The following is a 55,582-nucleotide window of genomic DNA, read 5'->3' as shown; positions in this document are numbered from 1 at the left end:
CGCCGCGAGGTGCTCGGGAACCTCGTCCGCGAGGATCTCCAGGGCCCGCTGCACCCGCGCGCCGGCCGCCACGGCGGCCCGGGCGGAGCGGCGCAGATTGGCGTCGTCGAAGTTGGCGAGGCGGTTCGCGGTGGCCCGGACCTCGCGCCGCATCCGGCGCTCCTCCCAGGCCAGCACCGACTCGTGCGCGCCGAGCCGGGTCAGCAGGGCGCCGATCGCGTCACCGTCACGGACGACCACCCGGTCCACGCCGCGCACCTCACGGGCCTTCGCGGCGATGGACAGCCGACGGGCCGCGCCGACCAGGGCGAGGGCGGCCTCGGGGCCCGGGCAGGTCACCTCCAGGGAGGACGAACGGCCGGGCTCGGTCAGCGAGCCGTGCGCCAGGAACGCGCCGCGCCAGGCCGCCTCCGCGTCACAGGTGGCCCCGGAGACCACCTGCGGAGGCAGACCGCGGATCGGGCGGCCCCGGCCGTCCACGAGCCCGGTCTGGCGGGCCAGCTGGTCACCGCCCGCGACCACCCGCACCACATAGCGGGAGCCGCGGCGCAGCCCGCCGGGCGCCATCACGATCAGCTCGGAGCTGTGGCCGAAGATCTCCAGGATGTCCCGCTTGAGGCGCCGGGCCGCCATCGCGGTGTCCAGCTCCGCCTCGATCACGATGCGCCCGCTCACCAGGTGGAGGCCGCCCGCGAACCGCAGGATGGCGGAGACCTCCGCCTTCCGGCAGCAGGTCCGGGTGACGGGTAGCCGGGAGATCTCGTCCTTCACCGCTGCCGTCATCGCCATGGGCCGATCCTTCCATGCATCCGAAAAATACGGTCGTACGCGGCGGCCAACAGCTCCGGATCATGCCGGGGTGAACCGTCGGTCCGGGCCACGGGGGCCAGCTCGACCGCGGCTCCGAGCCGCTTGGCGGCTTCGGTGAGCGAGTCGCGGTCGGGCACGGCGGCCTCGTCGGCCAGCACCACGTCCAGGGCGAGTTTAGGGGCGTGTCGCCCCAAAACCTCCAAATGACGCTGCGGGGAGAAGCCTTCGGTTTCTCCGGGCTGCGGTTCCAGGTTCAAGGAGAGAACCTTACGGGCCTTCGTCTCGGTGAGCGCGTCGATCAGATCGGGGACCAGCAGATGCGGGATCACCGAGGAGAACCACGACCCGGGGCCGAGTACCACCCAGTCCGCGTCCAGCACCGCCGCGACGGCCTCCGGCACGGCCGGCGGGTCGTGCGGCACCAGGTGCACCGACTGCACCTCGCCCGGGGTGAGCGCCACCGTGGCCTGCCCCCGGACGATGTCCACCTCGTCCGGACGCTCCGGGTCGTGCCCCTTGACCAGGGCCTGAAGCTCCAGCGGCACGGCGGACATGGGCAGCACCCGCCCGTGCGCGCCGAGCAGCTTGCCGACCAGGTCCAGGGCCTGGACATGGTCACCGAGCTGTTCCCACAGGGCGACGATCAGCAGATTGCCGACCGCGTGCTCGTGCAGGTCGCCCTTGGACTGGAAGCGGTGCTGGATGACCCGGGCCCAGGTCTGGCCCCAGTCGTCGTCCCCGCACAGCGCGGCCAGGGCCTTGCGCAGGTCGCCGGGCGGCAGCACACCCAGCTCGTCGCGCAGGCGCCCGCTGGAGCCGCCGTCGTCGGCCACGGTGACGACGGCGGTGAGGTCGCCGGTGATCCGGCGCAGCGCGGCGAGCGAGGCGGACAGGCCCATGCCGCCGCCGAGGGCGACCACCTTGGGCTGGGCACCACGACGGCGCGGCCGGGCACCGCGGGGCTCGACGGGGCGGCCCGCGCGGCTCTCGGGCGCCATCCGGCGCAGCCTGCTCAGCCGGGGAGTGCGGTCGGTCACTCGCGCCCCATGTCCCGGTGCACGACTACGGTCTCCACTCCCTCGGCGGCCAGGCGGGCGGCGAGCTTCTCGGACACGGCGACCGAGCGGTGCTTGCCGCCCGTGCAGCCGATGGCGATCGTCACATACCGCTTGCCCTCACGCCGGTACCCGGTCGCGATCAGCCGCAGCAGTTCGGCGTACCGGTCGAGGAACTCCTTGGCGCCCGGCTGGTTGAAGACGTACGCCGACACCTCCTCGTTCAGGCCGGTGTACGGACGCAGCTCCGGCACCCAGTGCGGGTTGGGCAGGAACCGCATGTCGGCGACCAGGTCGGCGTCGACCGGCAGGCCGTACTTGAACCCGAACGACATCACGGTCGCCCGCAGCTCGGGCTCCTCCTCGCCGGCGAACTGGGCGTCCATCTTCGCGCGCAGCTCGTGCACGTTCAGGCTGGAGGTGTCGATCACCAGGTCGGCGTCGCCGCGGAGCTCGCGCAGCAGCTCGCGCTCGGCGGCGATGCCGTCGACGATCCGGCCGTCGCCCTGCAGCGGGTGCGGGCGGCGCACCGACTCGAAGCGGCGGACCAGGGCGTCGTCGGACGACTCCAGGAAGACGATCCGGCGGGTGACACCCCGGCTGTCCAGGTCGGCCAGGGACTCGCGCAGGTTGTCGAAGAAGCGCCGGCCGCGCACGTCGACGACGACCGCGATCCGCGCCACGTTGCCCTGGGAGCGGGCGCCCAGCTCGACCATGGTGGGGATGAGGGCCGGCGGGAGGTTGTCCACGACGAACCAGCCGAGGTCCTCCAGACACTTGGCCGCCGTCGAACGGCCGGCCCCCGACATGCCGGAGATGATCACCAGCTCGGGGATGGCCGCCTCGGGGACCCCGGCCCCAGTGGCATCCGTACTCACTTCTTCTGCTCCGTTTTCCTGGACCGCTACCGCTTCCTGCGGCTGATCCTGGCGCGCCTCGTCGTGCGTTTCCTGGGGCTCGCCCCGCGTTTCGCTGAACGCCGGATCTCGCTGTGCTGTGGGTTGTGCCTCGTGCTCGGTCATCTCTCCTGCCCCCGTCGATCGTCCGGGGCGCCCGCGGCTACGGGCTCCCCCGAGGCGTCCGCCGTCGTCTCGGGCGCCTCGTCTTCCCTGTCATCCATGATCTCTCCAGTGGCCGTGTTCACGGCGGGAGCGGCCGGGGCCGCCTGGGCGAGGGCCACGGCGATGGTCTCGGCCGTCTTGCGGCCTATCCCGGGCACTTCCTGGATCTGCTCGATTGTGGCGGACCGCAGCTTCTTCACCGAGCCGAAATGCTTGATCAGCGCCTGTTTGCGGGTCTCGCCGAGGCCCGGCACGTCGTCCAGGGGGCTGGAACGGAAGCGCTTGGCCCGCTTGGTGCGCTGGTAGGTGATGGCGAAGCGGTGTGCCTCGTCACGGACCCGCTGGAGCAGGTACAGCCCCTCGCTACTGCGGGGCAGCACCACCGGGTCGTCGTCCTCAGGCAGCCAGACCTCCTCCAGGCGCTTGGCGAGACCGCAGACGGCGATGTCGTCGATACCGAGCTCGTCGAGCGCCCGTTTGGCGGCGGCGACCTGGGGCTGGCCACCGTCGACCACCACGAGCTGGGGCGGATAGGCGAACTTCTTGGGACGGCCGTCGTCGTCCTTGAAGCCGTCGACCGTACCGCCGTCGGTGTCGGTCCCGGTGTCCGTGAGGCCGGCGGTGTCCGAGAGGGCGCCTTCGGTGCCGTCCTCCACCCACTCGCCGGTCTTCTCCTTCTCGGCGAGGTAGCGGCGGAAGCGGCGGGTGATCACCTCGTGCATGGAGCGCACGTCGTCCTGGCCGGCGAAGCCCTTGATCTGGAAGCGGCGGTACTCGCTCTTGCGCTGCAACCCGTCCTCGAAGACGACCATGGAGGCCACCACGTCGTCGCCCTGGAGGTGCGAGATGTCGTAGCACTCGATGCGCAGCGGGGCGCTGTCCAGGTCCAGGGCGTCGGCGATCTCCTCCAGGGCCCGCGAGCGGGTGGTGAGGTCGGAGGCGCGCTTGGTCTTGTGCAGGGCGAGCGCCTGCTGGGCGTTGCGCTGCACGGTCTCCATCAGGGCCTTCTTGTCGCCGCGCTGCGGGATGCGCAGCGAGACGTTCGACCCGCGGCGGCCGGTGAGCCACTCCTGGACCGGCTCGACCGGGTCGGGCAGGGCCGGGACCAGCACCTCCTTGGGGACCGCGTCGCCGGTCTCCTCGCCGTAGAGCTGCTGAAGAGCGTGCTCGACCAGCGCCGCGGTGGTGACGTCCTCCACCTTGTCCGTGACCCAGCCGCGCTGGCCGCGCACCCGTCCGCCGCGCACGTGGAAGATCTGGACCGCCGCCTCCAGCTCGTCCTCCGCGACGGCGATGAGGTCGGCGTCGGTCGCGTCGGCGAGCACGACCGCGTTCTTCTCCATGGCCTTCTTCAGGGCCTCGATGTCGTCGCGCAGCCGGGCGGCCCGCTCGTACTCCATCTCCTCGGCTGCGTCCCTCATCCGCTGTTCCAGGCGGCGGAGGTAGGTGCCGGTGCGGCCGGCCATGAAGTCGCAGAACTCCTCGGCCAGTTCGCGATGCTCCTCCGGCTCGATCCGGCCGACGCAGGGGGCCGAGCACTTGCCGATGTAGCCGAGCAGACAGGGGCGGCCGGTGCGGGTGGCGTTCTTGAACACCCCGGCGGAGCAGGTGCGCACCGGGAACACGCGCAACAGCAGGTCAACGGTGTCCCGGATGGCCCACGCGTGGCCGTACGGGCCGAAGTAACGGACGCCCTTCTTCTTGTGACCGCGCATCACCTGGACCCGCGGGAACTCCTCGTTCATCGTCACCGCGAGGTAGGGGTAGCTCTTGTCGTCGCGGTACTTGACGTTGAACCGGGGGTCGTACTCCTTGATCCAGGAGTACTCCAGCTGGAGGGCCTCGACCTCGGTGGAGACCACCGTCCACTCCACGGACGCCGCGGTGGTGACCATCGTCCGGGTGCGCGGGTGCAGGCTCGCCAGGTCCTGGAAGTAGTTCGCCAGGCGCTGGCGCAGGCTCTTCGCCTTTCCGACGTAGATCACCCGGCGGTGCTCGTCGCGGAACCTGTACACCCCGGGAGAGTCCGGGATCTGTCCCGGCTTGGGGCGGTAGCTGGAGGGGTCGGCCATGTCTCACACCCTACTGGCGAGCACCGACACCGCGACGAGCCTGTGGACAACCCTCGGCGGGACGGGCAGGCCGGACAGGACCGGCGGGGGGAGAGGGGATTCCCCCGGCATCCGGGGAGGTCGGCGGCCGGGACTGGGGCGGGGCCGGTGACACCCGGCGCGCCGAGCGAGGCGGCCGGGCCCACGGGCCGCCTGGACGGCGGATCCGGAAATCGGCCACCTCGGTGACGATCCGGACCGGTGCGGCACGCCGCCCCCGCAGGTCGGCTCCACGACCGCGGCGGAGCCGTCGGCCCGATCCCGAGGGGTCCTGCGCGGCTTCCTCCCCGAATCGGCACACTTCGCACGACCGATCCCGGGCATCCGGGGCAATCACGCCCCTGCCGGACCCGCCCGATCCCGCCGGTGACGGGGTCACGCCTCGGCCAGGTGGGCGCCCTCGGCCGGACGAAGGTGTTGTCGGGGATTGGTCAACACGCTTCAATGCGGGGGAACTCGGGGCCGTGAGCCACGGCCTGCGGACGCGGCGTACCCAGGTGCGGCCGCCCCGGCGCCGACGGGGTGGCCCCGAGCCCGCGCCAACGGCCTGACCAGCCGTTGCACCCCCCAAGAGAAAGGCCCCTGCATGCGGCACGGCATACAGCACGCGGACGTCGCCACCGCGGAACTGGACTCGGCCCTGCGCGGCGGCCCCTTCCATGTGGCCCTGCGCGCCGCGATCGCCGCCCGCGGGCTGCCGCTCCAGCGTGTGCAGCACCACCTGTCGCGCTACGGGGTCAAAGTGGGCGTCACCAGCCTGAGTTACTGGCAGCAGGGCGCCCGCCGCCCGCAGCGCCCGGAGTCGCTGCGGGCCGTCCGCGCGCTGGAGGAGATCCTCCAGCTCCCGGACGAGTCCCTGATCCGGCTGCTCGCCGAGGCCGACCAGGGTCCTGCCGTGCGCCGCCCCGCGAGCCGCTCCTACCGCTCGCTGGTCGAGGCCTCCGACGTGCTGGAACAGCTGCAGGCCGAGCTCGGCTGGTCCCTGGACGGCGGCCTGCACACCCTGGGGCACCACGAGCGGGTGCGGATCGGTGCCCACCGCGAGCTGGCCATCCGCGAGTCGCAGTACATCGTGCGCGCCCACCGCGACGGCGTCGACCGCTTCGTGGCCGTGCATCACGGCGACCCCGGCTGCGCCCCGCAGCACATGGCCGTGCACGCCCTGGAGAACTGCCGCACGGGGCGCGTCCGCGCAGACCACGAGACCGGCCTGCTCGTCGCCGAGATCCTCTTCGGCACCCGTCTGCGCTCCGGCGACACCTTCCTCTTCCGCTACGCCGTCGAGGACGGCACGGCCGGTGCATCACGCGAGTACGTCCGCGGTTTCGGCTTCCCCGGAGGCCAGTACACCCTCCAGGTGCGCTTCGCCGCCGACGCCCTGCCGACCCGCTGCCACCGCTTCGCCCAGCACTCGGCGGCGGCCCCACGCAGCGGCCGCCAGTCCCTGCCGCTCAGCGGGCTGCACCGCTCCGTCCACCTGGTCGAGCCCCGGGTACGGCCGGGCCTCCTCGGGATCGGCTGGGACTGGGAGTAGCCGGGGCTGAATCCGGTCTTCGGATCAGGCGCCGGGCCCCGCCACGATCCGGCCCTTCACCGCCTTGACCGGGAGTTCGTTCAACGGCTCGGTGGCCGGTGACCGCACCACCTTCCCGCTCACGGCGTCGAACTCACTGCCGTGGCAGGGGCAGACCAGCGTCGTGCCCTGGAGCTTGTTGATCGGACACCCCGCGTGCGTGCAGATCGTGCTGTACGCCCGCAGAGCGCCGTCGGCGGTCCGGCTGACCACCACGTTGTGCTCCCGGTAGAGCTTCGCGCCGCCCTTGGCCACCTCGCTCTCGGCCCCGAGATCGGCGGGCGCGGTCGGCGTCGCGTCCGCCGAGGCGCCGCCGGCGGGAGCCTTGCAGGCGGCCAGCCCCAGCCCGGCGACCGGTGTCACCGCCGCCCCGCGCAGTACGGTACGGCGGCTCGCGGAGGGGTGGGCGGGCATGAGGACTCCAGGTGGGTCGGGTGGTGCGGGGTGTTCGTCGCGGGGGCGGGGGCGGGCGAGAAGGAGCAGACGAGAACGGGGCGGGGGCGGGGCGGGGCGGCCAAGAGGCGCGGAACAACCGTCCGGGATGCGCGCAGGGCGACGATACCTGGACAGATCGTCCCGCTTCGGGGTGGGTCGGGTACGGCAGGAGCAACATGCGGGGCGATGGGCCACTCAAGACGGCGACGTAAACGCTTACGCAAGCGTTTACGCGGCGGTGTCGGATGAGGTAGCTTCCCGGCCGAGCCCTGCCGTAGAGCGGGAGACGAGGACGGGAGCCCCATGCCCACCATGGCCGACGTGGCCCGCAGTGCCGGTGTCTCCGTGGCGACCGTCTCCCATGTGCTGAACGAGACGCGTCCGGTGCTGCCCCACACCCGCCAGGCCGTGCTCGACGCCATCGAGGAGCTGGGCTACACGCCCAACACCCTGGCCCGCTCCCTGGTGACCTCCCGCACCCGCTCCATCGGGCTCGCGGTGTCGGCGATCAGCAACCCCTACTTCACGGAGATCCTCCAAGGCGTCGAGGCCGCCGCTCTGGAGAAGGGCTACAGCCTCCTGATCGCCGACCCGCACGACGACCCCGGGCACGAACGGAAGGTCGTCCAGCTCCTCCACGAGCGCCGTGTCGACGGCATGATCGTCGCCCCCTCCGCCGATCCGCGCGAACTCCTCGCCTACCTCGGCCGCCATGCCGTACCGGCCGTCCTGCTCGACCGGGTGATCGACGGGCGTGCGGACACCGCCCCGCGCTTCGACCAGGTGTGCGCCGAGAACACCGAGCCGACGGCCCGGCTCGTCACCCACCTCGCCGGTCTCGGGCACCGCCGGATCGGCCTGGTCGCGGGGCTGCCCGGGCTGAGCACCACCAGCGAGCGCGTCGCCGGCTACCGGCAGGGGCTGGCGGCCGCAGGACTGCCCCTGGACGAACGGCTGGTCGTCCCCGGTAACTCCGAGTCCGACGGCGCCGGGGAGGCCACCGCCGCCCTGCTGTCGCTGCCCGTCCCGCCCACGGCACTGGTCACCGCCAACAACGCGATGACCATCGGCGCCCTGCGCGCCCTGCACGCGCACGGCCTCTCCGTACCGGACGACATCGCCCTGTGCTGTTTCGACGACTTCGCCTGGGCCGAACTGTTCTCGCCCCGGCTCACCGCCATCGCCCAGCCCAGCCGGGAGATCGGCGCCGAGGCGGTCCGGGTGCTGCTCGAACGGCTCGCCTCGCCGGACCGGCCCGCCCGGACCGTACGACTCCCGTGCGCCTTCGTGCACCGGACGTCGTGCGGATGCCGGGAGGAGAGCGGCGGCAGGGCGCATGGTCCGAGCACCATGAGCTCCCCGAGTGCTCCGAACACTCCGAGCCCCCCGGGCACCTCGAGAAAGGAACCCTCTCGTGATCGTCGTCGCCGGTGAGGCACTGATCGACCTGGTACCGCAGGGCACGGGCGCCCTCGCGGCCCTGCAGCCGGCGCTAGGCGGCGGCCCGTACAACACGGCCGTGGCCCTCGGCCGCCTCGGCTCCCCCACCACGTTCTGCTCCCGCACCTCGTACGACGCCTTCGGGGAGACCCTGCTGGACGGGCTACGGCGGGCGGGGGTGGACCTCTCCCTGGTGGAACGTGGCACGGAGCCGACCACGCTCGCGGTCGCCACGGTCGACGCGCGGGGCTCCGCCTCGTACTCCTTCCACGTCGACGGCACCGCCGACCGTCTGTTCGCCGCCCCCGCCGACCTCCCCGCCACGACCCGTGCCGTGTCCTTCGGCACGCTGTCGCTCGTCCTGGAACCGGGGGCGAGCGCCTATGAGGAGCTGATGCGCAGGGCGGCCGGGCAGGGCCTGTTCACCGCTCTCGACCCCAATATCCGGGCAGGTCTGATCCCGGACCCGGACGCCTACCGGGCGCGCTTCAAGAGCTGGCTGCCCTCGGTGACTCTCCTCAAGCTCTCGGAGGAGGACGCGCTGTGGCTGGGCGGCACCCCGCGCGAATGGCTGGCGGCGGGGCCCTCGGCGGTCGTGATCACCCATGGCGGGGACGGTCTGAGCGCCTTCACCCGTGACGGCACCGTGCACGCCGTCCCGGGTGAGGAGGTCGCCGTCGTGGACACGATCGGCGCCGGTGACACCGTGAACGCGGCGCTGCTGCACGGCCTGGCCGCACAGGACGCCCTGTCGGCCGAGGCGCTCCGAGGACTGGACGCCGACGGCTGGACAAGGCTGTTGCGGTTCGCGGCGCGGGCGGCCGCGATCACCTGTTCCCGGGCGGGCGCGGAACCGCCGTACGCCTCCGAACTCGGGGGCCTGTGAGGGACCTTCGGCACTCCCCAACTCGATGCTCCGAAATCGCCGTCCCCCCGATTTCGCTGATCTCGCTGATCTCGCTGTTGAGGAGTCAAGGTTCGCCGTGGCCGCAGGGATCGGGCGGCTGATCTTGCAACGAGCGGCGCCCCGCGGGAAGTTCCCGCGGGGCGCCGTACTTTTCTGGATTTGTCGGAGAAGGAGGCCCGGAGCCCTCAGGCCTTGCGGGCCCGTGTCGTCTTCTTCGCGGGCGTCGCCTTCTTCGTGACCCCGGCGGCCTTCTTCGTCGCCGTGTTGTTGGTGGTCGTGGCGGTCGCCGTCCTCTTCGCCGGGGACTTGGCCGCGACCGTCTTCTTCGCCGCCGTCTTGCGCGGGGCCTTCACCGAGCTGGCGTCGCTGACGCGGTCGGCGCCGAGGATCTCGCGCAGGAACTTGCCGGTGTGGCTGGCCGGGACGCCGGCGACCTCCTCGGGCGTGCCCTCGGCGACGACGAGTCCACCGCCGGCACCGCCTTCCGGACCCATGTCGACGACCCAGTCCGCGGTCTTGATCACGTCGAGGTTGTGCTCGATGACGATGACCGTGTTGCCCTTGTCGACGAGGCCCGCGAGGACCTTCAGCAGCTTGCTGATGTCCTCGAAGTGCAGACCGGTGGTCGGCTCGTCCAGGACGTAGACCGTGCGGCCCGTGGAACGCTTCTGCAGTTCGCTGGCGAGCTTCACGCGCTGCGCCTCACCGCCGGAGAGGGTGGTGGCGGACTGGCCGAGGCGGACGTAGCCGAGACCGACGTCGTTCAGCGTCGTGAGGTGGCGGTTGATCGCCGGAACGGCCTCGAAGAAGTTCATGGCCTCTTCGATGGGCATGTTCAGGACCTCGGAGATGGACTTGCCCTTGTAGTGGACCTCCAGGGTCTCCCGGTTGTACCGGGCGCCGTGGCAGACCTCGCACGGGACGTAGACGTCCGGGAGGAAGTTCATCTCGATCTTGATGGTGCCGTCGCCCGCGCAGTTCTCGCAGCGGCCGCCCTTGACGTTGAAGGAGAAGCGGCCCGGCAGGTAGCCGCGGACCTTCGCCTCGGTGGTCTCGGCGAACAGCTTGCGGATGTGGTCGAACACACCGGTGTACGTCGCCGGGTTCGACCGCGGGGTGCGGCCGATGGGCGACTGGTCGACGTGCACGACCTTGTCGACGAGGTCGTCGCCGTCCACGCGGGTGTGCCGGCCCGGGACGTTTCTCGCGCCGTTCAGTTCGCGGGCGAGGTGCGTGTAGAGGATGTCGTTGACCAGCGTCGACTTGCCGGAGCCGGAGACACCCGTCACGGCCGTGAACACGCCCAGCGGGAAGGAGACGTCGATGTCCTGGAGGTTGTTCTCGCGGGCACCGTGCACCGTGAGCCGACGGGACGGGTCCTGCGGGCGGCGGATGCCGGGCAGCGGGATCGACTTCTTGCCGGACAGGTACTGGCCGGTCTGCGACTCGGCGTTGACCAACAGCTCCTTCAGAGAGCCGCTGTGCACGACCTTGCCGCCGTGCTCGCCGGCGCCGGGGCCGATGTCGACGACCCAGTCGGCGACCTTGATGGTGTCCTCGTCGTGCTCGACGACGATGAGCGTGTTGCCCATGTCGCGCAGCCGGACCAGGGTCTCGATCAGCCGGTGGTTGTCGCGCTGGTGCAGGCCGATCGACGGCTCGTCGAGGACGTACAGGACGCCGACGAGACCGGAGCCGATCTGGGTGGCCAGGCGGATGCGCTGCGCCTCGCCGCCGGAGAGGGTGCCGGCCGCGCGGTTCAGCGAGAGGTAGTCCAGGCCGACGTCGACCAGGAACTTCAGCCGCTCGTTGACCTCCTTGAGCACCCGCTCGGCGATCTTCTTGTCGCGTGCGTTGAGCTTGAGCTCGCCCAGGAAGTCCGCGCAGTCGCTGATGGACATCGCCGAGACCTCGGCGATGGACCTGTCCATGATCGTGACCGCGAGGACGATCGGCTTCAGGCGCGTGCCCTGACAGGTGGGGCAGGGCACCTCGCGCATATAGCCCTCGAAGCGCTCGCGGCTGGCGTCGCTCTCGGCCTCGCTGTGCCGGCGCTTGACAAAGGGCACCGCGCCCTCGAAGGGCGTGGTGTACACCCGCTCGCGGCCGTACCGGTTGCGGTAGCGGACCTCGATCTGCGTCTTGTGGCCGTGGAGCAGGGCCTTCTTGGCGCGCTGCGGCAGCCCGGCGAAGGGGATGTCGGTGCGGAAGCCCAGGGCGTCGGCGAGGGCGCCGATCAGACGGCCGAAGTAGTCCTTGGTGTGCCCGTGCGACCAGGGGTGGATGGCGCCCTCGTCGAGGGACTTGTCCTCGTCCGGGACGATCAGCTCCGGGTCGACCTCCATGCGCGTGCCGATACCGGTGCACTCGGGGCAGGCGCCGAAGGGCGAGTTGAAGGAGAAGGAGCGGGGCTCGAGCTCCTCGAAGGACAGGTCGTCGTACGGGCAGTACAGGTGCTCCGAATACATGCGCTCGCGCTCGGGGTCGTCCTCGGGGAGGTCGACGAAGTCGAGCACGACCATGCCGCCGGAGAGGCCGAGCGCGGTCTCCACGGAGTCGGTGAGGCGGCGCTTGGCGGTGTCCTTCACCGTGAGACGGTCGATGACCACCTCGATGGTGTGCTTCTCCTGCTTCTTCAGCGCCGGCGGGTCGGAGAGCTGGATGGTCTCGCCGTCCACGCGCGCGCGGCTGTAGCCCTTGGTCTGGAGGTCGGCGAAGAGGTCGACGAACTCGCCCTTGCGCTCGCGCACCAGCGGCGACAGCACCTGGAAGCGGCTGCCCTCCGGCAGCTCCAGGACCTTGTCGACGATGGCCTGCGGCGACTGGCGGGAGATCGGCCGGCCGCATTCGGGGCAGTGCGGCTTGCCGATACGCGCGAAGAGCAGCCGCAGGTAGTCGTAGACCTCGGTGATGGTGCCGACCGTCGAGCGCGGGTTGCGCGAGGTGGACTTCTGGTCGATGGACACCGCAGGGGACAGACCCTCGATGAAGTCCACGTCCGGCTTGTCCATCTGGCCGAGGAACTGGCGGGCGTACGAGGAGAGCGACTCCACGTAGCGACGCTGGCCCTCGGCGAAGATCGTGTCGAAGGCCAGGGAGGACTTGCCCGACCCGGACAGGCCCGTGAAGACGATGAGCGAGTCACGAGGCAGGTCGAGCGAGACATTCTTCAGGTTGTGCTCACGCGCGCCACGGACGATGAGACGGTCGGCCACAGCCGGTCCGCACCTTTCTTGAGAGAAGTGACAGGGGCAGGGCCCCGTGCTTCTTCAGACTAGGGGGAGCCACTGACAACGCCGGTCGGATTCCTGGATGCGTAAACAATCCCGGACCATCCAGCATGCCCGACGCCGCCACCGACGATATAGCACGCGCATTCGATTTACGGAGCTCGCGCGAAACCTTCACCCGAAGGTGTGGCGGGGCTACTGTCAGCCCCATGATTGATCACGCCCATGACCTGGCATCTGTACAGGTAGCGACGCAACGGCTGCTCACCGCAGTCGCCGCACTGGACAACGCGTCCGTCGCGCGACCGTCACGGCTGCCCGGCTGGACGGTCGGTCACGTCCTGGCCCATCTCGCCCGCAACGCGGACGCGCTCACGAACGTCCTCGACGGACGCCCCATGTACGTCAGCGCGGAGGCCCGGGACGCCGACATCGACCGTGACGCACCGCGCGCGCTCGACGTCCAGCTCGCCGACCTGCGCGACAGCGACGCCCGGTTCCGGGCCCGCAGCGCCGAGCCCGCGGACTGGACGCGCACGGTGGAGCTCCGCAACGGGGTCACCGACTCGGCGGCCCGGGTGCCGTTCCGGCGCTGGGGCGAGGTGGAGCTGCACCATGTCGACCTCGGGATCGGGTACGAGCTGGAGGAACTTCCGGAGGAGTTCGCGGAGCGGGAGATCGACTTCCTCACGGACCGCTTCGGCGGACACCAGGACGTCCCGTCGACCGGGCTGCGCAGCGACAGCGGCCGCGCCTGGACGACAGGCGGTGGCGTGCCAGGAGGCCCGGTCTCGGTCGAGGGCACGACCGCCGACCTGCTCGGCTGGCTCGCCGGCCGCCGCGACGGCTCGGCTCTGAAGGTGACGGGCGGGACGCTGCCCGCCCTGCCGCCGCTGTAGCACGCGGCACCTCGCCGGCCACTCCCCGCTATAGGCTGACCGCCATGACGTACAGCGGAGAGGTGACGGTCGGCGGACCGGCGGACGTGCACGAGCTCAAGGACCTGATGATCACCAAGATCGCGGTCGGGCCGATGGACAACAACGCCTATCTGCTGCGCTGCCGCGCCACGGACGAGCAGTTGCTGATCGACGCGGCCAACGACGCGGAGACGCTGCTGGGCATGATCGGTGACGACGGCATCGCGTCCGTCGTCACCACGCACCAGCACGGCGACCACTGGCAGGCGCTGGCCGAGGTCGTCGCCGCGACCGGCGCGCGGACGTACGCGGGCCGCGAGGACACCCCCGGCATCCCGGTCACCACCGACGTCCCCGTCGACGACGGCGACGTCATCCGGGTCGGCCACGTGGAACTGACCGCCCGCCATCTCGTCGGCCACACCCCCGGCTCCATCGCCCTGGTCTACGACGACCCGCACGGCCACCCGCACGTCTTCACCGGGGACTGCCTCTTCCCCGGCGGCGTCGGCAACACGCGCAAGGACGCCAAGGCCTTCGCCAGCCTGATCCACGACGTCGAGACGAAGATCTTCGACGCGCTGCCGGACGAGACCTGGGTGTACCCGGGGCACGGCAACGACACCACGCTGGGCACCGAGCGCCCGCACCTGCCGGAGTGGCACGCGCGCGGGTGGTGAGTACAGCAGGTAGCGCGTACAGCGGGTAGCGCGTACAGGGGCAGGTGAGCCCGGGGCGTGAGCGCAGGGCGTGCGTCCACTGGCGCACGCCCGTGAACTGCTTCGCGCGCCCCGTGTGAACAGTTCGCACACGCCGGAGCCCAGCGCACGCTCCCGGCGTGCGCGGTCGCGCAGTCAACTGGTAGCAGCCCCGCACAGGATGACGGCTCCTGCGCGGTACGGGCCGCCGGTCATCATTCCCCGCCCTCGGCCGGCGGCCCCGGCGCGTTCGCCCGCGTCCAGGGCGGTGTTCACAAAACCGCAACACCCGTTCCCAGTATGCGGACAAACACCCTCTTGACCTGGACAAACGCGGCCTTCGCTGTCACTCTCCCGCCATGCACCCTGCCCCGAGCGCACTGCGTCGCGCTGTCGCCGCCGCCACCATAGCCCTGCTCGCCACCGCTGTCGGCTGCGCTCCGCAGCCGGACGACAAGGCGTCCGGGAGTTCCTCCTCGTCGACCGGAACCACCTGCGCCAAGGGCAAGTTGGCCACCCAGACCTCCGGCAAGCTGACGATCGCCACGGACGAACCGGCGTACGAGCCCTGGTTCAAGGACGACAAACCGGCCAACGGCGAGGGCTTCGAGTCGGCGGTCGCGTACGCCGTGGCAAAGCAGCTCGGCTACGACAAGAGCGCGGTCGTCTGGCAGAGCGTGCCGTTCAACAAGGCGTTCGCGCCCGGTGTGAAGACCTTCGACTTCGACATCAACCAGGTGTCCATCAGCGCCGAACGCAAGAAGGCCGTGGACTTCTCGTCCGGCTACTACGACGTGCGTCAGGCGGTCATCGCGCTCAAGGGCAGCAAGGCCGCGAAGGCGACGAGCGTCGCGGATCTGAAGGGCCTCAAGCTGGGCGCCCAGGTCGGCACGACGAGCCTCAACTACATCAGCGATGTCGTGAAGCCGTCCCAGGAGGCGGCCGCGTACTCCAAGAACGACCAGGCCATCTCGGCGCTCAAGAACGGCCAGGTGGACGCGATCGTCACCGACCTGCCGACCGCCTTCTACGTCACCGCGGCCCAGGTGACGAACGCCAAGATCGTCGGCCAGTTCGAGAACCAGGGCGGCACGCCCGAGCAGTTCGGGCTCGTCCTGGACAAGGGCAGCGCCCTCACCTCCTGCGTGAGCTCGGCCGTGGACGCCCTGCGCAAGGACGGCACCCTGGCGGCGCTGGAGAAGCAGTGGCTGTCGGACGCCGTCGACGCGCCGGTGCTCAAGTGACGGTCGCGAAGGCCGAGTCCGGGGAGGACTCCGGCGAAGACGGAATGCGCGACGCGTACGTCCCCTCGCAGCGGCGTCTGGACCGGGAGCGCCACAAGCGTGTCCGTGCCCGGCGCGCGACCGCGATCGCCGCGCTGTCGACTCTGGTCACGGCCGTCGTCCTGTACGTGGTCGTGATCAGCGCGCCGGGCTGGGAGCGCACCAAGGAGACCTTCTTCGACGGGCAGTACGCGCGCGAGGCCCTCCCCAAGGTCCTCGAAGGTCTCTGGCTCAATGTGCGGCTGCTGCTGATCTGCGGTGTGCTGGTGCTCGTCCTGGGCATGCTGATCGCCATCGCGCGCACCCTGCCGGGGCCGGTGTTCTTCCCCGTGCGGGCGCTGGCGGCGGCGTACACCGACTTCTTCCGCGGGCTGCCGCTGATCATCAACCTGATGATCGTGGTCTTCGGCGTGCCCGCGCTGCGCCTCCAGGGCGTGACCGTCGATCCCGTGCTGCTGGGCGGTACGGCGCTCACCCTGACGTACTCCGCCTACGTCGCCGAGGTGTTCCGCGCGGGCATCGAGTCCGTGCACCCCTCGCAGCGCGCCGCGGCCCGCTCTTTGGGGTTGACCAACCGGCAGGCGCTGCGCCACGTGGTGCTCCCCCAGGCCGTCCGCCGTCAGGTGCCGCCCCTGCTGAACGACCTGGTGTCGCTGCAGAAGGACACCGGGCTCGTGTCGATCGGCGGCGCGATCGACGCCGTGCGGGCGGCCGACATCATCGCCCAGCGCAGTCTCAACTACACGCCGTACATCGTCGCGGGGCTGGTCTTCGTGGCGCTGACCATCCCGATGACCCGATTCACGGACTGGGTGACCGCGCGGATGGACCGGCAGCGGGCCCAGGGAGGATCCGTATGAGCGACGCACCTGTGCTGCGCATGGAGTCCGTCCGCAAGACCTTCGGCGACTCGGTGGTGCTGCGCGATGTCGACCTGGACGTCGCCCCACACACGGTGACGGCGCTGATCGGCGCCTCCGGCTCCGGCAAGTCGACCTTGCTGCGCTGCGCCAACCTCCTGGAGGAGATCGACGACGGCGCGATCTGGCTGGACGGCGAGGAGATCACCGACCCGCGCGCGGACCAGGACGCGGTACGACGCCGGATCGGCGTGGTCTTCCAGGCGTACAACCTGTTCCCGCACATGACCGTGCTGGACAACATCACTTTGGCACCGCGCCGGGTGCACGGCGTCTCCCGCGCGGAGGCCGAGGAGCGGGCCGGGGAACTCCTCAAGCGCCTCGGACTCGGCGACAAGGCGAAGGCCTACCCGGACCGGCTCAGCGGAGGTCAGCAGCAGCGTGTGGCGATCGTGCGTGCCCTGGCGGTACGGCCTCGACTGCTGCTGCTCGACGAGATCACCGCCGCCCTCGACCCGGAGCTGGTGGGCGAGGTGCTCACCATGGTCCGCGACCTGAAGGACGAGGGCATGACGATGGTGCTGGCGACGCACGAGATGGGCTTCGCCCGGGACGTCGCCGACCAGGTCTGCTTCCTGGACGGCGGTGTCGTCCTCGAACGCGGCACGGCCGAGCAGGTGTTCGGCGACCCGCAGCAGGAGCGCACCCGGCGCTTCCTGCGGCGGATCGTGGAGGCCGGTCGGCTATGAAGGCCGAAGGGAAACCCTGAAGGCCTCTGAAGGCCTCTGACGGCCTCTGAAGGCCCTCTGAGAGCTACGCGTCGGCGGTCGCGGCGCCCACCAGCGCCGCCACCCGCTCCACGCCGAACACATAGCCCTGCACGCCGCATCCGGCGATCACACCGTCGGCGCGCAGGGAGACGTAGGAGTGGTGCCGGAACGACTCGCGCTTGTGGATGTTGGAGATGTGCACCTCCAGCACCGGCATCCCGTCACAGGTGTTGAGGGCGTCCAGGATCGCGACCGAGGTGTGCGAGTACGCGCCCGGGTTGATGACGATCCCGCAGTGGTTGAGCCGGGCCTCGTGGATCCAGTCGACCAGTTCGCCCTCGTGGTTGGACTGCCGGAAGTCCACGGTCCCGCCGTGCGCGGCCGCCGCCTTGACGCACAGCGCCTCGATGTCGGCGAGCGTGTCGGAGCCGTAGATCTCGGGCTGGCGCTGGCCCAGCAGGTTCAGGTTGGGCCCGTTGAGGATCATGATCGGGGCGTTGGCCAGGGTGCGGGGCACGATTCCTCCGGTCCGTTCGGATGACGAGCGGCCCTCGGAGGACCGCAGCTCAGACCGGTTTATCACGGTGCGCCGGGGCGCCTCCGAAGGAGGCCGTGCGCCCCCGTAACTCGCGATCACCGTGGGTAGTTGACGCGACATGAGCGATGTACGCACCGTGAGGTCCCCTTCGATGCTGCGGCTGGCGGCCGCCTCGCTCGCCGGGACGGCGATCGAGTTCTACGACTTCTTCGTCTACGGCACGGCCGCGGCGCTCGTCCTGGGGCCGCTGTTCTTCCCTACGTTCTCGCCGGTGGCGGGGACGCTGGCGGCGTTCGGCACGTTCGGAGTGGGGTTCGTGGCCCGGCCGCTGGGCTCGATGCTGTTCGGGCACATCGGGGACCGGCGCGGCCGGCGTCCGGTCCTGGTCATGTCCCTGCTGCTGACCGGCGCCTCGACGGTCGCGCTCGGGTTCGTGCCGACGTACGACCGGATCGGCGTCGCCGCTCCCCTGCTGCTGCTCCTGCTGCGCTTTCTGCAGGGGCTGGGGCTCGGCGGGGAGTGGGGCGGGGCGGTGCTGCTGACGGCGGAGCACGCGCCTGCCGGACGGCGCGCCCTGTGGTCGAGCTTTCCGCAGATCGGTCCGGCCGTCGGCTTTCTGCTCGCCAACGGCGTGATGCTGGCCCTGTCGGCGGCCCTGACCGACGCGCAGTTCGCGCAGTGGGGGTGGCGGGTGCCGTTCTGGGCGGCGGGCGCGCTGGCGCTGGGCGGGCTGTGGCTGCGCTCCTCGCTCGCCGAGAGTCCCCGGTTCCTGGAGATCGACGACCACGCGCGCGTGCCGCTCGTCGAGGTCGCACGGCACCACTGGCGTCTGGTGCTGCTGACGGCGGGGGCGCTCGCGATCGGGTACGCGGTGTTCTACGCGGTGACGACCTGGTCGCTGGCGTACGGGACCGAACAGCTCGGGGTGAGCCGTACCGTCATGCTGACCTGCATCATGGCGGCGGTGGTGGTGAAGGGCTCGCTCACCCCGGTGATGGCCCTGCTCGGCGACCGCTACGGCCGGAAGCCGCTGTGTCTGGCGGGGTGCACGGCCTCGGCGCTGTGGATGTTCCCGATGGTCGCGCTGCTGGCGACCGGCCAGCCGCTGCTGATGTTCCTGGGGTTCACGGGTGCGCTGGTCTCCTTCATCACGATGTTCGCGGTGATCGCCGCCTATCTCCCAGAGCTGTACGAGCCGCGGGTGCGCTGCACCGGTGCCGCCGTCGGCTACAACCTCGGCGGGGTCCTCGGGGGCGCGCTCACCCCGATCGTGGCGACGGCGCTGGCCGAGCACGGCGGGCGCGTGCCGTGGGGTGTCGGGGCGTATCTGACGGCGATCGCGCTGCTGAGCCTCGGCTGCTTCGCGCTGCTTCCGGAGACGCGTCCGGTGCCGGTGGTGGCGGCCGAGCCGGTCACCGGGTGAGGGCCTCCGGGCCCGCTACGGGTTGATCGCCAGTTCCAGGTACGCGGCGAAGAGCACCAGGTGGACGCCGCCCTGGAGCGGTGTGGCCCGGCCCGGCACCACCGTCAGGGAGCTGACCACCACGGTCAGCGCGAGCAGCAGCATGTGGGTGGCGCTCAGGCCGAGGACCAGGGGTCCGGACAGCCAGATGGAGGCGAGGGCGACGGCGGGGATGGTCAGGCCGATGCTGGCCATGGCCGAGCCGAGAGCCAGGTTGAGGCTGGTCTGCACGCGGTCCCGGCGGGCCGAGCGAAGTGCGGCGATGGTCTCGGGGAGCAGCACCAGCAGGGCGATGATCACACCGACGACGGCCTGGTGCAGGCCGGCCGCCGCCACGCCGGACTCGATCGTCGGCGACACGCCTTTGGCCAGTCCGACGACACCGACGAGGGCGAGGCCCAGCAGGCCGAGGCTGATCCGGGCGGTGCGCGCGGACGGGGCCGCGGCGTGGTCGTCGATGGTGATCACTTCGCCCTGTCGGGTGACGGGCAGGAAGTAGTCGCGGTGCCGGACGGTCTGGGTGGTCACGAACAGGCCGTACAGGATCAGTGAGGACAGGGCCGCGAAGGTGAGTTGAACGCCGGAGAACTCCGGTCCGGGCTTGCTGGTGGTGAAGGTCGGCAGCACCAGGCTGAGCGTGGCCAGGGTGGCCACGGTCGCCAGGGCGGCGCCGGTGCCCTCGGGGTTGAAGACCGCGGTGCCGTGGCGCAGTGAGGCGACCAGGAGACTGAGGCCGACGATGCCGTTGCAGGTGATCATCACCGCGGCGAAGACGGTGTCCCGGGCCAGGGTGGAACTCTTGTCGCCGCCGTCGGCCATGAGCGTGACGATCAGGGCCACTTCGATGATCGTGACGGCGATGGCGAGGACCAGGGAGCCGAAGGGTTCGCCGACCCGGTGGGCCACGACCTCGGCGTGGTGGACCGCGGCGAGGACGGATGCGGCGAGGACGACGGTCACCAGGGCGACGACCGCGCCGGGCAGATGGCGGCCCCAGGTGAACACGAGCAGGACGACCGCGAGCACCGGCACGAGGAGCGTCCACTGGGTGGTGAGCGGCCTGAGCCGAATGATCATGCAGCGATGGTGGCAGAGGGGTACAGGGTTCGCATTCCGGTCCTTTCGGTCTCCGGAGGCCGACCGCCGGTACGGCACGGCCCCCGGGTCGTACAGGTGCGGTCGGTCGAGCGGTTACGTGAAGTCGGTCAGGTCCACGACGTCACAGTCGGTGAGGGACGGCGGTCGGGTACACAGGGCGGCCAACTGCTCGGCGAACTTGCTCGTCTCGGGGTCGCTGCTGTTCCGCATGGCCTCCTCGTAGGAGTTGAACTCGATCACGCCGAGGTAGTGGCCGGGCCGGCTCCGGTCCCTGAGGATCAGGCGGCGTGTGGGGCCGTCCTCGCTGCCGGCGAGCTGGTTGCCCATCTCGTCGGCCAGGGCCTTCATCTCGTCGATGCGGTCGGTCTCGAAGTCGATGATCTGGACGAACGTCACGGTTGCCTCCACCGGGTGGCGGCGTCCCCGGACAGGGGGACGCTCGCCACTCAAGGAAGCATCGGGAGCGGTGGCTCGGTAATGCGCTTCGCACCGCTCCACGGGTGGCTGTTCCTACGTCCGACGTGGTCAGACGTCGATGCTGTCCTTCGGAGCGCCTTCGCTCCGGACCTGCGCCGCCTCGGCCGCCGCCTGCTTCCTGGAGGCCCTCAGGCTGGTGATCGTGGTGACGATCAGGACCGCGCAGATGACGCCGAGCGAGACCGGGATGCTGATCTCCGGGACATGGACGCCGGACTCGTGCAGGGCGTGCAGCACCAGCTTGACGCCGATGAAGCCGAGGATGATCGACAGGCCGTAGGAGAGGTGGACCAGCTTCCTCAGCAGTCCGCCGATGAGGAAGTACAGCTGGCGCAGCCCCATCAGCGCGAAGGCGTTGGCCGTGAAGACGATGTACGGGTCCTGCGTCAGGCCGAAGATCGCGGGGATGGAGTCCAGCGCGAACAGGACGTCGGTCGTACCGATGGCGAGCATCACGACCAGCATCGGGGTCATGACCCGCTTGCCGTTCTGCTGGATCCACAGCTTGGTGCCGTGGTAGCGGTCGGCCACGCCGAACCTGCGCTCGGCGGCCTTGAGCAGCCTGTTCTCCTCGAACTCCTCTTCCTCCTCGTCGGCCCGGGCCTCCTGGATCAGCTTCCAGGCGGTCCAGATCAGGAAGGCGCCGAAGAGGTAGAACACCCACGAGAAGCTGGCGAGGATCGCGGCGCCGGCCGCGATGAAGACGGCCCGCAGGACCAGGGCTATCAGGACGCCGACGAGCAGCACCCGCTGCTGGTACTGCGAGGGCACGGCGAACTTCGCCATGATCAGGACGAAGACGAAGAGGTTGTCGACGCTCAGCGACTTCTCGGTGATGAAGCCCGCGAAGAACTCTCCCGCGGGCTGACCGCCGGAGAAGACGAGCAGGCCGAGGCCGAAGAGTCCGGCCAGGGCGATCCAGACGACGGTCCAGATTCCGGCTTCCTTGATGGATACGTCGTGCGGCTTGCGGCCGATGAAGAAGTCGACCGCGATGAGGGCGGCCAGCCCCATGATGGTGAGGACCCACAGGGTCACGGATACATCCACTACTGCCTCCGGTTAGTGAACGGCAAAGTTTCGGCGTTGCGCTACCGGAGGTCTCTTCCACCCGAGATGGGCCGACGCCCCGGGATCCGATCGGATCCGTATTGACGGGGTCGCCGCAGCAGACAGGGAGTACTCCCCTCCGTGAGGAAAACAGTACCCCAACCACCAAGGAAAGGTAAAGCGATTGGCAAAGAAAAGACCAAAATACCTGGTCAGAGGACTTTACATATACTTGGCACGGGCGGTCGCGACCTGGGTGAGCACCTGCTGGAGCACCTGGCTGCCGGCCGGTACGAGGCAGGGCTCGTACGTCCAGGCATGCCCCACCCACGGATCGGCCAGATGATCGTCCGGCACCGGCGTGAGTCGCATCAGTGAACGCCAGAGCGGATCGAGCAAGGGGCCGTAGGCGGCGGCGTCCTCCAGGTCGGCGACCAGCAGGAGATGGACGCCGACGCCCGGGCCCTCGTCCGCGAGGTAGCGCAGCTGGGTGACGGCACGGTCGTCGAAGCCGTGCGGGAAGTCGTTGACGATCAGCAGCTGCCGCGAGGTGTCCAGACCGGGCGGCAGGGCGTCGGGCGCGCCGCCCCGCACCGCCATCTGCACCAGGTCGACGCGCTCGGTCAGCCGCCCCAGCACATCCGCCACACCGGCCGCGCCCGTCGCGGGCGGCCCGGCCAGCACACCGGTGCCCGTCAGCGGGGCCAGCGCGGAGGCGGCGGCACCGGCGGGGTCGATGACCTGTACGCCGAACTCACCCACGGGATGAGCGGCGAGCAGCCGAGCCGCGAGCTCCACCGCCGTCCGCAGGGCGAGGTGCCGCAGCTCGCCCGAGTCGGCGAAGTCGCCGTCGGAGGTCGCGGTGCGGCCGCTGTCGATCCACAGACCCCGCTCCAGGGGCAACCGGACCAGCATCGGGATGCGCAGCGGGACGCTCTCCGGGAGGTGGAGGTCGCCCAGTCGCACGGCCATCGGCGGTTCGGTCGGCACCTGGTAGCCGTGCCAGACGGGGTTGTCCCAGCGGGCGTACGCCGGTGGCAGCGCGGGCTCGACCACCTCGGACTCCGCGGTGAGCTGGGTGAGGTCACGGTCGAGGACCGCGCGGGCCTGGTCGACCAGTTGGGCCTGCCGGGCCTGGGCCGCCTCGCGTGCGGTGTCTCCCACGGAGCCCAGACGGCTGCGTGGGTCGGAGAGGACCTGGTCGAGTTCCTTCTCCATGCGCGACTCGGCGAAGTCGACGGCACTGCGGTAGGCGGCGGTGGTGCGGGCCAGGTCCTCGAACATGCCCCAGACCTGGTTGTACAGCCGCTCGTCCATGGACCAGCCGACCGCGTCACCCGCGACGGGCGGGGCGGGCCCGTCGGCCGGAGCGGAGGCCGCCGGAGCCGCCGGAGCCGTGGGTGACGGTGCCTGGCGGCGCTTCGGGTGCGTGTAGTCGACGGGACCGCCGGTGGGTGTGGCGGCCCCGGTGGCGCCGGGTGCGTCGGGGGCCGGGGGCCGGACACCGCCGGGTGCCGGCGCCGCTTCGCCGAGTCCGTCGGAGGGGCCCGGCCGCACCCTGCCGGTGTCGGGTGCCTGCAGGTCGTACGGGGACCCGGCGGCCGTGCCGGGGTGGTCGCCGGCGACGGATGCGGCAGCGCGGCGGGAGCGTTCGGTGTCCGTCGTACGCGCCGGGACCGAGCGGGCCGTTCCGCGGGCCACCGCGTCCTCGATCGCGCGGGCGAGTTCGGCGGCCTGGGGCAGCCCCTGGTCGATCAGGAGCGCGGTGAGGCCTGCCGCGTAGCCCTGGCCCACCGCGCGGATCTTCCAGGCGCCCTGGCGCCGGTAGAGCTCCAGGGCGACGACCGCCGACTCGGCGTCCAGGCCGGCGAGGGTGTAGCCGGCGACCTCGGTGCCGTCGAGGCCGGTGACCGCGGCGCGAGGGGCGGCGACGGCGCCGAAGCGGGACGGGCCGCCGGGCGCGTCGGGCAGGGCGATCAGAACGCTGACCCGGTGCACGGCGTCGGGCAGGGCGTCGAGGTCGACGGCGAGGCGGTGTTCGGCGGCCGCCTGCCGGGAGACCTCGATCCCGGGCAGGGTGGGCGCACCGGGATGGGCCACGCGGTCGGCACCGCCCACCCGGCCGCTCTCGTCGGCGAGGGTGGCCCCGGCGACGACCGGCGCTTCGGCCGAGATCCGGATCTCGATCCGGTTCCGCGGGAGCGGATGGTTCTGCCCGCGCACCAACTCGGCCGTCATGGCCCATGTCCCCCTGTGTGTCGTGTCGTCGTACGCCGCGAGGCCCTCTGAAGGGCCGTCAGGCTAGAGGACCGGCAGGATGGTGGGCACCAGGTCCTGGAAAGTGCGGCCCCTGGCGGGAACGCCCAGGGCCGTCAGCGTCCAGCCCGGGCCCGAGCGGTGCACCTTCGCCATGATCTGGGCGGTGTACTCGCCGCCGCCGTCGAGCGTGTAGCGGGCCAGTTCCTGGCCGTTGGTCTCGTCGACCAGCCGGCAGAAGGCGTTCTGCACTTCCTGGAAGGTCTGGCCGGTGAAGGAGTTGACCGTGAAGACGATCTGGTCGATGTGGACCGGGACGCGCGCGAGGTCGACAAGGATGGCCTCGTCGTCACCGCCCTGGCCCGCGCCGCCGACGAGGTTGTCGCCCGTGTGGCGGACGGAGCCGTCGTCGCTCACCAGGTGGCGGAAGAACACGACGTCGACGGGCTGCTTGTCGGCGAAGAGCACCGCCGAGGCGTCCAGGTCGATCTCACGGGTGCGCGAGCCGAACAGCCCGCGCCGGGGCGCCGCCTTCCAACCAAGACCCATCCGGACGGCGCTGAGGGAGCCTCCGTCCTTCTTCTCCAGGCTGATGGCCTGACCCTTGGTCATGTTGACGGTCACGGCTGCTTCCCCTCGTCGGATGTCCCCGATTGCCGCGCAGTGCGCGGTTGACCGAAACCCTATGCAGCGCCACTGACAGTGCCGAACCCCGGCCCGCGCTTTGTGTCGGTCTTGCAACACTTCGTGCCCTTGCCGGGGTCCGGCCGCGGCCCAGGGGTCAGGCCAGGCCCGCTTCCCTCATCTGGCGCAGTTCCTTCTTCATCTCGGAGACCTCGTCCCGCAGCCGGGCCGCGATCTCGAACTGCAGATCTGCGGCGGCGGCACGCATCCGCTCCGTCATCTCCTCGATCTGCTCGGCGAGTTCGGCCGCGGGACGGTCGGTGGGCACCGTTTCCCTGGCCTTGCCCTTGGCCGTCTTGCCGGCCTTCGCGCCCTTGGCCGCCTTGTCGCCCAGGGACGGAACGGGTGCCTTGGCGCCCTTGCCGTCCTTGAGATTGCGGTAGCCCGAGCCGAGCAGTTGTTCGGTGTCGACCTCTTCGCGGGCGATCTGCGCGACGATGTCGTTGATCTTCTTGCGCAGCGGCTGCGGGTCGATGCCCTTGGCCTTGTTGTAGGCGACCTGCTTCTCCCGGCGCCGGTTGGTCTCGTCGATGGCCTTCTCCATCGCCGGGGTGATCTTGTCGGCGTACATGTGGACCTGGCCGGAGACATTGCGCGCCGCGCGGCCGATGGTCTGGATCAGCGAGGTTCCGGAGCGCAGAAAGCCCTCCTTGTCGGCGTCGAGGATCGCCACGAGGGACACCTCGGGCAGGTCGAGGCCCTCGCGGAGGAGGTTGATGCCGACCAGGACGTCGTACTCGCCGGAGCGCAGCTCGCGCAGCAACTCGACACGGCGCAGGGTGTCGACGTCGCTGTGCAGATAGCGCACCTGGATGCCGAGTTCCAGGAAGTAGTCGGTGAGGTCCTCGGCCATCTTCTTGGTGAGCGTGGTGACCAGGACCCGCTCGTCCTTCTCGGTGCGCTTGCGGATCTCGTGCACCAGGTCGTCGATCTGGCCCTCGGTGGGCTTGACGACGACCTCGGGATCGATGAGGCCGGTGGGACGGATGATCTGCTCGACGACGCCGTCTCCGCGGGACAGCTCGTACTTGCCCGGGGTCGCCGACAGGTAGACGGTCTGGCCGATCCGCTCCTGGAACTCCTCCCACTTCAGGGGCCGGTTGTCCAGGGCGGAGGGCAGCCGGAAGCCGTGGTCCACAAGGGTGCGCTTGCGGGAGGCGTCGCCCTCGTACATCGCGCCGATCTGCGGGACGGTGTTGTGCGACTCGTCGATGACGAGGAGGAAGTCGTCCGGGAAGTAGTCGAGCAGGGTGTTGGGCGGGGAGCCGGGCAGGCGGCCGTCGAAGTGCATCGAGTAGTTCTCCACGCCGGAGCAGGTGCCGATCTGGCGGAGCATCTCGAGGTCGTACGTGGTGCGCATGCGCAGGCGCTGGGCCTCCAGCAGCTTGCCCTGCTTCTCCAACTCGGCCAGGCGCTCCCCCAGCTCCTTTTCGATGTCGTTGGCGGCCCGCTCCAGGCGCTCGGGGCCGGCTACGTAGTGGGAGGCCGGGAAGACGTACAGCTGCTGGTCGTCGCTGATGATCTCGCCGGTGAGCGGGTGCAGCGTGGACAGCGCCTCGATCTCGTCGCCGAACATCTCGATGCGGACCGCGAGCTCCTCGTAGACCGGGAAGATCTCGATGGTGTCGCCGCGGACGCGGAAGGTGCCGCGGGTGAAGGCCAGGTCGTTGCGCGTGTACTGGATGTCGACGAAGCGGCGCAGCAGGTCGTCGCGGTCGATCTCGTCGCCGACCCGCAGCGGGACCATCCGGTCGACGTACTCCTGCGGCGTGCCGAGGCCGTAGATGCACGAGACCGAGGCGACCACGATGACGTCGCGGCGGGTGAGGAGGGAGTTGGTGGCGGAGTGGCGCAGCCGCTCGACCTCCTCGTTGATCGAGGAGTCCTTCTCGATGTAGGTGTCCGACTGCGGGACGTACGCCTCGGGCTGGTAGTAGTCGTAGTACGAGACGAAGTACTCGACCGCGTTGTTCGGGAGGAGCTCGCGGAACTCGTTGGCCAGCTGGGCGGCCAGCGTCTTGTTCGGCGCCATCACCAGGGTGGGGCGCTGGAGCTTCTCGATCATCCACGCGGTGGTGGCGGACTTGCCGGTGCCGGTCGCGCCGAGGAGGACGACGTCCTTTTCGCCGCCTTCGATGCGCTTGGCCAGGTCGGCGATGGCCGTCGGCTGGTCGCCGCTGGGCTGGTACGGGCTGACGACCTCGAAGGGCGCCACCGTGCGTTCGATGTGGGAAACGGGCCGCATGGACTCCACCGTACGACCCCGCACTGACAACCGGTTCTGATCAGCGGTTCTGCGGGGTGGGCGAGCTGTGGTGGCTCTGCTGGCGGCCGACGCGCAGCGACGGGCGGCGGCTCGGGTGGTGGGTGACATCGGCGGCCGGGACGCCGGCCTTGTGCTCCACGCGGAGCCGGTCGGGCTTGCCCGTGACCATCAGCGGATCGAAGATCACGACGACGGCGGCGAGGCAGAGGAAGGCCAGCGGGCCGATCAGCATGGGGGCGAGCAGGGAGGCGGGCGAGTCGCCGGGGCCCGTCACACCGGAGCCGTGGAGGTGGACGCTGAGGGCGGCCATCCCGGTGTAGTGCATACCGCTGACGGCGAGGCCCATGACGAGGCTCGCGCCGACGCTCCACAGGAAGCCGCGGATCTGCCCGGCCGCCCACAGGGCCGAGGTGGCGGCCACGACCCCTATCAGGACCGACGCGGCCACGGTGAGCGTGTTGTACTCCAGCGTCCCGTTGAGGCGCAGGCCGGCCATGCCGAGGTAGTGCATCGAGGCGATGCCGAGGCCGGTGATCGTGCCGCCGGTGAAGAGTGCGGTTCCGGTCGCGCCCCGGTAGCCGACTATGAAGATCCCGACGCCCACCATGACGATGGCGAGGCCGAGACTCGCGTACGTGAGCAGCTTGTCGTAGTGGATCGGCGTCTCCTTGACGCTGAACCCCATCATGGCGACGAAGTGCATGGTCCAGATGCCGGAGCCGATCGCCGCCGAGCCGAGGGCCAGCCAGGCGGGCCGCCAGGAGTGCGCCACCAGCATCGCTCTGGTCGTGCAGCGCAGCCCGAGAGCACCGCCGAGGCAGGCCATCAGATAGGCCACCAGCGGGGTGACCACCCCATAGCTGAATCCGTCGACCGTGCCCTGCATACGTGGCTGCCCTTCACCCTTTGCGTCCCGGAATATTGGAATTGCACCCCCGTCCCAGGACCGCCCGAGCGGTCAGGGTCGACGCAGAGAGTATGACCCGCACCGGAATGGTCGAACGATTTTCCGGCAAAGAAACACGGCCTTGCCGCAGTTGTGCGGCACCAGTGAGTGGACTTGGGCAACTCCATTCAATCTGTGGCCATCCCGTACCCAGCCGCTGTTGACTCCCTGCTGTCACTCTTGTGCTGTCCGTATTCGCTCGACGTGAGGAGGACGCATGCACGCGCGCGCCGTTGCCGCCGCGACCACCGCGCTCCTGGGCACGGCCGCCCTGCTGAGCCCCGTTCCCGCTGCCCGGGCCGGCGATGCCGCCGAGCCCACCGTGCTCGCCCATCGGGGGGCCTCCGCCTACGCTCCCGAGAACACGCTGGCCGCCATCGACAAGGCGGCCGCGCTCGGCTTCACCTGGGTCGAGAACGACGTCCAGCGCACCAAGGACGGCCGGCTGGTGGTGATCCATGACGACAGCCTCCAGCGCACCACCGACGCCGAACAGGTCTTCCCCGGCCGGGCCCCCTGGAAGGTGAAGGACTTCACCGCAGCCGAGATCGCCCGGCTGGACGCGGGCAGCTGGTTCTCCCCCTCGTGTGCGGGCACGCGCGTGCCGACGCTGGCGCAGTACATGCGCCGGGTCGAGCACAACCACGAGAAGCTGCTCCTGGAGATCAAGAACCCGGAGCTGTACCCGGGGATCGAGCGGCAGATCCTCAAGCAGCTGGGCGACGAGCGCTGGCTGGACCGCGGGCACCTCGACCGGATCATCGTGCAGAGCTTCAGCGTGGACAGCCTGCGCGTCGTGCACGATCTCCAGCCGGCCGTGACGACCGGCTACCTCGGCACACCGTCCGTGTCGTCCCTGCGCCGGTATGCGGGCTTCACCGATCTGATCAACCCCTCGGTGGACTCGATCTCCGCCAATTATGTGAATATCGCGCATTCGTTCGACGGCCCGCACGGCAAGCCGCTGCGGGTCTTCACCTGGACGGTGAACGACGCGCTCACCACGTGGAAGGCCGTGGGCTACGGCGTGGACGGGATCATCACCAACAAGCCGGACGTGGTGCGGGCCGCGCTGCGCGCGAGCTGAGCCCGGCCGGACGGCGGGCGTTGTCAGTGACGAGCCGTACGGTGGGGCGCATGGACAGCGAAGGGCAGTACGAGCAGCGGGTGGTGTGGGCCGTCGTCGGCACCGACATCGGCCCGCTGCTGCTGGCGGCGACCCGCGACGGCCTGGTCAACGTGGTGTTCCACGCCACCGACGCGGTGCGGGAGCGGGCTCTGGAGCGGCTGGGGGCCCGGCTGGGCACCGAGCCCGTCGAAGATCCCGCGGCCCCGGTCCTGGCCGAGGCGATACGTCAGCTGCGGGCGTACTTCGCGGGCGAGCGGCAGGACTTCGACCTCCCGCTGGACTGGTCGCTGATCTCCGGCTTCAACCGCCAGGTCCTGCGTGAGCTGGCCGCCGGTGTTCCGTACGGCGCGGTGGTCGGGTACGGCGATCTGGCCGGGCGGGTCGGGCAGCCCGGCGGGGCGCAGGCCGTTGGTGCGGCGATGGGTGCCAATCCGCTGCCGGTCGTCGTGCCCTGTCATCGGGTGGTGGAGAGCGACGGCGGCCTCGGCGGGTTCGGGGGCGGTCTGGAGACCAAGCGGAAGCTGCTCGCCCTGGAGGGCGTCCTGCCCGAGCCGCTGTTCTGAGCCGCCCCGGCGACGGGAGCGGCGGTCAGCCGTAGTGCCGGGCCTCGACGATGTTGCCGTCGGGGTCCCGGAAGTAGAAGTTGCGCGGCGCCTTCCCGCGGGCGCCGAAGGAGTCGTGGCCGATGTCGGTCATGGGGACCGTGTGCTCGGCGAGACGGGCGCGCAGGGCGTCGAAGGCGTCGGACGGCAGGGCCAGACAGATGTGGTTGACGGGGTGGCCCGCGCTGCCCGTGGCGCCGGGAAGCGCGGGCATGCGCTCGGCGAGGGTGAGCGGCGCCAGATCGATGATGGTCCCCTCGTCGACCCGTACGGAGGGGAAGGGCGCCTCCCCTGCCACGAACTCGGCGACCCGCAGCGGCTCCAGGCCGAGCATCCGCCCGTAGAAGCCGGCCGCCGCGACCGGGTCGGTGACCCAGAGGACGACATGGTCCAGACGTACCGTGGGATTCGTCATGCGGCCCAGGCTGGTGGCGTCCCCCACAGGCCGCAAGCGTTTGGGCGGGTGTGCCACCCGCCAGAGATGAGGGAAGACCGACAGACAGGAGGCGGGCGCGTGGTGCTGGTGGTGTCGGAAGAGGTACGGGAAGCGTTCGACGCGGGTCGCGCGGTGGTCGCCCTGGAGTCCACGATCATCGCGCACGGGCTGCCGCGCCCGCGCAACCTCCAGGTGGCACTGGAGCTGGAGGACGCGGTACGGCGGGAGGGCGCCGTGCCCGCGACCATCGCGGTGCTGGACGGCCTTCCCCATGTCGGCCTGGACAAGGACCAGTTGGAGCGGGTCGCCAACGAGGACGGGATCCGCAAGCTGGGCCACCGCGACCTGCCGCTCGCCGTGGCGGCGGGGGCGAGCGGGGCCACCACCGTGTCGGCGACGGCACAGCTGGCCGCGCTGGCCGGTATCCGGGTGTTCGCGACGGGCGGTCTCGGCGGGGTGCACCGGGAGTGGACGGTGGTCCAGGACGAGTCCGCCGACCTGGGTCTGCTGGCGCGCACCCGGATCACGGTGGTGTGCGCGGGCGTGAAGTCGATCCTGGACGTGCCGGCGACCCTCCAGCGCCTGGAGACCCTGGGCGTGGCGGTGGCCGGATTCGGCACGGACCGCTTCCCCGGCTTCTATCTGTCCGACTCGGGGCATCCGGTCGACTGGACGCTGGAGACCCCCGAGCAGGTCGCGGACGTCATGCGGGCGCAGGACGCGCTCGACGCGGCGGACACGGCGCTGATCGTCGCCAACCCCGTCCCGGAGGCGAAGCAGCTCGATCCCGAGCTGCACGCGCGTGTGCTCGCCGACGCGCTGCACGCGTGCGACGCGGAAGGGATCACCGGTCAGGCGGTCACCCCGTTCCTGCTCTCCTATCTGGTGCGGCACACGGACGGCGCCTCGCTGGAGGCCAACCTGGCGGCCGTGCGGGGCAACGTCCGGCTCGCGGCGCGGATCGCGTCGGCGTGGGCGAGGGGGTGACGGCGGGCCGCGCGACGGCGCCGGGCGGGAAGGCGGCGGGCGAGGAGGGGGCGCCGGGCCCGGGCGGGGCGTTGCTGGTCGTCGGTGACGTCGTCACCGACGTCGTCGCACGGCATCGGGAGCCGCTCGCGGCCGGTACCGACACCGCCGCCGTCATCCGGACCCTGCCCGGCGGGGCGGGCGCCAACGTGGCCTGCTGGGCCGCCCGCACGGGCTGCGCGGACGTCCGGCTGCTGGGGCGGGTCGGCGCGGACGCGGCCCAGTGGCACGAGCGGGAGCTGACCGCCGCCGGGGTGCGGCCACGGCTCGTGGTGGATCCAGAGGCCGCGACGGGGACGGTGATCTGCCTGGTCGACAACGGCGCCGGGGCCGAGCGCACCTTCCTCACGGACAGCGGGGCGGCCCTGCGGCTGGAACCCGCCGACTGGTCGGACACGCTGCTCGACGGGGTGGCCCGGCTGCACCTCTCGGGCTATCTGCTGTTCTCCGAGCCGAGCCGGGCGCTGGCGGCGGTGGCAGTGGCGTCGGCCCGCGCGCGTGGCGTTCCGGTGAGCCTGGATCCGGCGTCGGCCGGGTTCCTGGCGGCGCTGGGCGTGGACCGCTTCCTCGGGCTCGTCGAGGGCGTGGACGTCCTGCTGCCGAGCCGGGACGAGGCCTGTCTGCTGACGGGACTGCCAGACCTGGCGGACGCGGCGGCCAAGCTGAGCCTCCATGTGCCGCTGGTGGTGGCCAAGGCGGGGGCGGACGGTGCGCTGATCGCCAGGGCGGGCGAGGTCCTCGCGCGGATCCCGGCCGTGCCGGCAACGCCACGGGACACCACGGGTGCGGGTGACGCCTTCACCGGGGCGTTCCTCGCCGCGTCGGTCGCCGGCGCGACTCCCCAGGAGGCGGCGGCGCGGGGCTGCCGGGCGGGCGCACGGGCGGTGGAACACGTGGGCGCAAGACCGCCCGCGCGCGCCTGACACGACGCCGTGACCTGAGGCGGCGGGCCGACGTCCGCCCCGGCGGGTCCACGTCGGGCCCGGCGGGTCCACGTCAGGCCCGGCAGTGCTACGTCTGGCCCGGCGGGGCTACGCCTTGTGTCCCCATGCCGAGATCATCGGGGCCGTGGCCAGGTCCATGCTGCCTGCCGCCACGTTGGCCAGGTGCTGGTCGATGTCCTCGTCGGTGGCCAGGCCGGCCGTGACGAGCCGGTCGCGGATCTGCCGGACCGTGGCCGACTCCAGGGCGGTGCAGGCGGGCGAGGCGACGGGGAAGTAGGCGTCGGCCTCCACGTTCTGCAGCCCGGCCTCGCGCAGCAGCCGCGGAAGCTTCCGGCCGTACGACAGGTCGGCGCCGCGTTCGGCGAGAAGCTTGCGGAAGCCCTGGCGCAGGCGGTTGGCGAGCTGCTGCTCGGGGCCGTACTCGTAGGGGCAGGTGAGCGGCTGGAGGGCGGGGTCGGCGTCCTCGATCAGCAGCCGTCCGCCCGGGCGCAGGGCCTTGATCATGGAGCGCAACGCCCGCTCCCGGTCCGGTACATGGACCAGCACGAGCCGGGCGTGCACCAGGTCGAAGTCCTCCCCCGGCGGTTCCTCGGCGCCGACGTCGTGGGTACGCACCTCGACGGGTGCGTGGGCGACCGCGGCGAGCAGCGAGGTGTCGATGTCGGTGGCGACGACCTGTCCGGTCGGCCCCACCTTCTCGGCCAGCCAGGACACCACGGAGGTGCCGCCCGCGCCGACCTCCCAGCAGCGCCCGCCCGGACCGAGACCGAGTGCCTCCAGGTGCCGGAAGGTGGTGGGGTCGAACAGGGTGGCGAAGGCGTCGAAGCGCTGCCCGGCCTCGCTCTGCCGGTTGTCGAGGAGGTAGCCGTCGGCTTGTGTCATGAAGCGATGATCCCAGTTGCCCTGCTTGTCCGGGACGGCCGACGCTCCGGTTGTCCACAGGGCGGAACCAACCGGAACGTCCCGCTCCCACAGGCTTACCCGCGTCTCACGCCGGGCTGGCAGACTGGCCCGGCAGGGCGCGGAAGCGTTGCGCGAGGGGATGCACGCAAGGAGATCCGGATGACGATGGCAGGGAATCTGCGGAAGGTCACGGGGCTGGGCAGGGCCGGCGGCCTGCGCAAGGTGGCGCGGCTGGCCCGGCGGCGGCCCCGCGTCGACCTGAACCATCACGCGCGGTCCCCGCTGGGCTCCTCGGTGGTCAACTGCGTGACGTACGAGGACGGGGTGCGCGTCCCGGAGTGCGCCGACCTGTTCTCCGCCGTGGAGCGGGTACGCAAGAAGGGCGAGGGGTTCGTCTGGCTGGGGCTGCACGAGCCGACGGACAGCGAGTTCGCGGGCATCGCCGAGTTGTTCGACCTGCACCCGCTGGCCGTGGAGGACGCGGTCGAGGCCCATCAGCGCCCGAAGGTGGAGCGGTACGGCGAGACGCTGTTCGCGGTGTTCAAGACGGTCTGCTACGTCGAGCACGAGAAGCTGACGGCGACCAGCGAGGTGGTGAACACCGGCGAGATCATGGTGTTCGTCGGCGAGGAGTTCGTGATCACGGTACGGCACGGCCGGCACGGTTCGCTGGGGCCGCTGCGCGAGGAGTTGGAGGCCACGCCGAGCCAGCTCGCCAAGGGACCGGCGGCGGTGCTGCACGCGATCGCGGACCATGTGGTGGACGACTATCTGAACGTCACGGACTCGGTGCAGGCCGACATCGACCAGGTCGAGGCGGACGTGTTCGCGGAGAACGGCGCACGGGCCGACCCGGGGCGGATCTACCAGATGAAGCGGGAACTCCTGGAGCTGAAGCGGGCGGTGGTCCCGCTCGGCAGGCCGATGGAGGAGCTGACCGCCCGTCCAATACGGGTGATCCCCCCGGAGATACAGACGTACTTCCGGGACGTGCTCGACCATCTGATGCGGGCCAAGGAGCAGATCGCGGCCTTCGACGAACTGCTCAACTCCATCCTCCAGGCCCATCTGGCCCAGGTGACGGTCGCGCAGAACGAGGACATGCGGAAGATCACGGCCTGGGCCGCGGTGATCGCCGTGCCGACGATGGTGTGCGGGGTCTACGGCATGAACTTCGATCACATGCCGGAGCTGCACTGGCGGTTCGGCTATCCGCTGGTCATCGGCGTCATATCCGTGGCGTGTCTGACGCTGTACCGGGGATTCCGGCGCAACGGCTGGCTCTGAGCCCCACGTCGGGTCCCCGGGTCGCCTCAGGCCGAGAAGGTGACGACCCTCCGCGGGACGATCCTGATGATCACGCGGGTCTCGTCGTCCTTCTCCGCGGGCGGGTCGATGCCGAGGTACTTGTGGGAGAGCTCGTACGGGAGCCGCTTGGAGCCGTCCGGGAGGATCTCGGCGGTGCCGCGGATCTCGGCCGAGTGGTAGGGGTTGGCCAGGTCGAAGACCGTGAGGCTGACGCGGGGGTCACGGCGGAGGTTGCGCACCTTCTGACGGCCGTCGGTGGAGGAGAACAGCACGGTGTCGCCCTCGCGCCGGAACCAGACCACCGAGTTCTGCGGGGAGCCGTCGGGGCCGAGGGTGGCGACGCTGGCGAAGTTCTTGCCGTCGAGGAGGGCCAGGACGGAGTCGTCGAAAGTGACGGGAGCGTTCGAGGAGGTCGTCATACGAGCAGCCTAGTTACATGCACACGCATATAAAAGGGGTGGGAGGGATCAACCTCCGAAGGCGGTCTCACCGGCCGGTCGCGGACACTCAGCCGCTCCACGCCGGATGTCGCGGGTCGTCGGCGCGGACCAGGACGTCGGCCGTGCCGGCGGGGTCGGTCTCGGCCGCGTAGCGCTCGAAGGCCGGCAGGGTCCAGTGGTCGTCCTCGGGGGTACGGCGGCGCAGGGCTCCGGGAGACAGCAGGAGGTGGACGGTCAGGTCGAACGGGAACCAGTGCCGCAGCAGAAGCGGTCCGTGCAGCAACAGCAGCCCGCCGGGCGGGAGTTGGACGTAGAGGCTGCGGGTGGCGCGGTCGGTGGCCGGGTCCCACAGGTCGGGCAGGACACGGCCGGTCCCGCCGGGGTCGAGGGGGCCGAAGACCTCACGCCGCAGAGCGTTGGTGTCGAACCAGCCGCCGTAGTACGACTCCGCGTCCCGGCGGCCGTGCTCCAGGCGCAGCGAGGCAGGGCGCAGGAAGCCCTCGGTGCCCACGACGAGCGAGGGCCGGCCCCGTACGCGCAGCGCCTCCGCGACGCGCTCCGCGAGGTCCCCGGGCCGGGCGGCCGGGGCACCGTCGAAGGCGACGCGTGGCCAGGCGCCCCCGTCGGCGGGCTTCAGTTCCGCCAGCCGCTCGGCGAGACGCTCGGCGAGCCGGTCCCAGGTGATCGCTTCGAGTCGCACGGGATCATGATGCCGGGTCGACCGCCCGGACACGTCCGGGTGATTCCGGTGCCGGGCCAGGGCGACGGCCGGCGTGACGGGCCGCGAGCAGAGCGGGGAGATGGGTCTCGCTCCAGCTGCGGGCCGCATCGAGAAGGGGGATCAGGGTCCGGCCGAGAGGGGTGAGGGCGTATTCGACGCGAGGCGGGTTCTCGTCGTACACGGTGCGGGTCAGCAGGCCGTCGCGTTCCATCGCGCGCAGGGTCTCACTGAGGACTTTGGGGGTGACCGATCGGAGCGGGACGCGGAGTTCACCAAACCGGCGCGGGCCGCCCTCCAGACAGCGGATCACCATGCCCGACCACTTGTCACCCACCCGGAAGGGCATCGCCAAGGACGGGCAGACCGGGTCGAACATCTCCGGGTCGAGAGGTGCGGGCGAGCCGCCGTTCGTCGTGTCGGTCATCGGTCGAGGGTAGCGCCGATACCGTTGCGGTAACCGGGTTCCCGGCCCCTAACGTCCAGGTCAGGTCGCGAACAGCCGCGGCCTCGAAGGAGGTTGGACATGGGTGGGATCGTGGTTTTCGGCGCGGGCGGCCGGGCCGGGCGGGCGGTGACGGCGGAGGCGCGCGGGCGCGGCCACGAGGTGACGGCCGTGGTGCGGGATCCGGCGCGGTATCCGGGTCTCGCGACGGCGGGTGTGACCGTCGTACGGGGTGATGTCACGGATGCGGAGTCGGTGGCGCGCGTGGCCGGCGGGCGGTGCGCGGCCGTGCACACGGTGTCTCCGTTCAGCGGCCCGGAGCAGGGGTTCGACTCGCTCGATCCGACGTTCTTCGTGAAGGCCGCGGACGCGCTGCTCGACGGACTCGCCGTCGCCGGGGCGAAGCGGCTCGTCGCCGTCGGACTGGGCGCGAATCTGCTCGGGGCCGACGGGCGGCCCGTGATGGACGATCCGGCGGTGTTTCCGGCGGAGATCCGGCCGTTCGCGCTGGCGCACACGGCGGGACTGGCCCGCCTCAGGGAGCGGGGCGACGGGCCCGTCGACTGGGTGATGCTCACGCCCGCGGGATTCCTGGAGCACGGCGGGGAGCGGACCGGGCGGTACCGGGTGGGCGGGGAGCGGGTGCCCGGGGGTGAGCCCTGGCTGTCGTACGCGGATCTCGCCGTGGCCGTGATCGACGAGATCGACAGGCCGGTGCGGCACCGTGAGCGGGTGTCGGTGTTCAGCTTCCGGGAGGGGGCGGGGACGACGTGGGATCAGTGCGGGGAAAGGGGAAAGAACCACATATGACGCGTCTCGCAACTCCCCGTCACCACAGTGGACTTCTGGTTGTGCAGCCCGTTCGGCGCGACAAGCGGTGTGCGGCGTGCCGGCGGGGGCCGTTGTCGTTGCTGGTGCTGGAGGACGGGGCGCCGCGGTGTCTGGAGTGCGCCGATCTCGCGCATCTGGTGTTCCTGCCGCGTGGGGACACGGCGCTGACCAGGCGGTCGCGGGAGGAGAGCGCGCTGTCGGCGGTGGTGGTGCGGTTCAACCGGCGCAAGGCCCGGTACGAGCGGCAGGGCGTGCTGGTCGAGGAGGCCGCGCTGGCCCGGGCCGAGGCGCGGTGTCTGGCGGACACCGAGGCGCGGCGGCGGCGCCGGGCGCGGGACGCGAAGCGGCGGGCGGCCGAGGACGTGCGGTTCACGGAGGCGTTCGCGGCGGAGATCCTGCGGCTGTTTCCGGGGTGTCCGGCGGAGCGGGCGCGGGCGACAGCGGCCCATGCGTCGGTGCGGGGCAGCAGGCGGGTGGGGCGGACCGCGGCCGGGCGGGCGCTGACGGAGGGGGCGGTGATCTCGGCGGTGGTGGCGGGGGTACGGCATGTGGACACGCCGTACGACCAGCTGCTGATGAGCGGGGTGCCACGGTACGAGGCGCGGCGGCGGATCGCGGGGACGGTGGAGGCGGTGCTGCGGGAGTGGGAGGCCGGGGCGGCGGTCCGCTTGACCGGGTGACGCCGGGCAGGCGGCAGGGGTGGGGCGGCCAGGGCGTCGATGGCGTGGGGGGTGTTTTTGGACGGATGCGTATGTGGACGCGCTTCACAGCCATGGGATGGGGGCGCGTATGGGCATTGACTTGAGTGGCGGAGGTGTCCAGGGCGGGAGTGGGTGTGGTGGTCGTGATCGACGGGCCGTATGACGTGCTGGTACTGGTAGGGGTGGTGGGGACCGGGCTGGTGGCGGGGGTCTTCTGCGGGTTCTCGACCTTCGTGATGCGCGGTCTGGCCTCCTTGCCGCCGGCGCAGGGGGTCGCGGCGATGAACGCGATCAACCGGGCCGCCCTGACGCCGGCGTTCATGCTGGTGTTCGCCGGGTCGGCGGTGGTGTGCGCGATGATCGCGGTGGTGACGTTCGTGGTGTGGCCGGACGAGGGGAAGGCGGAGCTGCTGCTGGGCAGTGCGCTGTATCTGTTCGGCTCGTTCGGGCTCACTCTGGTGGCGAACGTGCCCAGGAACGAGGCACTGGCCAGGCTGGAGCCGGGCACCGCGGAGGCCGCGACCTACTGGCCGGTGTATGTGCGGGAGTGGACCCAGTGGAACCACGTGCGCACCCTCGTGTCGGCGGTGGCGGCCGTCATGTACCTACTCGCCCTGTCCTGAGGGAGACGTGGGAGAAAACTGGCTCCCTACTGGCCGGCCACTGGCCGCCGCCTGGCCTGTGACTGGCTCCCGGCTGAGGAAGCCCCGGCAGAAAGCGCGGTCAGCAACACTGCGGGCGTCACCGAGGCGACGTATCGTGGCCGAAAGAGTGCCGCCCGATGGCGCACGGCCTGTGGTAATCGCACGCGAGGAAGACGACCATGGCCGATCCCAAGGGTTTCATGACCACGCCGCGCCAGGAGTGGCCGCGGCGGCCGGTCGAGGAGCGGGTGCGGGACTGGGACGAGGTGTACGTCCCCGGGGCGCTGCTGCCCATCATCAGCAAGCAGGCCGACCGCTGCATGGACTGCGGGGTGCCGTTCTGCCATGACGCGTGTCCGCTGGGCAACCTGATCCCCGAGTGGAACGACCTGGTGTCCCGGGAGGACTGGCGGGCGGCGAGCGACCGGCTGCACGCGACGAACAACTTCCCCGAGTTCACGGGACGGTTGTGTCCGGCGCCGTGCGAGGCGGGGTGTGTGCTCGCGATCAACCAGCCGGCCGTCACGATCAAGAACGTGGAGTGCGCCATCGCCGACCGGGCCTGGGCGGAGGGGTTCGCTCCGCCGATGCCGCCGGAGCGGCTGTCCGGGCGGACCGTGGCGGTGATCGGTTCGGGGCCGACCGGGCTCGCGGCGGCACAGCAGCTGACCCGGGCCGGTCACACGGTCGCCGTGTACGAGCGGGACGACCGGCTCGGCGGGCTGATGCGGTACGGCATCCCCGAGTTCAAGATGGAGAAGGCGCATCTGGAGCGGCGGCTGCGGCAGATGCGGGCCGAGGGGACGAAGTTCCGTACGTCGGTGGTGGTCGGGCGGGACGTCCGGGCGGCGGAGCTGCGGGCGCGGTACGACGCGGTGGTGATCGCGACCGGGGCGACGGCGTGGCGGGAACTTCCGGTGACGGGCCGGGAGTTGGACGGGATACACCAGGCGATGGAGTATCTGCCGCTGGCCAACCGGGTGTGCGAGGGCGATCTGGCCCAGTCACCGATGTCGGCGGCGGGGAAGCACGTGGTGATCGTGGGCGGGGGTGACACGGGGGCGGACTGTCTGGGGACGGCACTGCGGGAGCGGGCCGCGTCGGTGACCCAGCTGGACATCTACGCGCAGCCGGGGGCGGAGCGGGACGAGGACCTCGAGCCGTGGCCGACGTATCCGAAGCTCTACCGGCTGTCCGCGGCGCACGAGGAGGCGCGGGACCTGGAGGCGGCACCCGCGGCGGACGCGGACGCCCGGCTGTTCGCGGCGTCGACGCTCCGCTTCGAGGGCGACGGCAGCGGGCATGTGCGGTCGCTGCACCTGGTGGCGGTGGACGCGGCACGGCAGCCGATGCCGGGCACCGGGCGGACACTGCCCGCCGACATGGTGCTGCTCGCGCTCGGCTTCTCCGGGCCCGACCGGGAGGACGGGCTCATCGACCAGCTGGGGGTCGCGATGGAGCCGCGCGGGACGATCAGCAGGGATCCCGGCTTCGCGACCAACGTGCCCGGGGTGTTCGCCGCCGGGGACGCCGCACGCGGGCAGTCGCTGATCGTGTGGGCGATCGCGGAGGGGCGGGCGGTGGCGGCGGCCGTCGACCGCTATCTGACGGGGAGTTCGCAGCTGCCGTCGCCGATAGAGCCGCACGACCGGCCGATGACCGTGTAACTGGGGCCGGGCGCGGTGCATGAAGGCGCGGTTGCCCCGGGCCGTCACCGGCACCCGGGGGTCGAGGGCCGGCATCTGCCGGCCCATCTCCTCGTCGGCCGCGCCGGGTGCGGCTTGCCGGTGTCGATCACGGGGCACGCCGTAAGCGTCGGACCGGGTCGATGATCAATTCAGCACCATTATCAAGAAGTTGAATAAGAAGAAAGAAAAGGGGACATAGCAGGTTCAGGAGAGCAGGAAGTCGGCCTCCCCCGCCTTGGCGCCCTCGATGAAGGCGGTCATCTCGTCCGTGGTGTAGATCAGCGCCGGCCCGTCGGGGTCGGTCGACTGGCGGACGGCGATCCGGCCGTCGGCCAGCTTCATGGCCTCCAGGCAGTTGCCCCCGTTGCCGCCGCTCCACGGCTTGTGCCAGCCCTCGCTGCCCAGCTCCCTGGCGGGCATGCCGTTGTAGATCCGCTCGGTGCGGTTGCGCGGCCCGGACTGGGGCTTGATGCGATCCATTCACAGCTCCTTGAGGAGATCCCGGAGGATCTCCTTCGTGCGTTGTGCCGTAGCGGCCTGCGCCGCCATGCGGTCCATGACCTCGAGGTGGGTCGCCACCTCGGTGCGCGCGTCCAGGTAGACGGCGCCGGTCAGGTACTCGCTGTAGACCATGTCCGGCAGTTCGGGCATGGCGAATCGGAACAGCACGAAGGGCCCGTACGTCCCCGGGTGCGGCCCGCTGGAGAACGGGGCGACCTGGAGCGTCACATTGGGCAGCTTCGTGACCTCTAGCAGCCGGTCGATCTGCGCGCGCATCACCTCCGGGCCCCCGACCGGGCGGCGCAGGGCGGTCTCGTCCATCACCGCCCAGAACCGGGGGGCGTCGGTACGGGTGAGCAGTTGCTGGCGTTCCATGCGCAGGGCGACATGGCGCTCGATCTCCTCCGGCTCGGTCTGGCCGATGGCGCCCGACTTCAGCACCCCGCGCGCGTAGTCCTCGGTCTGCAGCAGCCCGGGTACGAAGTGCGGCTCGTAGGAGCGGATCAGGGCCGCCGCGCCCTCCAGGCTGACGTACATGGAGAACCAGCTCGGCAGGATGTCGTGGAACCGCTGCCACCAGCCGGGCTTGTTGGCCTCCTCGGCGAGCCGGACGAAGAGGTCGGCCTCGTCCTCGGTCACCCCGTAGGCCTTCAGCAGCAGTTGGAGGTAGGGGATCTTGAGGGCGACCTCGGCCATCTCCATACGGCGGACGGTTGCGGGTGCCACGCGGAGCACCCGGGCGGCCTCCTCGCGCTTGAGGCCGGCGCGTTCCCGCAGGTCAAGGAGGCGCCGACCGAGGACCACCTGGCCCACCGTCGGCGCGGACCGCGGCTCGCTCACGCTCCACCTCCACGAAAGTTCCCCGGCCGGGCCGTCACTTGGGCCCGCCGGCCTCACGGCCGTCCGCACATACAGGTGTCACCCGGCATGCTGACAGCCCAGCGGCGCCATTCGAAGACTCATTCGAAGATCTGACGAAACGACCGGGCCGGCCAAGGCAATCGGGTGCGCCCGGTACGACCGTCCATCGGACGGTTCGGCCACTTCGATCACTTTGGTCGGATCGGCCCGTCGGATCCTCACTGATCCCAACTGGCGCCGCTCGACATGCTGTTGCGAGCAGTGTGCCACGGCCCTTCACCGCGTCACACAGCACTCTGCATTTTTCAGAGTGACACTTGCCAAGTGTTCACGGCGGGGCGATAGTGGCAAACGTGATTCCGTCCGCGCCCTTAGGAACAGACGCCGCCGCAGACCGTCTCGGTCTCGGTGCCGCCACGGGAGTTGCCCCAGGTGAGGGCAGCACCGAGCGCCGGTTCCGGTTCGAGCTGGCCGCTCATCCGGGTTCCCCCGCCCAGGCGAGACGCCTGGTGCGTGCCCGGTTGACCGGCTGGTCGGTCTGCGCGGACACCTGTGACACCGCCGTGCTCGTCATATCCGAGCTGGTCACCAACGCGATCGTGCACACCGCGAGTAGTCGCGTCGTGTGCGAGCTGCACGACCACGACGACACGGTGCGCATAGCCGTGCACGACGAGGGCTGCACGCCCGACGAGCCCCACCCGTCCCCGCAGCGGCCGGAGGAGGAGCACGGGAGGGGATTGCTCCTCGTCGACGCGCTGTGCCAGGCCTGGGGGGCCCAGGAGCACGGGCCGGGGCTGCTGGTCTGGGCGGAGCTGCCGCGTCAGACCGACGCCGCCCGGGACACCGCGGAACCCCGCAACGACCTGGGCTGGGGCGCTCGCCCCGAACCGGGACCGTCGCACGGGCCCGCGCACGGTCCGTCACGCGGTTCCTCGCACGGGCCCGCGCACCGCCCGGTACACCGTCCCTCCCCCGGTTCCGGGGAGGAGGGGCAGTCGGAGGCGGTGCTGCGCCAGGTGCCCCGGCGGAGGCAGGCGTGAACGGCGTCCGCGGTCCCGGCCGGGCGCTGGGGCTCGAAACCCTGGTCCGGCTGAAGCGCGGACAGCGGTCCGTGGCAGGCGAGGGCGGCACGGCCGCCCGCGGGCTGTCGATGCCCGAGGGCATGACGGCACCGCTGGGCTGCGACGCCGTGGCCGTACCGGCGCGCCTGGGGCCGCTGGTCGTGCCCCGGCTGCCGCGGGTGGGATGCGTGTACGCCGATGGCACGCACTGGTGGTGGATCGTTCCGTCGGACTCCGACTACGCCCTGCCCTGGCCCGCGCCGGCCCACTACAGCCCGGGCGCCCCGCTCCCCGCCACCGCCCGCCTGATCCACCGCCCCGACGGGACGGTGCCGTACACCCCGCCGATACCGCTGTACCTCGCACTGTGCCGGGTGACGGGGACGACGCCGGAGTGGAGCCGTCCGCTGTCCGCGTGATCGCCGCGCGGCCGGGCGGACGCCCGGCGGACAGAGCCACCTCTCCCCCCTCCTCGGCCCGCACCCCCGGCGCACTCCGCCGCGCTCCGCGAGCCCCGTCACGCGCCCTGCCCGGGGACCGTCGTACCCCGCGATAGTGGCCGTTCGTCGACGGCCCCGGGGAGGAACGCGGTGACGAAGAGGCGGGATGCGGCAGCGCCCGAGGTGTCGGAGTCGGAGCGACTGCTGTTCGGGGGGCCGCTCCGCTACGACATGGGGTGGAACCAGCACCGGAACGCCTTCCTGGAGCTCGACTTCCGCGCCATGATGACCCGCCTGCCCGGCATGCTCGCGTCCAGCCTGCGGCTGGCCCGGCAGGCGGACGCCCGGGCCGCGCGGACCGTGCTGGCCGCCCAGGCGGGCGTCGGCGTGGCCCAGGCCGTGAGCCTGCTGGCCGTGAACAGCGTGCTGGGCCGGCTGATCGGCACCGGCACCATCGAGGAGCGGCTGCGCAGCGCCGCTCCCGCCCTGGTGACCATGGCTGCCGTGATGTTCGTGGCCGCACTGCTGCGGGCCGCGTCGACGTATGCCACGGGCCGCCTGGAACCGAAGGTCGAGCGGGTGGCGACCGAGCAGTACCTGGAGCGGGCGGCGGCCGTCGAGCTGTCCGCGATCGAGGACCACGCCTTCCACAAGCTGCTGGACACCGCGCAGTACGGCGCCTCCTCCGCCCGCCGCATGATCAGCTACGGCACCCGCGTGGTGAACGCGCTGATCTCGCTGGTCGCGGCGGCCGGTGTGCTGACCGTGCTGCACCCGGCCCTGCTCCCGCTGCTGATCACGATGACGATCCCGAGCGCGTGGGGCGCGTTGACCAACGCCCGGCGCCACTACGAGTCGTTCCACGTCTGGGTGCAGCACGCCCGCGCGGGCCGGCTGATCGGCAACCTGCTCACCGAGCCGGAGGCGGCGCCCGAGATCCGGGTGCACGGCGTCGGCCCGTTCCTGCTGCGGCACTTCCGTTCGATGGCGGAGACGGCGGAGGAGGAGCAGGCCCGGCTGGCCCGGCTCGCCGCCCGCACCGGCCTGATCGCGGCGGCCTGGACCGGCCTCGCGACGGTCGCCACGTACGCGACCCTCGGCGCGCTGCTGCTGAGCGGGGCGATGGCCCTCTCGGTGGCGGGTACGGCGGTGATCGCGATCCGCACCGGTTCGTCGAGCCTGAACACGCTCGTGCTGGAGATCAACTCGTTGCACGAGGAGGCGCTGTTCGTGGGCGATCTGGAGCGGCTGTACGTCGAGGCCGCCGACCGGGAGATCCCGCTGGGCGGCGACCCGCTCCCGGACGACCCCCGGGAGATCCGCTTCGAGAACGTCACGTTCAGCTATCCGGGTGACAGCACCCGCCCCGCCCTCGACGACGTGACCCTCACCCTCCCCCTCGGCCGGATCGTCGCCCTGGTCGGTGAGAACGGCTCCGGCAAGACCACCCTGGTCAAACTGCTGGCCGGGCTGTACCAGCCGGACCGGGGCCACATCCTGTGGGACGGCGTCGACGCGGCGAAGGCCGACCGGCACCGGCTCGCCGAGCGCATCGCGATGGTCGCCCAGGACTTCAAGCGCTGGCCGTTCACCGCCAAGGTCAATGTGGCCGTCGGCCGCTCGTCGGCGCCGCTCACCGAGGAGCGGCTGGAGAAGTCGGTCGCGGAGGCGGGCGCGCAGGAGGTGGTCGAGGATCTGCCGCGCGGCCTGGACACCCTGCTGGCCCGCAACTTCAGCGGCGGGCACGAGCTGTCCGGCGGCCAGTGGCAGCGCCTCGGCATCGCGCGGGCCGCCTACCGGCGCGGGCACATCCTGATCGTGGACGAGCCGACGGCCGCCCTGGACGCCCGGGCCGAGCTGGAGGTCTTCGAGAAGATCCGCGCACTCGCGGGCAGCGGCCAGACCGTCGTACTGATCACCCACCGGCTGGCGTCGGTCCGCCACGCCGATCTGGTGCATGTGCTCGACCAGGGCCGGGTCGTGGAGTCGGGAACCCCCGACGAACTCCTGGCCAGCGGCGGCGTCTACGCCGAGCTGTACGCACTCCAGGCGGACCAGTTCACGGCCAAGGTACCCACCCCGAAGGTCGCCCGGCAGGTGGGCTAGCTGTCGGCCGGATCGCGCACGATCACCAGGAACGTGTCCGTGGACAGGTCCATCACGACCTCCGCGGGCAGGCCCTCGAGTCGCCGCGCGTGCGCGAACTCCTCCGCCGGCCATGATCCTCGCGGTCCGCCTGCGGAAAAGCGTTCGAGCACGGTTCGCCCGTTCACCATCCTGCACCTCCAGAAAGCGTCGTACTTGTAGGAGTTAACGCTCTGGAGAACACGGATGGCTCGCTCGGTGACGGTACTGAGACATAGCCGACACGCCACCGGCGCGGAGGGTGAGGATCCGTTGACTTTCGGCCACTTCCGTGACCGTCCGTGTCAGTCCTCGTACTCGTCGTGATAGCGGACCCGGTCGCTGCCCTCGGGTACCCGGCCCAGTGCCGTCAGGTCGAGCAGGGAGGTGGTCGAACCGAGTCCGTCGAGGCCGCGGTCGTAGGCGGAGTAGGTGTGGAAGACCCGGTCGTGCTCCCGCAGGAAGCAGCTGATGCCCGGCCGTTCGACCGGTTCGTCGTCCACGACCAGGGTCGCCTCGAAGTCCCGGTTGAAGTCGCTGTGGTACGACGAGTACCAGGGCACGGTCCAGCCCATCCGCGCCTTGAACGGCAGGATCCTGGTGAAGGGCGCCCGGGAGACCGCCGCGAACGAGGTGCCGCGCGCCCGCAGATGGGCGAGGTGGCCGATCTGGTCCAGGAAGGCGGAGCAGTTGGGGCAGCCTCTCTCCCACTCCGGCGCGAACATGAAGTGGTAGAGGATCAGTTGGGGCCGTCCGTCGAAGAGGTCCCCCAGCGTCGCCTTGCCGTCCCCGCCCTCGAAGACGTACTCGGCGTCCACCTCGACCATGGGCAGCCGGCGCCGCTCGCCGCCCAGCGCGTTCCGCGCGCGTGTGAGCGCCTCCTCCTTGAGCAGTAACTCCGCGCGCGCGGCTCGCCACCGCTCACGCGAGACGATCTCCGGAAGCGACATGGGCCCTCCTGTCCGACGGTCGGTTCCGGGTGGTGACCGCCGGAGGAAGGAGAACTCATCGGCACGGCCGAAGATTTTTTTCCGCGTCTTCCTGCCTCTTCGTCAGGTGTCGTACTCCTGGATGCGCCGTCCGTGCCCCCGGTCGACGAGACCGGGCAGACGCTCCCCCAGCTCCCGCACGACGGCGGGCACATCGAGGGTGAGCAGCTCGCGGTCGCGCATGAGGACGCGGCCGTCGACGATCGTGGTGCGGACGTCGGCGGAGCGGGCGCTGTGCACGAGCGTGGCGGCGAGGTCGTGGACGGGCTGGGTGTGCGGCCCGGTGAGGTCGACGAGGACGATGTCGGCGCGGCGGCCCGGGGCGAGGCTGCCGACGCTCGCGCCGAGGCCGACGGCCCGCGCGCTCTGGAGCGTGGCGTGGTGCAGGGCCTGCCGGGCGGTCAGCCAGCGCGGGTCGCCCTCGCTGGACTTCTGGACGAGCGCGGTGAGCGCCATCGACTCCCAGACGTCGAGGGAGTTGTTGGAGGCGGCGCCGTCGGTGGCGAGGCCGACCGGGACACCGGCCGCGCGCAGGGCCCGTACCGGGGTGGTGGTGGGCCAGCCGAACTTGAGGTAGCCGCGGGGCGCGGTCGCCACGGCAATACGGCCGCCGGTCCGCTCCAGCAAGGGCAGGTCGCGGTCGAGGATGCCCGTGCCGTGGGCGATGAGCAGATCGGTGTCGAGCAGCCCGGCGCGGTCCAGGATCTCGATGGGGGTGGCGCCGTGGCGGGCGAGGCTGGTGTCGGTCTGGTCGCGGTTCTCGGCGGCGTGGAGGTGCACGGGCAGGCCGTGGGCGCGGGCCAGTTCGGCGGTGGCGGCGAGGTCCGCGTCGGTGACGGTGTAGGGGGCGTGCGGGGCGAGGGCGGTGGTGATACGGCCGTCCGCGCCGCCCCGGTGCCGTAGCGCGAACTCCAGTGACCGCTCCCGGCCTTCGAGCCCCTGCGAGGAGAAGTAGGCCTCCCCCAGATGGGCCCGCAGTCCGCACTCGGCGACGACGGCGGCGACCGTGTCCATGTGGAAGTAGTGGTCGGCGAAGCAGGTGACGCCGCCCCGGATCAGCTCGGCGCAGGCGAGCCGCGCCCCCAGCTCCACGTCCTTCTCGGTGAGGTTGGACTCGACGGGCCAGACGACGTCGTTGAACCACGCCTCGGTCGGCAGGTCCTCGGCGAGGCCACGCAGCGCGACCATGGGCGCGTGCGTGTGGCAGTTGATCAGCCCGGGCATCGCGACCTGCCCCCGCCCGTCGATCCGCTCGACGGCGTCGGCGTCTCCCCGTACCTCGACGGCCTCGATCCTCCCGTCCCGTACGACGATCGAGGCGTCCTCCAGGAAGCCGATGTGTTCCCGGTCGTCGTGGGTGAGCACGGTACAGCCCGTGATGACCAGGTCGGCGGGGGCGGAGCCACGGCCGGCAGGAGCGGAGCTCATCGCCCCAACGTAGGGCACGGTCCTCGGCCCGCGTGAGCCGAACCGCGCATCCGGCCCTGGGCCCTGTCGCCCCGTGCCCGGGGCGAGCACGCTGGCCGCACCACCTCCTGGAAGGAGCCGGGCATGCTCCTCGGCACCTGGAACCTCGAAAACCTCTATCGCCCCGGCAGCCCCTACGGCCCCAAGGACAAGTCCGCGTACGAGGCGAAGCTCGCCGCCCTCTCGACCGTGATCACCGGACTCGACCCGACCCTGCTCGGCGTCCAGGAGGTCGGCGACCCCGACGCCCTGGCGGACCTGGCCGAACTGCTGGGCGCGAACTGGCGGTTCGCGCTCTCCGGGCACCCCGACGGCCGGGGCGTCCGGGTCGGCTTCCTGGCCCGCGCCGAGCTGACGACGGTGTCCGACACGGCGGCCCTGCCGGCCAGGCTGCGCCCGGTGCAGACCGACGACGCCGGAGAGACCACCGTCGAGGCCGGCCGCGGCTTCCTGGCGGTGACGGTCCTGACCCCGGGCGGGCCGCTCACGGCGGCGGTGGCCCACCTCAAGTCCAAGCTGCTCAGCTACCCCGGCGGCCGCTTCTACCCGCACGACGAGGGGGAACGGGCGCGCTACGGGGCGTACGCCCTGTACCGGCGGGCCGCCGAGGCGACGGCCCTGCGGGCGCTGGCCGACCTACTGCTCGCCGGACAGGGCACGTCCAAGGACGTGGTGGTCCTCGGCGACCTCAACGACGAGGTGCAGGCGGCCACCACCCAGATCCTCCTCGGCCCGCCCGGCTCCGAACTCGGCACCACCGGCTACGACCACGACGACAAGGGCGACGCCGTACGGCTGTGGGACATCGCCCCGCGCATCCCGGCCGACCAGCGCTACTCCCGCATCAACTCAGGTCGCCGTGAACTGATCGACCACCTCCTTCTCAGCCACCACCTGGTCCACCGCCTGACGGAGGCGGGCACCGGCCTGCCCGGCACGACCACGCCACCGAGGCTGCCGTCGGTGGGCGCGGATCCGGCGGCGCGGCGCGGGGCCGCGGGCTCGGACCACGCGCCGGTCTGGGCGCGCTTCACGGACTGAGAAGCCCAACAGAGGCCACCGCCCCCAGCCCCCGGCTCCAGCCCCGTGATAATCATCTCGCCGACGTCCCCGACCGGCTGGAGCCCACCTTGCCCGGACAGCCTCCTCAACCCCCTCAACCCCCGCAACCCCCGCAGCCCTCCCTGCACGACTTCGCCACCTGGGCACCGGTGTTGCGGCTGCTGCGGGCCGCCCCCGCGGAGCGGCCCGCGGCACCGGGCGGCCAAGTGTCCGGCCGTATCGGCCTGTTCGGCTGGAGCCTGCGGCTGAGCCGGCCCGGTCCGCGGCCTGGGCAGGCGGCTCAACTGGAGGACACGCAGGACGAGTTCGACGCGGTGCGGCGCGTACAGGAGGCGCTCACCGACGCCGGTACCGACGACATGGCCTTCGTCGCGGAGATCGGGCCGGAGGGGCGGACCGTGCTCCATCTCATCGGCCGCAGCCCCGCCGTGACGCCGGGCCTCGGAGGTCCGCACCCGGGCGCGCTCGTCCTGGTCGAGGACGCCGTGCCGGAGCCGTGGCGGCGGCTGCCCGACCCGGTGCCGGACGCCCGGCCGCACCCCTCCGCGGACCCCGCCCTGCTGGAGCGGACGCTGCGCGAACGGCTCCCCGGCGCCGTCGGCGCGACCGAGGCGGAGCTCGCCGGGGCCGAGGCCCGGCTCGGTGTCCCGCTGCCCGGGGAGCTCAGGGCGCTGTACCGGGTGACGCGGGCGCGTTGGGAGGACTGGGTCGACCCGGAGGACGGCTACGCGGCGGCCGGCTGCGAGCTGTTCCCGCTGGACGAGCTGTACGTGGCCGAGGCGGCGACCCGGCGGGCCGACTGGCGGTTCGCGGCGAAGGACGCGGTCGTCACCCCGCCCGACGCAGCCGTGCAGGGCCTGGTCGGCTCGCCGGGCTGGATCGTCTTCGGCGACAACGGCGGCGGTGACCGGATCGCGGTGGACCTCACGCCGGGCCCGTGCGGCCACCTCGGCCAGATCATCATGATCGGCCACGCGGACCACACCGGGGCCGATCTGCTCGCCGACTCCCTCACCGACCTGGTGGTGAACCTGCCGGAGGACGTCCGGCGGAGCGGTGCGACCGGCCATCTGCCGCCGGCCGTGGCGTACGTCAACCACCGGGGTGTCGCCGGCGTCGAGGAGGCCGCGCACCCCGATCTGGAGGTGCTGAGCATCGGTGTGGTGGAGGAGGGCCGGCGGTTCGGGCTCGCCGCGGTCACCGGGCTGTCCCGGCTGCGCACCCTCAGCGCCTATCCGGACACGCTCGCCGACCCGCTGGAGATCGCGAAGCTGACCGGCCTCGAGTTCCTGGAACTGGGCCCGGAGGACTGGCGGGTGCTGCTCGACGCCTCGGCGGTACCGCGCGGCCTGGCGGCGGCCGCCGTCGAGGTGCACGGCAGCCGGCCGCCGCTGCCGGTCGTGGCGCTGGCCAACGAGATCCTCGCCCTCTGGAACCGCCCGCTCATCCCGGTCACCGTGCTGGAGGGCGAGCTGGGGCAGTGAGCTACGCGGCGACCGGCATCCGCGGCACCGCGAGCCCGAGCCGCTGTCCGCCCCGCTCCAGTTCGGCGGCCAGGTCTTCGAGTTGCCCGGTGTGCCGGGCGGTGAGCCGCCCGGTCTCGTCGAGGTGCACGGCACACGCCGTGGTCGTGTCCACGAGCCGTTCGAGTACGGCGGCCACCGCGTCCGTGCCCTCGGTGTGCCGGGCGAGGGCGGGCAGTTCGGCGGCGGCGAGGGCGATGGCGGTGCGGGCCTCGGCGAGGGTGCGGTAGGCCTCCCGGCGCAGGGCCCAGCGTTCGCCCCGGTCACCGGACTCGCTCAGCACATGGTCGAGATAGACGTGCGCGGCCCGCCCGGCGGCGGCGAGCCGGGCCCGCACTCCGCCACCCCGCTTCCCCGCCATCGGCAGATGCCCGACGAGCAGGACGATCGCGCAGGCCAGCAGGGTCTCGCCGATCCGGCTGACGGAGGCCTGCGGTTCGCCGCCGACCATGACCAGGGCCAGCACCAGGACGGTGACGACGGCGGTCTGGGCGCCGAAGTGCCGGGTGGACACCGGGATGACCGCCCCGCAGACGGCCACCAGCACGATGAGCCCCTCGGGCCGGGGCAGTACGGCCGCGAAGCCCGCGAAGACGAGGGCGCCGAGCACCGTGCCCGCGGCCCGGCACAGCACCCGGGAGGCGAGCGGCCCGAGGTCGGGCTTGACGAGGAAGACGGCGGTGGCGGGCAGCCAGTACCAGTGCTGGTGCTCGCCGTACCAGCGGGCGTGGTGCAGGGCCTGCGCGATGCCGGCGCTCGCGCCGAAGCAGAGGGCGACCCGCAGCCCGTACTCCCGTCCGCCGCTGCCGAGCGCGGCCCGCAGCACCTCCTTCGGGCTGCGCCGCCGGGCGGGCGGCCGCTGCTCCCGGCCCTCGCCGCGGTCGAAGGCCTCGGCGGCGCGCAGCAGCGCGTCGTCGAGTGCGCGCAGCGCGGGCGCCGACCGGGACGGTGCGGGCAGCGGCCCGGTGCCGTCGTTGCCCCGGACCGCGACGGCGAGCCGCCGGGGCCCCTCGGCCGCCCTCGCGGAGATCGGTTCCCCGGCCCAGGCCAGGGCGGTGGCCGCCTCGGCGAGGGGCAGGGCGGCGGCGTACTGCGTGTGCAGCCGGCGTTCGGCGGCGGAGCTGGCGTACCGCCGCAGCCGGGGCCCGGTGAGCGCGTCCTGGGCGTGGTCGAGGGCGGCGGTCAGGGCGGCCCGCCTGCCGCCGGCGGCCTCGGTCCCGACGGCGTCCAGCAGGCCGGCGACCGCGTCGTACACGGCGGCGACGGCGTCCCGCTCCCCGTCGAAGCGGTAGTCGCCGGCGAGGGCGCCCGGGGTGGGCAGGGCGAGCCGCAGCACGACCAGCCACCCGGCCCCGGCCAGGAACGCGAGGGCCCGCTGCCAGCCCGCCTCGGCGACCGGCATCCCGGCGCCGATGGCGGCGGCGACCAGCAGCTGCGTCCCGGCGCCGGACGCCACGGGCCCGACGGCGCTCATGCCGCCGGCGACCAGGCCGAGCGCGGTGAGCAGCAGGGTGAGGGGTACGGCGGTGAGGTGCTCCCCGCCGTACGTCCCGACGAGCAGCCCGACCGCACCGGCCGCCGCGGGCACCCCGAGCCGTCGCACGGCGGACCGCCTGCTGCCCGGCCGGTCGTTGATCCCGGCGAGCATGGCGGCGATGGCGGCGACGACCCCGAGGGAGGTGTGCCGCGCCAGGACCGCGGCGAGCAGCAGCGGCCCGGCGGCCAGCGCCCCTCGCGTCACCGCGCTCCAGGACACGGGTCCGCGCTGGGCGCGCAGGGCGTGGGCGAACCAGGGCGGCAGGGCGATACGACGGGACACGGGGCTCCTGTCCGGACGAGGGCGGGGTGTGCCTTCGGGCGACGGTGGCCGGGCTGTTGGCTTCGTTGTTCCACGGTAGATCGGGTTCCCGTACGGAAAGGTCCGTTCACATTTCGCGGATGTGACAAGTGCCCCGAAAGACCGAGTTCTTTATGAACGCAATTCTTCGCAACCCCTGTTAGGGGCCGGAAACGGGAGCGGGCCCGAGGGCGTAGCCTGCCCCCGGGCCCTGGAAAGCCGCCCATCGTCACACGCCGGCACACTTGAGAACCCGGGTCAGTCGTGAGGTCGCCGCGTCCTTCCTTTGGACCACCACGCATCGAGCTGCGCGGGCAGGACTTGAACCTGCATTTCGACGTGCTGGGGCCCGGGCCCGTTCGATCCGGCGATCGGCGGCGAATGCTGAGTCTGGAGCGAGAGTCTGAGATTCAACGCGGCCCGCCCCGTGTTCTGTGGGGTACGGCCGCTCGTCACGACAAGCCTCAGCTTCAGCTTGCGCTCCTCGCGCACCCCGGCCTCAAGGGACCGGGGGTCCTTGGAGGCTACCCGAACAGGTAGCCGAACACGGCGTCCCCGACCCGCTGGTCGACGACGTCGGCACCGTTCGCCTCCTCACGGGCGAACTTGACGGCCTGCTGCAACTTCTCGACCCGGTCGAGGAGTTCGTTGACCCGCCGGGCCGGCAGCGCCCCCGAGAACTTCACGGTGGTCCAGTACCCCACCGGAACGTCCTCGTAGTACACCTCGACCTGCGCCGGATGCTTCTCCGTCGCCTCGGCCTTCACATGGTTGCGGGGCACCTTCCTGGTCCGCAGCGTCCGTACCGGCTCGGTCTTCCAGGCGTCGGTGGACGGGTCCTGCACCCACGACTCGGAGGCGTCGAGCACGGGCAGCTTCCGCACGAAAGTATTGAGGTCGACGAGCTGCTTCTCCAGGAACAGCAGATAGGCCACGGGCACACCGGCGACCAGCACCCGCCCGTCCACCTTCACATCGGCCCTGGCCTCGCAGTTCGCCCAGTCCTTGGTGGCGGTCACGTCGAAGAGCCGCGTCAGCGTCGCCGAGGTCTCCCGCAGCACGTCCTCGGCCTTGACCTGAACCCGCGTGGACTCGGGCGGCAACTGCTCACCCTCCTCGTCCTTCGGCTGATACGTCCGCGAGATACCGGCCAGCAGCGCGGGCTTCTGCAACCCGTGATGCGCCGACGTCAGGTCCTGATGCGCCTTGGACTTGATGCCCTTCTCGACCGCGATGATCTGATTGAGTTTCGCCACGTGAAGGACGGTAGCAGCGCCAACTGACCCATTCCCAAGCATTTTTCGCGCAGGACGAGGAGCAGGGGAACCGGAAAATTCAGATGCGGACCGGCGGTGCGAGGGCGGACGATCGGTCGGTTGTCCGTCGTTGAATTCAGGAGCCCTTGTGATCCAGCGTTTCACCGCCCCGGCTCTCTTTCCACCGCCCGGTTACTCCCACGTCTCCGTCGTCGAGGCCGGCACGAGGCTCGCGTTTCTGGCGGGTGCCGTTCCGTTGGACGGGGAGGGGAAGCTCGTCGGTGAGGGGGATCCGCCGCGGCAGGCCGAGCAGGTGATCGCCAATCTGCGGGAGCAGCTGCGGGCGGTCGGGAGCGACCTGCAGCATGTACTGGCGACCGATGTGTACGTCGTGAGCAGTGAGCCCGCGGTGCTGTCCGGGGTGTGGGAGGTCGTCGAGGCCTCGGGGCTCAGTGCCGGGCCGCACTCGTCGACGCTGGTCGGGGTCGCCTGTCTCGGATACACCGGGCAGCTGGTGGAGATCACGGCCACGGCCGTCGTACCCGACGAGGGGGCGGGGGCATGAGCGCCGAGGTCGTACTGCGCCGGGCCGGCGGGCCGGACGCCGACGCCGTCGCCGATGTCTGGCTGCGGTCGTACTCCGCGGCCCTGCCGACCGTCGTGCGGGCGCACTCGGACGACGAGGTGCGCGCCTACTTCCGGGATGTCGTGGTGCCGTCACGGGAGACCTGGGTCGCGGAGGCGGGCGGGCGCGTGGTGGGGATGATGGTGCTCGCGGACCGGCTGGTGTCCCAGTTGTACCTGGATCCCGGGTGGCGGGGACGGGGTGTCGGTGATCTGTTCGTCGCGCTGGCCAAGGAGCGCTTCCCGCAAGGGCTCACGCTCTGGACGTTCCAGGTGAACACGCCCGCCCACCGGTTCTACGAACGGCACGGGTTCGTCGCCGTCGAGTACACGGACGGCAGTGCGAACGAGGAGCGGGAGCCCGATGTGCGCTATGTGTGGCAGCTGTTGCCGTAGGTCACGCGTGGACCCCGGCGACCGGGCCGCCGCGGTGGCCGTGGTGCGGCCGCAGGTGCTCGCCGATGTTCGGGAAGACCGGCAGGCGGCACGGTGGTAGGTGGCGTTGGCGACGCCGGCGAACGACGCGCACCAGGCGCGCACGGCCGTGACCAGGCCGAGCCGGCCACCGGCCCTGACGGTGCCGGGCGACTGCGCGAACTCACCGACAGGGTGTGAAGATCGCGAAGGTCAGCAGGAACAGGCCGGTCGCCTGGTGCGCGGTGGCTGCAGGCTGCCCGCGACGAACCTCGCGTAGGCGGCGTACGCCAGCCAGAAGGCGCCGTACGACCCGAAGGCCGTGGCGCCGAAGGTGTTGCCCTTCCGGAACTCCCACATGGCCGCGAGCAGTTGGGCCAGACCGCCGTAGAAGAGGGCGACGGACGAAGGCCGTCGCGGCGAAGGCGGCGAGGCCTAGCGGGCCGGGGTCCGCGATGGTTCCGGCTCCGGCTCCGGCTCCGGCTCCGGCTCCGGCTCCGGCTCCGGCTCCGGCTCCGGCTCCGGTGGTGGGGGTGCAAGGGGTGGGGGTGCTCATGAACGCCTCCTCCTGTGGTGTGGATCACAAGGGCGTGAGTCCATTTCAGGCACTCCCGGCACGGCTCCCTACCCCTGGCCCGGCCCCCACACCCGCCGCTTCGCCCGCGGCTTGCCGTAGCTCCCCGCCCGACTGGTCGTGAGTCCCAGTGTCACCAGCGACTCCGCCAGCTTCACCGCCGCGCCGACCCCGTCGACCACCGGAACCCCGAGCTTCTCCCCCACCGCCCGCTGCAGTCCCGTCATCCCGGCGCAGCCGAGGACCAGGACCTCGGCGCCGGCGTCCCGGACCCGTTCGGCCGCCGCGAGGAACGCCGCCTCCGTGCGCCCCGGGTCACCGGTGAGGTCGAGAACGCCCAGTCCCGTGCCCGCCACCGCCACACAGTTGCGGGCCACCCCCGCCGTCTCCAGGCTGTCCTCGATCTGCCCGCGCGAGCGGTCCAGTGTGGTGACGACGCCGTAGCGGCGGCCCAGCAGACAGGCGAGATGGGCGGCGGCCTCGGTGATGTCGACGACGGGTACGTCCACCAACTCCCGTACGCCTTCGCGCCCGTGCTCGCCGAAACCGGCCATGACCACGGCGTCGTACGGCGGACCGTCGTACGTCCGCAGCGCGTCGAGGACCGCCGCCGCCGAGAGGTAGCTGTCCAGCCAGCCCTCCGCCGACTCGGGCCCCCAGGCCGGGGTCAGTCCGGTCACGGCGGTGCCCGGGCCTGCGGCGGCCCGGGCACCTCGTACGATCTCCTCGGTCATCTCCTGCGTGGTGTTGCAGTTGGTGACGACGATCCGCACGTCCGTCAGACCTCCTCGGTCACAGGGGTTCGGTCCCGGCGGCACAGCGCCAGGTACAGGCCCGCGGCCAGCGCCGTGCCGATGAACCAGGAGTACGGCGCCACGTCGCTGAACGTCTTCACCAGCGCGAGCACGGCCGCGACCGCCGCCGAGGGCAGGAACGCCCACAGGGCCTTGGGGTTGACGCCCTTGCGGTAGTGGTACGGGGAGCCGGGCGCCGCGTTGAAGAGCTGTTGCACGTCCACCCGGCCGCGTTTGATCGCGTAGTAGTCGACCATGATCACACCGAACAGCGGTCCCAGGAAGGCGCCGAGGCCGCCGAGGAAGT

At 71.5% G+C, this 55,582-nt stretch carries 54 protein-coding genes and 1 pseudogene (2 of these 55 only partly in view); 25 read left to right on the top strand and 30 right to left on the bottom strand.

All coding sequences use genetic code 11. The features are described 5' to 3' along the window. The 4 genes in view from whiA to uvrC are tightly spaced (each overlapping or abutting the next) and all read right to left on the bottom strand, a layout consistent with a single transcriptional unit that may run on beyond the window. Window positions 1-789 carry the 5' portion of a DNA-binding protein WhiA gene (gene whiA, locus ACFZDK_RS09270; RefSeq protein WP_030791337.1) on the bottom strand. 201 nt of this gene lie to the left of the window's left edge, so the window shows 789 of its 990 coding nt (coding positions 1-789); it begins with the start codon at window positions 787-789; its stop codon lies beyond the left edge, outside the window. Next, a complete protein-coding gene (gene yvcK / locus ACFZDK_RS09265; protein ID WP_390971308.1) occupies window positions 780-1,847 on the bottom strand; it encodes a uridine diphosphate-N-acetylglucosamine-binding protein YvcK in 1,068 nt (355 codons plus the stop codon). The genes whiA and yvcK overlap by 10 nt, the downstream gene beginning before the upstream one ends. Next, window positions 1,844-2,887 carry an RNase adapter RapZ gene (gene rapZ / locus ACFZDK_RS09260; RefSeq protein ID WP_390971306.1) on the bottom strand — a complete coding sequence of 348 codons (1,044 nt, stop codon included), beginning with the start codon at window positions 2,885-2,887 and terminating at the stop codon, window positions 1,844-1,846. The genes yvcK and rapZ overlap by 4 nt, the downstream gene beginning before the upstream one ends. Next, window positions 2,884-4,998 (bottom strand): excinuclease ABC subunit UvrC, encoded by a 2,115-nt coding sequence (uvrC, locus tag ACFZDK_RS09255; RefSeq protein ID WP_390971304.1) that lies wholly within the window; start codon window positions 4,996-4,998, stop codon window positions 2,884-2,886. Before uvrC ends, rapZ begins: the two co-directional genes overlap by 4 nt. 625 nt (window positions 4,999-5,623) lie before the next feature. On the opposite strand from uvrC, the gene ACFZDK_RS09250 reads away from it, so the two are divergent. Next, complete coding sequence (locus ACFZDK_RS09250; RefSeq protein WP_390971302.1) at window positions 5,624-6,571, top strand: hypothetical protein; 948 nt, start codon at window positions 5,624-5,626, stop codon at window positions 6,569-6,571. Between the two features lie 24 nt (window positions 6,572-6,595). On the opposite strand, the gene ACFZDK_RS09245 is transcribed toward ACFZDK_RS09250, so the two are convergent. Continuing rightward, a complete protein-coding gene (locus tag ACFZDK_RS09245) occupies window positions 6,596-7,024 on the bottom strand; it encodes a Rieske 2Fe-2S domain-containing protein (protein ID WP_390971301.1) in 429 nt (142 codons plus the stop codon). A gap of 324 nt (window positions 7,025-7,348) precedes the next feature. Between ACFZDK_RS09245 and ACFZDK_RS09240 the strand changes: the two genes are divergently transcribed. Both ACFZDK_RS09240 and ACFZDK_RS09235 read left to right on the top strand, forming a co-directional pair. Beyond that, window positions 7,349-8,479 carry a substrate-binding domain-containing protein gene (locus ACFZDK_RS09240; protein WP_390971299.1) on the top strand — a complete coding sequence of 377 codons (1,131 nt, stop codon included), beginning with the start codon at window positions 7,349-7,351 and terminating at the stop codon, window positions 8,477-8,479. Then, window positions 8,460-9,371 (top strand): PfkB family carbohydrate kinase, encoded by a 912-nt coding sequence (locus ACFZDK_RS09235; protein WP_390971297.1) that lies wholly within the window; start codon window positions 8,460-8,462, stop codon window positions 9,369-9,371. The genes ACFZDK_RS09240 and ACFZDK_RS09235 overlap by 20 nt, the downstream gene beginning before the upstream one ends. 206 nt (window positions 9,372-9,577) lie before the next feature. On the opposite strand, the gene uvrA is transcribed toward ACFZDK_RS09235, so the two are convergent. After that, window positions 9,578-12,607, bottom strand: coding sequence for an excinuclease ABC subunit UvrA (gene uvrA, locus ACFZDK_RS09230; RefSeq protein ID WP_390971295.1), 3,030 nt, complete (start codon window positions 12,605-12,607; stop codon window positions 9,578-9,580). A 224-nt stretch (window positions 12,608-12,831) separates the two neighbouring features. Between uvrA and ACFZDK_RS09225 the strand changes: the two genes are divergently transcribed. The 5 genes from ACFZDK_RS09225 (at window position 12,832) to ACFZDK_RS09205 (ending at window position 17,132) form a co-directional block, all read left to right on the top strand. Further along, window positions 12,832-13,521, top strand: a complete 690-nt coding sequence (locus ACFZDK_RS09225; RefSeq protein ID WP_390971293.1) for a maleylpyruvate isomerase family mycothiol-dependent enzyme — start codon at window positions 12,832-12,834, stop codon at window positions 13,519-13,521. A 44-nt stretch (window positions 13,522-13,565) separates the two neighbouring features. Then, window positions 13,566-14,222, top strand: coding sequence for an MBL fold metallo-hydrolase (locus tag ACFZDK_RS09220; protein ID WP_390971291.1), 657 nt, complete (start codon window positions 13,566-13,568; stop codon window positions 14,220-14,222). Window positions 14,223-14,599: 377 nt separating this feature from the next. Further along, the gene (locus ACFZDK_RS09215; protein ID WP_390971289.1) at window positions 14,600-15,484 is read left to right on the top strand and encodes a transporter substrate-binding domain-containing protein; all 885 of its coding nucleotides are present in this window, start codon (window positions 14,600-14,602) and stop codon (window positions 15,482-15,484) included. Continuing rightward, entirely contained in the window at window positions 15,481-16,383 is a 903-nt protein-coding gene (locus tag ACFZDK_RS09210) for an ABC transporter permease subunit (RefSeq protein WP_390971287.1), read from the top strand. Before ACFZDK_RS09215 ends, ACFZDK_RS09210 begins: the two co-directional genes overlap by 4 nt. Further along, window positions 16,380-17,132, top strand: a complete 753-nt coding sequence (locus ACFZDK_RS09205) for an ATP-binding cassette domain-containing protein (RefSeq protein ID WP_390971285.1) — start codon at window positions 16,380-16,382, stop codon at window positions 17,130-17,132. Before ACFZDK_RS09210 ends, ACFZDK_RS09205 begins: the two co-directional genes overlap by 4 nt. A gap of 64 nt (window positions 17,133-17,196) precedes the next feature. On the opposite strand, the gene aroQ is transcribed toward ACFZDK_RS09205, so the two are convergent. Continuing rightward, complete coding sequence (gene aroQ / locus ACFZDK_RS09200) at window positions 17,197-17,670, bottom strand: type II 3-dehydroquinate dehydratase (RefSeq protein WP_390971282.1); 474 nt, start codon at window positions 17,668-17,670, stop codon at window positions 17,197-17,199. 139 nt (window positions 17,671-17,809) lie between these two features. Here aroQ and ACFZDK_RS09195 point away from each other — a divergent pair, with 139 nt between their 5' ends. Next, entirely contained in the window at window positions 17,810-19,114 is a 1,305-nt protein-coding gene (locus tag ACFZDK_RS09195; RefSeq protein WP_390971280.1) for an MFS transporter, read from the top strand. A 15-nt stretch (window positions 19,115-19,129) separates the two neighbouring features. On the opposite strand, the gene ACFZDK_RS09190 is transcribed toward ACFZDK_RS09195, so the two are convergent. The 7 genes from ACFZDK_RS09190 to ACFZDK_RS09160 form a co-directional block, all read right to left on the bottom strand. Continuing rightward, window positions 19,130-20,230 carry a calcium:proton antiporter gene (locus ACFZDK_RS09190; RefSeq protein ID WP_390971278.1) on the bottom strand — a complete coding sequence of 367 codons (1,101 nt, stop codon included), beginning with the start codon at window positions 20,228-20,230 and terminating at the stop codon, window positions 19,130-19,132. Between the two features lie 114 nt (window positions 20,231-20,344). Then, complete coding sequence (locus ACFZDK_RS09185; protein ID WP_390971276.1) at window positions 20,345-20,647, bottom strand: hypothetical protein; 303 nt, start codon at window positions 20,645-20,647, stop codon at window positions 20,345-20,347. Window positions 20,648-20,776: 129 nt separating this feature from the next. Beyond that, the gene (locus ACFZDK_RS09180; RefSeq protein WP_390971274.1) at window positions 20,777-21,778 is read right to left on the bottom strand and encodes a TerC/Alx family metal homeostasis membrane protein; all 1,002 of its coding nucleotides are present in this window, start codon (window positions 21,776-21,778) and stop codon (window positions 20,777-20,779) included. 222 nt (window positions 21,779-22,000) lie between these two features. After that, window positions 22,001-24,016 (bottom strand): TerD family protein, encoded by a 2,016-nt coding sequence (locus tag ACFZDK_RS09175; protein WP_390971272.1) that lies wholly within the window; start codon window positions 24,014-24,016, stop codon window positions 22,001-22,003. Between the two features lie 63 nt (window positions 24,017-24,079). Beyond that, window positions 24,080-24,658, bottom strand: a complete 579-nt coding sequence (locus ACFZDK_RS09170; protein WP_355718919.1) for a TerD family protein — start codon at window positions 24,656-24,658, stop codon at window positions 24,080-24,082. A gap of 157 nt (window positions 24,659-24,815) precedes the next feature. After that, window positions 24,816-26,963, bottom strand: coding sequence for an excinuclease ABC subunit UvrB (uvrB, locus tag ACFZDK_RS09165; protein WP_390971269.1), 2,148 nt, complete (start codon window positions 26,961-26,963; stop codon window positions 24,816-24,818). 40 nt (window positions 26,964-27,003) lie between these two features. Beyond that, on the bottom strand, window positions 27,004-27,870 hold the full coding sequence (locus ACFZDK_RS09160; protein WP_390971267.1) for an MHYT domain-containing protein: 867 nt from the start codon (window positions 27,868-27,870) through the stop codon (window positions 27,004-27,006). 277 nt (window positions 27,871-28,147) lie between these two features. On the opposite strand from ACFZDK_RS09160, the gene ACFZDK_RS09155 reads away from it, so the two are divergent. Together ACFZDK_RS09155 and ACFZDK_RS09150 are read left to right on the top strand one after the other, a co-directional pair. After that, window positions 28,148-29,017, top strand: coding sequence for a glycerophosphodiester phosphodiesterase family protein (locus ACFZDK_RS09155; RefSeq protein ID WP_390971265.1), 870 nt, complete (start codon window positions 28,148-28,150; stop codon window positions 29,015-29,017). Window positions 29,018-29,067: 50 nt separating this feature from the next. Continuing rightward, window positions 29,068-29,622, top strand: a complete 555-nt coding sequence (locus ACFZDK_RS09150; protein ID WP_390971263.1) for a methylated-DNA--[protein]-cysteine S-methyltransferase — start codon at window positions 29,068-29,070, stop codon at window positions 29,620-29,622. Window positions 29,623-29,647: 25 nt separating this feature from the next. Here ACFZDK_RS09150 and ACFZDK_RS09145 read toward each other — a convergent pair whose 3' ends face one another. Continuing rightward, window positions 29,648-30,076 carry a VOC family protein gene (locus ACFZDK_RS09145; protein WP_390971261.1) on the bottom strand — a complete coding sequence of 143 codons (429 nt, stop codon included), beginning with the start codon at window positions 30,074-30,076 and terminating at the stop codon, window positions 29,648-29,650. Between the two features lie 99 nt (window positions 30,077-30,175). Between ACFZDK_RS09145 and ACFZDK_RS09140 the strand changes: the two genes are divergently transcribed. Continuing rightward, window positions 30,176-31,084, top strand: a complete 909-nt coding sequence (locus tag ACFZDK_RS09140) for a pseudouridine-5'-phosphate glycosidase (RefSeq protein ID WP_390971259.1) — start codon at window positions 30,176-30,178, stop codon at window positions 31,082-31,084. Then, a complete protein-coding gene (locus ACFZDK_RS09135; RefSeq protein ID WP_390971600.1) occupies window positions 31,081-32,046 on the top strand; it encodes a PfkB family carbohydrate kinase in 966 nt (321 codons plus the stop codon). The genes ACFZDK_RS09140 and ACFZDK_RS09135 overlap by 4 nt, the downstream gene beginning before the upstream one ends. A 108-nt stretch (window positions 32,047-32,154) precedes the next feature. Here the strand turns inward: ACFZDK_RS09135 and ACFZDK_RS09130 are convergent, their stop codons facing one another. Further along, the gene (locus ACFZDK_RS09130) at window positions 32,155-32,949 is read right to left on the bottom strand and encodes a methyltransferase domain-containing protein (protein ID WP_390971257.1); all 795 of its coding nucleotides are present in this window, start codon (window positions 32,947-32,949) and stop codon (window positions 32,155-32,157) included. Window positions 32,950-33,129: 180 nt separating this feature from the next. Here ACFZDK_RS09130 and ACFZDK_RS09125 point away from each other — a divergent pair, with 180 nt between their 5' ends. After that, window positions 33,130-34,257, top strand: a complete 1,128-nt coding sequence (locus ACFZDK_RS09125) for a magnesium and cobalt transport protein CorA (RefSeq protein ID WP_355718938.1) — start codon at window positions 33,130-33,132, stop codon at window positions 34,255-34,257. A 26-nt stretch (window positions 34,258-34,283) separates the two neighbouring features. On the opposite strand, the gene ACFZDK_RS09120 is transcribed toward ACFZDK_RS09125, so the two are convergent. The 3 genes from ACFZDK_RS09120 to ACFZDK_RS09110 all read right to left on the bottom strand — a co-directional run bounded on the left by ACFZDK_RS09120 (window position 34,284) and on the right by ACFZDK_RS09110 (window position 35,863). Then, window positions 34,284-34,697, bottom strand: coding sequence for a TIGR03618 family F420-dependent PPOX class oxidoreductase (locus ACFZDK_RS09120; protein WP_390971255.1), 414 nt, complete (start codon window positions 34,695-34,697; stop codon window positions 34,284-34,286). Between the two features lie 88 nt (window positions 34,698-34,785). After that, window positions 34,786-35,418, bottom strand: a complete 633-nt coding sequence (locus tag ACFZDK_RS09115) for a uridine kinase (RefSeq protein WP_390971253.1) — start codon at window positions 35,416-35,418, stop codon at window positions 34,786-34,788. Window positions 35,419-35,422: 4 nt separating this feature from the next. Further along, window positions 35,423-35,863 carry a winged helix-turn-helix transcriptional regulator gene (locus ACFZDK_RS09110; protein ID WP_390971251.1) on the bottom strand — a complete coding sequence of 147 codons (441 nt, stop codon included), beginning with the start codon at window positions 35,861-35,863 and terminating at the stop codon, window positions 35,423-35,425. 99 nt (window positions 35,864-35,962) lie between these two features. Between ACFZDK_RS09110 and ACFZDK_RS09105 the strand changes: the two genes are divergently transcribed. The 4 genes from ACFZDK_RS09105 (at window position 35,963) to ACFZDK_RS09090 (ending at window position 39,724) form a co-directional block, all read left to right on the top strand. Continuing rightward, window positions 35,963-36,691, top strand: coding sequence for an NAD(P)H-binding protein (locus ACFZDK_RS09105; RefSeq protein ID WP_390971249.1), 729 nt, complete (start codon window positions 35,963-35,965; stop codon window positions 36,689-36,691). Next, window positions 36,688-37,392 (top strand): DUF2293 domain-containing protein, encoded by a 705-nt coding sequence (locus tag ACFZDK_RS09100; RefSeq protein WP_390971247.1) that lies wholly within the window; start codon window positions 36,688-36,690, stop codon window positions 37,390-37,392. The genes ACFZDK_RS09105 and ACFZDK_RS09100 overlap by 4 nt, the downstream gene beginning before the upstream one ends. 164 nt (window positions 37,393-37,556) lie before the next feature. Beyond that, complete coding sequence (locus ACFZDK_RS09095; RefSeq protein WP_390971599.1) at window positions 37,557-38,036, top strand: anthrone oxygenase family protein; 480 nt, start codon at window positions 37,557-37,559, stop codon at window positions 38,034-38,036. Window positions 38,037-38,236: 200 nt separating this feature from the next. Next, a complete protein-coding gene (locus ACFZDK_RS09090; protein WP_390971245.1) occupies window positions 38,237-39,724 on the top strand; it encodes a glutamate synthase small subunit in 1,488 nt (495 codons plus the stop codon). A 9-nt stretch (window positions 39,725-39,733) separates the two neighbouring features. On the opposite strand, the pseudogene ACFZDK_RS09085 reads toward ACFZDK_RS09090, so the two are convergent. The 3 genes and pseudogenes from ACFZDK_RS09085 to ACFZDK_RS09075 form a co-directional block, all read right to left on the bottom strand. Then, window positions 39,734-39,855 (bottom strand): annotated as a pseudogene (locus ACFZDK_RS09085) (SAM-dependent methyltransferase); the annotation flags it as partial. Between the two features lie 94 nt (window positions 39,856-39,949). After that, the gene (locus ACFZDK_RS09080) at window positions 39,950-40,225 is read right to left on the bottom strand and encodes a DUF397 domain-containing protein (RefSeq protein WP_089100964.1); all 276 of its coding nucleotides are present in this window, start codon (window positions 40,223-40,225) and stop codon (window positions 39,950-39,952) included. Further along, window positions 40,226-41,086 (bottom strand): Scr1 family TA system antitoxin-like transcriptional regulator, encoded by an 861-nt coding sequence (locus ACFZDK_RS09075; RefSeq protein WP_390971243.1) that lies wholly within the window; start codon window positions 41,084-41,086, stop codon window positions 40,226-40,228. 488 nt (window positions 41,087-41,574) lie between these two features. Here ACFZDK_RS09075 and ACFZDK_RS09070 point away from each other — a divergent pair, with 488 nt between their 5' ends. From ACFZDK_RS09070 to ACFZDK_RS09060, 3 genes are all read left to right on the top strand, one after another. After that, on the top strand, window positions 41,575-42,150 hold the full coding sequence (locus tag ACFZDK_RS09070) for an ATP-binding protein (RefSeq protein WP_390971598.1): 576 nt from the start codon (window positions 41,575-41,577) through the stop codon (window positions 42,148-42,150). Next, window positions 42,147-42,590, top strand: coding sequence for a hypothetical protein (locus tag ACFZDK_RS09065; RefSeq protein WP_390971241.1), 444 nt, complete (start codon window positions 42,147-42,149; stop codon window positions 42,588-42,590). The genes ACFZDK_RS09070 and ACFZDK_RS09065 overlap by 4 nt, the downstream gene beginning before the upstream one ends. Before the next feature lie 171 nt (window positions 42,591-42,761). Next, window positions 42,762-44,717 (top strand): ATP-binding cassette domain-containing protein, encoded by a 1,956-nt coding sequence (locus ACFZDK_RS09060; RefSeq protein ID WP_390971239.1) that lies wholly within the window; start codon window positions 42,762-42,764, stop codon window positions 44,715-44,717. Here ACFZDK_RS09060 and ACFZDK_RS09055 read toward each other — a convergent pair. The 3 genes from ACFZDK_RS09055 to ACFZDK_RS09045 all read right to left on the bottom strand — a co-directional run bounded on the left by ACFZDK_RS09055 (window position 44,714) and on the right by ACFZDK_RS09045 (window position 47,152). Beyond that, window positions 44,714-44,887, bottom strand: coding sequence for a hypothetical protein (locus tag ACFZDK_RS09055; RefSeq protein WP_390971237.1), 174 nt, complete (start codon window positions 44,885-44,887; stop codon window positions 44,714-44,716). The genes ACFZDK_RS09060 and ACFZDK_RS09055 overlap by 4 nt on opposite strands. 153 nt (window positions 44,888-45,040) lie before the next feature. Continuing rightward, window positions 45,041-45,685 carry a DUF899 family protein gene (locus ACFZDK_RS09050; protein WP_390971235.1) on the bottom strand — a complete coding sequence of 215 codons (645 nt, stop codon included), beginning with the start codon at window positions 45,683-45,685 and terminating at the stop codon, window positions 45,041-45,043. A gap of 102 nt (window positions 45,686-45,787) precedes the next feature. Continuing rightward, window positions 45,788-47,152 (bottom strand): amidohydrolase family protein, encoded by a 1,365-nt coding sequence (locus ACFZDK_RS09045; protein WP_390971234.1) that lies wholly within the window; start codon window positions 47,150-47,152, stop codon window positions 45,788-45,790. A gap of 123 nt (window positions 47,153-47,275) precedes the next feature. On the opposite strand from ACFZDK_RS09045, the gene ACFZDK_RS09040 reads away from it, so the two are divergent. Together ACFZDK_RS09040 and ACFZDK_RS09035 are read left to right on the top strand one after the other, a co-directional pair. Then, window positions 47,276-48,232, top strand: a complete 957-nt coding sequence (locus tag ACFZDK_RS09040; protein WP_390971232.1) for an endonuclease/exonuclease/phosphatase family protein — start codon at window positions 47,276-47,278, stop codon at window positions 48,230-48,232. A gap of 89 nt (window positions 48,233-48,321) precedes the next feature. After that, window positions 48,322-49,737, top strand: a complete 1,416-nt coding sequence (locus ACFZDK_RS09035) for an SMI1/KNR4 family protein (protein WP_390971230.1) — start codon at window positions 48,322-48,324, stop codon at window positions 49,735-49,737. Between the two features lies 1 nt (window position 49,738). Here the strand turns inward: ACFZDK_RS09035 and ACFZDK_RS09030 are convergent, their stop codons facing one another. Both ACFZDK_RS09030 and ACFZDK_RS09025 read right to left on the bottom strand, forming a co-directional pair. Next, window positions 49,739-51,595, bottom strand: a complete 1,857-nt coding sequence (locus ACFZDK_RS09030; RefSeq protein WP_390971228.1) for an FUSC family protein — start codon at window positions 51,593-51,595, stop codon at window positions 49,739-49,741. A 542-nt stretch (window positions 51,596-52,137) separates the two neighbouring features. Next, window positions 52,138-52,869 carry a hypothetical protein gene (locus tag ACFZDK_RS09025; protein ID WP_390971226.1) on the bottom strand — a complete coding sequence of 244 codons (732 nt, stop codon included), beginning with the start codon at window positions 52,867-52,869 and terminating at the stop codon, window positions 52,138-52,140. A gap of 148 nt (window positions 52,870-53,017) precedes the next feature. Here ACFZDK_RS09025 and ACFZDK_RS09020 point away from each other — a divergent pair, with 148 nt between their 5' ends. Both ACFZDK_RS09020 and ACFZDK_RS09015 read left to right on the top strand, forming a co-directional pair. After that, on the top strand, window positions 53,018-53,434 hold the full coding sequence (locus ACFZDK_RS09020; RefSeq protein ID WP_390971224.1) for a Rid family hydrolase: 417 nt from the start codon (window positions 53,018-53,020) through the stop codon (window positions 53,432-53,434). Then, window positions 53,431-53,889: a GNAT family N-acetyltransferase gene (locus tag ACFZDK_RS09015; protein ID WP_390971222.1), complete on the top strand. Its 459-nt coding sequence runs from the start codon at window positions 53,431-53,433 to the stop codon at window positions 53,887-53,889. Before ACFZDK_RS09020 ends, ACFZDK_RS09015 begins: the two co-directional genes overlap by 4 nt. Window positions 53,890-54,120: 231 nt before the next feature. Here ACFZDK_RS09015 and ACFZDK_RS09010 read toward each other — a convergent pair whose 3' ends face one another. From ACFZDK_RS09010 to ACFZDK_RS09000, 3 genes are all read right to left on the bottom strand, one after another. Further along, on the bottom strand, window positions 54,121-54,267 hold the full coding sequence (locus ACFZDK_RS09010; RefSeq protein ID WP_390971220.1) for a GPR1/FUN34/YaaH family transporter: 147 nt from the start codon (window positions 54,265-54,267) through the stop codon (window positions 54,121-54,123). A gap of 264 nt (window positions 54,268-54,531) precedes the next feature. Next, window positions 54,532-55,254, bottom strand: coding sequence for an aspartate/glutamate racemase family protein (locus ACFZDK_RS09005; RefSeq protein WP_390971218.1), 723 nt, complete (start codon window positions 55,252-55,254; stop codon window positions 54,532-54,534). A gap of 5 nt (window positions 55,255-55,259) precedes the next feature. Next, on the bottom strand, window positions 55,260-55,582 hold the 3' portion of the coding sequence (locus tag ACFZDK_RS09000) for a cytosine permease (protein ID WP_390971216.1). It continues 1,135 nt past the right edge of the window; only the last 323 of its 1,458 coding nucleotides appear in the window; its start codon lies off the right edge, out of view — the gene reads right to left on this strand; its stop codon occupies window positions 55,260-55,262.

The organism is Streptomyces sp. NPDC007901 (genome assembly GCF_042959465.1).
Classification (GTDB): domain Bacteria; phylum Actinomycetota; class Actinomycetes; order Streptomycetales; family Streptomycetaceae; genus Streptomyces.
The sequence above is the reverse complement of the archived record's forward strand: the minus strand, read 5'-3'. Positions and strand labels throughout refer to the sequence as shown.

Excerpts from the sequence above, each read along its gene's own strand:
- ACFZDK_RS09050 (WP_390971235.1), bottom strand. The coding sequence starts at position 45,685 with ATGTCGCTTCCGGAGATCGTCTCGCGTGAGCGGTGGCGAGCCGCGCGC.
- ACFZDK_RS09125 (WP_355718938.1), top strand. The coding sequence starts at position 33,130 with ATGACGATGGCAGGGAATCTGCGGAAGGTCACGGGGCTGGGCAGGGCC.
- uvrC (WP_390971304.1), bottom strand. The coding sequence starts at position 4,998 with ATGGCCGACCCCTCCAGCTACCGCCCCAAGCCGGGACAGATCCCGGAC.
- ACFZDK_RS09130 (WP_390971257.1), bottom strand. The coding sequence starts at position 32,949 with ATGACACAAGCCGACGGCTACCTCCTCGACAACCGGCAGAGCGAGGCC.
- ACFZDK_RS09225 (WP_390971293.1), top strand. The coding sequence starts at position 12,832 with ATGATTGATCACGCCCATGACCTGGCATCTGTACAGGTAGCGACGCAA.
- ACFZDK_RS09245 (WP_390971301.1), bottom strand. The coding sequence starts at position 7,024 with ATGCCCGCCCACCCCTCCGCGAGCCGCCGTACCGTACTGCGCGGGGCG.
- ACFZDK_RS09015 (WP_390971222.1), top strand. The coding sequence starts at position 53,431 with ATGAGCGCCGAGGTCGTACTGCGCCGGGCCGGCGGGCCGGACGCCGAC.
- ACFZDK_RS09110 (WP_390971251.1), bottom strand. The coding sequence starts at position 35,863 with ATGACCGACACGACGAACGGCGGCTCGCCCGCACCTCTCGACCCGGAG.
- ACFZDK_RS09220 (WP_390971291.1), top strand. The coding sequence starts at position 13,566 with ATGACGTACAGCGGAGAGGTGACGGTCGGCGGACCGGCGGACGTGCAC.
- ACFZDK_RS09105 (WP_390971249.1), top strand. The coding sequence starts at position 35,963 with ATGGGTGGGATCGTGGTTTTCGGCGCGGGCGGCCGGGCCGGGCGGGCG.
- ACFZDK_RS09155 (WP_390971265.1), top strand. The coding sequence starts at position 28,148 with ATGCACGCGCGCGCCGTTGCCGCCGCGACCACCGCGCTCCTGGGCACG.
- ACFZDK_RS09160 (WP_390971267.1), bottom strand. The coding sequence starts at position 27,870 with ATGCAGGGCACGGTCGACGGATTCAGCTATGGGGTGGTCACCCCGCTG.
- ACFZDK_RS09150 (WP_390971263.1), top strand. The coding sequence starts at position 29,068 with ATGGACAGCGAAGGGCAGTACGAGCAGCGGGTGGTGTGGGCCGTCGTC.
- ACFZDK_RS09175 (WP_390971272.1), bottom strand. The coding sequence starts at position 24,016 with ATGACGGCCGAGTTGGTGCGCGGGCAGAACCATCCGCTCCCGCGGAAC.
- ACFZDK_RS09250 (WP_390971302.1), top strand. The coding sequence starts at position 5,624 with ATGCGGCACGGCATACAGCACGCGGACGTCGCCACCGCGGAACTGGAC.
- ACFZDK_RS09100 (WP_390971247.1), top strand. The coding sequence starts at position 36,688 with ATGACGCGTCTCGCAACTCCCCGTCACCACAGTGGACTTCTGGTTGTG.
- ACFZDK_RS09145 (WP_390971261.1), bottom strand. The coding sequence starts at position 30,076 with ATGACGAATCCCACGGTACGTCTGGACCATGTCGTCCTCTGGGTCACC.
- ACFZDK_RS09205 (WP_390971285.1), top strand. The coding sequence starts at position 16,380 with ATGAGCGACGCACCTGTGCTGCGCATGGAGTCCGTCCGCAAGACCTTC.
- ACFZDK_RS09195 (WP_390971280.1), top strand. The coding sequence starts at position 17,810 with ATGAGCGATGTACGCACCGTGAGGTCCCCTTCGATGCTGCGGCTGGCG.
- ACFZDK_RS09190 (WP_390971278.1), bottom strand. The coding sequence starts at position 20,230 with ATGATCATTCGGCTCAGGCCGCTCACCACCCAGTGGACGCTCCTCGTG.
- ACFZDK_RS09055 (WP_390971237.1), bottom strand. The coding sequence starts at position 44,887 with ATGGTGAACGGGCGAACCGTGCTCGAACGCTTTTCCGCAGGCGGACCG.
- ACFZDK_RS09120 (WP_390971255.1), bottom strand. The coding sequence starts at position 34,697 with ATGACGACCTCCTCGAACGCTCCCGTCACTTTCGACGACTCCGTCCTG.
- rapZ (WP_390971306.1), bottom strand. The coding sequence starts at position 2,887 with ATGACCGAGCACGAGGCACAACCCACAGCACAGCGAGATCCGGCGTTC.
- ACFZDK_RS09215 (WP_390971289.1), top strand. The coding sequence starts at position 14,600 with ATGCACCCTGCCCCGAGCGCACTGCGTCGCGCTGTCGCCGCCGCCACC.
- ACFZDK_RS09040 (WP_390971232.1), top strand. The coding sequence starts at position 47,276 with ATGCTCCTCGGCACCTGGAACCTCGAAAACCTCTATCGCCCCGGCAGC.
- ACFZDK_RS09090 (WP_390971245.1), top strand. The coding sequence starts at position 38,237 with ATGGCCGATCCCAAGGGTTTCATGACCACGCCGCGCCAGGAGTGGCCG.
- ACFZDK_RS09045 (WP_390971234.1), bottom strand. The coding sequence starts at position 47,152 with ATGAGCTCCGCTCCTGCCGGCCGTGGCTCCGCCCCCGCCGACCTGGTC.
- ACFZDK_RS09240 (WP_390971299.1), top strand. The coding sequence starts at position 7,349 with ATGCCCACCATGGCCGACGTGGCCCGCAGTGCCGGTGTCTCCGTGGCG.
- ACFZDK_RS09010 (WP_390971220.1), bottom strand. The coding sequence starts at position 54,267 with ATGTGGGAGTTCCGGAAGGGCAACACCTTCGGCGCCACGGCCTTCGGG.
- uvrB (WP_390971269.1), bottom strand. The coding sequence starts at position 26,963 with ATGCGGCCCGTTTCCCACATCGAACGCACGGTGGCGCCCTTCGAGGTC.
- ACFZDK_RS09080 (WP_089100964.1), bottom strand. The coding sequence starts at position 40,225 with ATGGATCGCATCAAGCCCCAGTCCGGGCCGCGCAACCGCACCGAGCGG.